This is a genomic window from Paenibacillus mendelii (genome assembly GCF_024498075.1).
Lineage (GTDB): Bacteria > Bacillota > Bacilli > Paenibacillales > Paenibacillaceae > Paenibacillus_Z > Paenibacillus_Z mendelii.
This window is the reverse complement of the sequence record NZ_JANHOF010000016.1, coordinates 1-57,671: the sequence shown is the minus strand read 5'-3', so window position 1 is coordinate 57,671 and position 57,671 is coordinate 1. Positions and strand designations below refer to the sequence as shown.

At 51.3% G+C, this 57,671-nt stretch carries 54 protein-coding genes; 43 read left to right on the top strand and 11 right to left on the bottom strand.

Annotated features, from left to right (window positions below; translation table 11 throughout):
* Positions 1 to 108 precede the first annotated feature (108 nt).
* The 8 genes from NNL21_RS29895 (at position 109) to NNL21_RS29860 (ending at position 9,285) form a co-directional block, all read left to right on the top strand.
* The gene (locus NNL21_RS29895; RefSeq protein ID WP_204818962.1) at positions 109 to 2,178 is read left to right on the top strand and encodes a bifunctional aldolase/short-chain dehydrogenase; all 2,070 of its coding nucleotides are present in this window, start codon (positions 109 to 111) and stop codon (positions 2,176 to 2,178) included.
* 18 nt (positions 2,179 to 2,196) lie between these two features.
* Positions 2,197 to 2,571, top strand: coding sequence for a sensory rhodopsin transducer (locus tag NNL21_RS29890; RefSeq protein WP_204818963.1), 375 nt, complete (start codon positions 2,197 to 2,199; stop codon positions 2,569 to 2,571).
* Positions 2,572 to 2,584: 13 nt separating this feature from the next.
* A complete protein-coding gene (gene rhaA, locus NNL21_RS29885; protein ID WP_204818964.1) occupies positions 2,585 to 3,862 on the top strand; it encodes an L-rhamnose isomerase in 1,278 nt (425 codons plus the stop codon).
* 49 nt (positions 3,863 to 3,911) lie between these two features.
* Positions 3,912 to 5,381 (top strand): rhamnulokinase, encoded by a 1,470-nt coding sequence (locus tag NNL21_RS29880; protein ID WP_204818965.1) that lies wholly within the window; start codon positions 3,912 to 3,914, stop codon positions 5,379 to 5,381.
* A 39-nt stretch (positions 5,382 to 5,420) separates the two neighbouring features.
* Positions 5,421 to 6,182, top strand: coding sequence for a DeoR/GlpR family DNA-binding transcription regulator (locus NNL21_RS29875; RefSeq protein WP_204818966.1), 762 nt, complete (start codon positions 5,421 to 5,423; stop codon positions 6,180 to 6,182).
* A gap of 142 nt (positions 6,183 to 6,324) precedes the next feature.
* Positions 6,325 to 7,047, top strand: a complete 723-nt coding sequence (locus tag NNL21_RS29870) for a (Fe-S)-binding protein (protein ID WP_204818967.1) — start codon at positions 6,325 to 6,327, stop codon at positions 7,045 to 7,047.
* Between the two features lie 2 nt (positions 7,048 to 7,049).
* Positions 7,050 to 8,561: a LutB/LldF family L-lactate oxidation iron-sulfur protein gene (locus tag NNL21_RS29865; RefSeq protein ID WP_204818968.1), complete on the top strand. Its 1,512-nt coding sequence runs from the start codon at positions 7,050 to 7,052 to the stop codon at positions 8,559 to 8,561.
* A complete protein-coding gene (locus NNL21_RS29860) occupies positions 8,554 to 9,285 on the top strand; it encodes a LutC/YkgG family protein (RefSeq protein WP_204818969.1) in 732 nt (243 codons plus the stop codon). Before NNL21_RS29865 ends, NNL21_RS29860 begins: the two co-directional genes overlap by 8 nt.
* A 102-nt stretch (positions 9,286 to 9,387) precedes the next feature.
* Here NNL21_RS29860 and dgoD read toward each other — a convergent pair whose 3' ends face one another.
* The gene (gene dgoD / locus NNL21_RS29855) at positions 9,388 to 10,536 is read right to left on the bottom strand and encodes a galactonate dehydratase (RefSeq protein WP_204818970.1); all 1,149 of its coding nucleotides are present in this window, start codon (positions 10,534 to 10,536) and stop codon (positions 9,388 to 9,390) included.
* A gap of 19 nt (positions 10,537 to 10,555) precedes the next feature.
* The gene (locus NNL21_RS29850; RefSeq protein ID WP_204818971.1) at positions 10,556 to 11,233 is read right to left on the bottom strand and encodes a FadR/GntR family transcriptional regulator; all 678 of its coding nucleotides are present in this window, start codon (positions 11,231 to 11,233) and stop codon (positions 10,556 to 10,558) included.
* A 256-nt stretch (positions 11,234 to 11,489) separates the two neighbouring features.
* On the opposite strand from NNL21_RS29850, the gene NNL21_RS29845 reads away from it, so the two are divergent.
* From NNL21_RS29845 to NNL21_RS29820, 6 genes are all read left to right on the top strand, one after another.
* A complete protein-coding gene (locus tag NNL21_RS29845; protein WP_204819117.1) occupies positions 11,490 to 11,996 on the top strand; it encodes a nucleotidyltransferase family protein in 507 nt (168 codons plus the stop codon).
* A 42-nt stretch (positions 11,997 to 12,038) separates the two neighbouring features.
* Positions 12,039 to 12,680 carry a pyridoxamine 5'-phosphate oxidase family protein gene (locus NNL21_RS29840; protein ID WP_204818972.1) on the top strand — a complete coding sequence of 214 codons (642 nt, stop codon included), beginning with the start codon at positions 12,039 to 12,041 and terminating at the stop codon, positions 12,678 to 12,680.
* Positions 12,681 to 12,941: 261 nt separating this feature from the next.
* Positions 12,942 to 13,664 carry an IMP cyclohydrolase gene (locus NNL21_RS29835; RefSeq protein WP_204818973.1) on the top strand — a complete coding sequence of 241 codons (723 nt, stop codon included), beginning with the start codon at positions 12,942 to 12,944 and terminating at the stop codon, positions 13,662 to 13,664.
* 51 nt (positions 13,665 to 13,715) lie between these two features.
* Positions 13,716 to 15,665, top strand: coding sequence for a beta/alpha barrel domain-containing protein (locus NNL21_RS29830; protein WP_204818974.1), 1,950 nt, complete (start codon positions 13,716 to 13,718; stop codon positions 15,663 to 15,665).
* Between the two features lie 53 nt (positions 15,666 to 15,718).
* Positions 15,719 to 16,453: a gamma-glutamyl-gamma-aminobutyrate hydrolase family protein gene (locus tag NNL21_RS29825; RefSeq protein WP_256555575.1), complete on the top strand. Its 735-nt coding sequence runs from the start codon at positions 15,719 to 15,721 to the stop codon at positions 16,451 to 16,453.
* Positions 16,450 to 17,010 carry an NUDIX domain-containing protein gene (locus tag NNL21_RS29820; RefSeq protein ID WP_204818975.1) on the top strand — a complete coding sequence of 187 codons (561 nt, stop codon included), beginning with the start codon at positions 16,450 to 16,452 and terminating at the stop codon, positions 17,008 to 17,010. Before NNL21_RS29825 ends, NNL21_RS29820 begins: the two co-directional genes overlap by 4 nt.
* Before the next feature lie 14 nt (positions 17,011 to 17,024).
* Here NNL21_RS29820 and NNL21_RS29815 read toward each other — a convergent pair whose 3' ends face one another.
* On the bottom strand, positions 17,025 to 18,779 hold the full coding sequence (locus NNL21_RS29815; protein WP_204818976.1) for a methyl-accepting chemotaxis protein: 1,755 nt from the start codon (positions 18,777 to 18,779) through the stop codon (positions 17,025 to 17,027).
* A gap of 205 nt (positions 18,780 to 18,984) precedes the next feature.
* On the opposite strand from NNL21_RS29815, the gene NNL21_RS29810 reads away from it, so the two are divergent.
* From NNL21_RS29810 to NNL21_RS29760, 11 genes are all read left to right on the top strand, one after another.
* A complete protein-coding gene (locus tag NNL21_RS29810; protein ID WP_204818977.1) occupies positions 18,985 to 19,479 on the top strand; it encodes a GNAT family N-acetyltransferase in 495 nt (164 codons plus the stop codon).
* Positions 19,480 to 19,549: 70 nt separating this feature from the next.
* Positions 19,550 to 20,302: a GNAT family N-acetyltransferase gene (locus tag NNL21_RS29805; protein WP_204818978.1), complete on the top strand. Its 753-nt coding sequence runs from the start codon at positions 19,550 to 19,552 to the stop codon at positions 20,300 to 20,302.
* A 38-nt stretch (positions 20,303 to 20,340) separates the two neighbouring features.
* Positions 20,341 to 20,751, top strand: coding sequence for a VanZ family protein (locus NNL21_RS29800; RefSeq protein WP_204818979.1), 411 nt, complete (start codon positions 20,341 to 20,343; stop codon positions 20,749 to 20,751).
* A 34-nt stretch (positions 20,752 to 20,785) separates the two neighbouring features.
* A complete protein-coding gene (locus tag NNL21_RS29795; protein WP_256555574.1) occupies positions 20,786 to 21,487 on the top strand; it encodes an HAD family hydrolase in 702 nt (233 codons plus the stop codon).
* 40 nt (positions 21,488 to 21,527) lie between these two features.
* Positions 21,528 to 22,364: an HAD-IIB family hydrolase gene (locus NNL21_RS29790; RefSeq protein WP_204818980.1), complete on the top strand. Its 837-nt coding sequence runs from the start codon at positions 21,528 to 21,530 to the stop codon at positions 22,362 to 22,364.
* A gap of 51 nt (positions 22,365 to 22,415) precedes the next feature.
* Positions 22,416 to 23,183 (top strand): phosphoribosylformimino-5-aminoimidazole carboxamide ribotide isomerase, encoded by a 768-nt coding sequence (gene hisA / locus NNL21_RS29785; protein WP_204818981.1) that lies wholly within the window; start codon positions 22,416 to 22,418, stop codon positions 23,181 to 23,183.
* A 417-nt stretch (positions 23,184 to 23,600) separates the two neighbouring features.
* A complete protein-coding gene (locus NNL21_RS29780; protein WP_204818982.1) occupies positions 23,601 to 24,086 on the top strand; it encodes a hypothetical protein in 486 nt (161 codons plus the stop codon).
* 116 nt (positions 24,087 to 24,202) lie between these two features.
* On the top strand, positions 24,203 to 25,036 hold the full coding sequence (locus tag NNL21_RS29775) for a GNAT family N-acetyltransferase (protein WP_204818983.1): 834 nt from the start codon (positions 24,203 to 24,205) through the stop codon (positions 25,034 to 25,036).
* A 61-nt stretch (positions 25,037 to 25,097) separates the two neighbouring features.
* On the top strand, positions 25,098 to 25,340 hold the full coding sequence (locus NNL21_RS29770; protein WP_256555573.1) for a DUF2164 domain-containing protein: 243 nt from the start codon (positions 25,098 to 25,100) through the stop codon (positions 25,338 to 25,340).
* Between the two features lie 21 nt (positions 25,341 to 25,361).
* Positions 25,362 to 26,117, top strand: a complete 756-nt coding sequence (locus NNL21_RS29765; protein WP_204818984.1) for a class I SAM-dependent methyltransferase — start codon at positions 25,362 to 25,364, stop codon at positions 26,115 to 26,117.
* A 24-nt stretch (positions 26,118 to 26,141) separates the two neighbouring features.
* Complete coding sequence (locus NNL21_RS29760) at positions 26,142 to 26,456, top strand: antibiotic biosynthesis monooxygenase family protein (RefSeq protein ID WP_204819121.1); 315 nt, start codon at positions 26,142 to 26,144, stop codon at positions 26,454 to 26,456.
* A 39-nt stretch (positions 26,457 to 26,495) separates the two neighbouring features.
* On the opposite strand, the gene NNL21_RS29755 is transcribed toward NNL21_RS29760, so the two are convergent.
* Positions 26,496 to 27,422, bottom strand: coding sequence for an AraC family transcriptional regulator (locus tag NNL21_RS29755; protein ID WP_204818985.1), 927 nt, complete (start codon positions 27,420 to 27,422; stop codon positions 26,496 to 26,498).
* A gap of 82 nt (positions 27,423 to 27,504) precedes the next feature.
* Complete coding sequence (locus tag NNL21_RS29750; RefSeq protein WP_204818986.1) at positions 27,505 to 28,485, bottom strand: phytanoyl-CoA dioxygenase family protein; 981 nt, start codon at positions 28,483 to 28,485, stop codon at positions 27,505 to 27,507.
* A gap of 387 nt (positions 28,486 to 28,872) precedes the next feature.
* On the opposite strand from NNL21_RS29750, the gene NNL21_RS29745 reads away from it, so the two are divergent.
* From NNL21_RS29745 to NNL21_RS29730, 4 genes are read left to right on the top strand one after another with little or no spacing between them, the layout of a single operon-like run.
* A complete protein-coding gene (locus tag NNL21_RS29745; protein ID WP_204818987.1) occupies positions 28,873 to 29,328 on the top strand; it encodes a GyrI-like domain-containing protein in 456 nt (151 codons plus the stop codon).
* An 11-nt stretch (positions 29,329 to 29,339) separates the two neighbouring features.
* The gene (locus tag NNL21_RS29740) at positions 29,340 to 30,290 is read left to right on the top strand and encodes a DMT family transporter (protein ID WP_204818988.1); all 951 of its coding nucleotides are present in this window, start codon (positions 29,340 to 29,342) and stop codon (positions 30,288 to 30,290) included.
* Entirely contained in the window at positions 30,283 to 30,747 is a 465-nt protein-coding gene (locus NNL21_RS29735) for a hypothetical protein (protein WP_204818989.1), read from the top strand. The genes NNL21_RS29740 and NNL21_RS29735 overlap by 8 nt, the downstream gene beginning before the upstream one ends.
* Before the next feature lie 14 nt (positions 30,748 to 30,761).
* Positions 30,762 to 31,565 (top strand): PhzF family phenazine biosynthesis protein, encoded by an 804-nt coding sequence (locus NNL21_RS29730; RefSeq protein WP_204818990.1) that lies wholly within the window; start codon positions 30,762 to 30,764, stop codon positions 31,563 to 31,565.
* Positions 31,566 to 31,773: 208 nt separating this feature from the next.
* Here NNL21_RS29730 and NNL21_RS29725 read toward each other — a convergent pair whose 3' ends face one another.
* Together NNL21_RS29725 and NNL21_RS29720 are read right to left on the bottom strand one after the other, a co-directional pair.
* Positions 31,774 to 33,021, bottom strand: coding sequence for a stalk domain-containing protein (locus tag NNL21_RS29725; RefSeq protein ID WP_256555572.1), 1,248 nt, complete (start codon positions 33,019 to 33,021; stop codon positions 31,774 to 31,776).
* Between the two features lie 137 nt (positions 33,022 to 33,158).
* On the bottom strand, positions 33,159 to 33,467 hold the full coding sequence (locus NNL21_RS29720; protein ID WP_256555571.1) for a WGxxGxxG family protein: 309 nt from the start codon (positions 33,465 to 33,467) through the stop codon (positions 33,159 to 33,161).
* A 174-nt stretch (positions 33,468 to 33,641) separates the two neighbouring features.
* Here NNL21_RS29720 and queD point away from each other — a divergent pair, with 174 nt between their 5' ends.
* Both queD and NNL21_RS29710 read left to right on the top strand, forming a co-directional pair.
* Positions 33,642 to 34,124, top strand: a complete 483-nt coding sequence (gene queD / locus NNL21_RS29715) for a 6-carboxytetrahydropterin synthase QueD (protein ID WP_204818991.1) — start codon at positions 33,642 to 33,644, stop codon at positions 34,122 to 34,124.
* The gene (locus NNL21_RS29710; RefSeq protein ID WP_204818992.1) at positions 34,114 to 34,830 is read left to right on the top strand and encodes a 7-carboxy-7-deazaguanine synthase QueE; all 717 of its coding nucleotides are present in this window, start codon (positions 34,114 to 34,116) and stop codon (positions 34,828 to 34,830) included. Before queD ends, NNL21_RS29710 begins: the two co-directional genes overlap by 11 nt.
* Before the next feature lie 86 nt (positions 34,831 to 34,916).
* Here NNL21_RS29710 and NNL21_RS29705 read toward each other — a convergent pair whose 3' ends face one another.
* Positions 34,917 to 35,792 (bottom strand): AraC family transcriptional regulator, encoded by an 876-nt coding sequence (locus NNL21_RS29705; RefSeq protein ID WP_204818993.1) that lies wholly within the window; start codon positions 35,790 to 35,792, stop codon positions 34,917 to 34,919.
* Positions 35,793 to 35,955: 163 nt separating this feature from the next.
* On the opposite strand from NNL21_RS29705, the gene NNL21_RS29700 reads away from it, so the two are divergent.
* The 3 genes from NNL21_RS29700 (at position 35,956) to NNL21_RS29690 (ending at position 40,461) form a co-directional block, all read left to right on the top strand.
* Positions 35,956 to 37,107 carry a family 43 glycosylhydrolase gene (locus NNL21_RS29700; RefSeq protein ID WP_204818994.1) on the top strand — a complete coding sequence of 384 codons (1,152 nt, stop codon included), beginning with the start codon at positions 35,956 to 35,958 and terminating at the stop codon, positions 37,105 to 37,107.
* 157 nt (positions 37,108 to 37,264) lie between these two features.
* Complete coding sequence (locus NNL21_RS29695) at positions 37,265 to 37,747, top strand: hypothetical protein (protein ID WP_204818995.1); 483 nt, start codon at positions 37,265 to 37,267, stop codon at positions 37,745 to 37,747.
* Positions 37,748 to 37,803: 56 nt separating this feature from the next.
* Positions 37,804 to 40,461 (top strand): hypothetical protein, encoded by a 2,658-nt coding sequence (locus tag NNL21_RS29690; protein WP_204818996.1) that lies wholly within the window; start codon positions 37,804 to 37,806, stop codon positions 40,459 to 40,461.
* A 103-nt stretch (positions 40,462 to 40,564) separates the two neighbouring features.
* Here the strand turns inward: NNL21_RS29690 and NNL21_RS29685 are convergent, their stop codons facing one another.
* On the bottom strand, positions 40,565 to 42,145 hold the full coding sequence (locus NNL21_RS29685) for a DUF4127 family protein (protein ID WP_204818997.1): 1,581 nt from the start codon (positions 42,143 to 42,145) through the stop codon (positions 40,565 to 40,567).
* Positions 42,146 to 42,326: 181 nt separating this feature from the next.
* Here NNL21_RS29685 and NNL21_RS29680 point away from each other — a divergent pair, with 181 nt between their 5' ends.
* From NNL21_RS29680 to NNL21_RS29665, 4 genes are all read left to right on the top strand, one after another.
* Positions 42,327 to 43,046: an N-acetylmannosamine-6-phosphate 2-epimerase gene (locus NNL21_RS29680; RefSeq protein ID WP_204818998.1), complete on the top strand. Its 720-nt coding sequence runs from the start codon at positions 42,327 to 42,329 to the stop codon at positions 43,044 to 43,046.
* 165 nt (positions 43,047 to 43,211) lie between these two features.
* Positions 43,212 to 44,081, top strand: a complete 870-nt coding sequence (locus NNL21_RS29675) for a MurR/RpiR family transcriptional regulator (protein ID WP_204818999.1) — start codon at positions 43,212 to 43,214, stop codon at positions 44,079 to 44,081.
* Positions 44,082 to 44,117: 36 nt separating this feature from the next.
* Positions 44,118 to 45,065 carry an ROK family protein gene (locus NNL21_RS29670; protein ID WP_204819000.1) on the top strand — a complete coding sequence of 316 codons (948 nt, stop codon included), beginning with the start codon at positions 44,118 to 44,120 and terminating at the stop codon, positions 45,063 to 45,065.
* 258 nt (positions 45,066 to 45,323) lie between these two features.
* Positions 45,324 to 48,227: a glycoside hydrolase family 10-like protein gene (locus NNL21_RS29665; RefSeq protein ID WP_204819001.1), complete on the top strand. Its 2,904-nt coding sequence runs from the start codon at positions 45,324 to 45,326 to the stop codon at positions 48,225 to 48,227.
* 413 nt (positions 48,228 to 48,640) lie between these two features.
* On the opposite strand, the gene NNL21_RS29660 is transcribed toward NNL21_RS29665, so the two are convergent.
* Positions 48,641 to 50,218 carry an FAD-dependent oxidoreductase gene (locus tag NNL21_RS29660; RefSeq protein WP_204819002.1) on the bottom strand — a complete coding sequence of 526 codons (1,578 nt, stop codon included), beginning with the start codon at positions 50,216 to 50,218 and terminating at the stop codon, positions 48,641 to 48,643.
* Positions 50,219 to 50,270: 52 nt separating this feature from the next.
* On the opposite strand from NNL21_RS29660, the gene NNL21_RS29655 reads away from it, so the two are divergent.
* On the top strand, positions 50,271 to 50,492 hold the full coding sequence (locus NNL21_RS29655) for a hypothetical protein (protein ID WP_204819003.1): 222 nt from the start codon (positions 50,271 to 50,273) through the stop codon (positions 50,490 to 50,492).
* Between the two features lie 293 nt (positions 50,493 to 50,785).
* Entirely contained in the window at positions 50,786 to 51,025 is a 240-nt protein-coding gene (locus NNL21_RS29650) for a hypothetical protein (protein ID WP_204819004.1), read from the top strand.
* Between the two features lie 745 nt (positions 51,026 to 51,770).
* Here the strand turns inward: NNL21_RS29650 and NNL21_RS29645 are convergent.
* On the bottom strand, positions 51,771 to 52,982 hold the full coding sequence (locus NNL21_RS29645) for a GGDEF domain-containing protein (RefSeq protein ID WP_204819005.1): 1,212 nt from the start codon (positions 52,980 to 52,982) through the stop codon (positions 51,771 to 51,773).
* Positions 52,983 to 53,406: 424 nt separating this feature from the next.
* On the opposite strand from NNL21_RS29645, the gene NNL21_RS29640 reads away from it, so the two are divergent.
* The 3 genes from NNL21_RS29640 to NNL21_RS29630 all read left to right on the top strand — a co-directional run.
* A complete protein-coding gene (locus NNL21_RS29640) occupies positions 53,407 to 54,531 on the top strand; it encodes a glycosyltransferase family 4 protein (protein ID WP_204819006.1) in 1,125 nt (374 codons plus the stop codon).
* A gap of 61 nt (positions 54,532 to 54,592) precedes the next feature.
* The gene (locus tag NNL21_RS29635) at positions 54,593 to 55,930 is read left to right on the top strand and encodes a metallophosphoesterase family protein (protein WP_204819007.1); all 1,338 of its coding nucleotides are present in this window, start codon (positions 54,593 to 54,595) and stop codon (positions 55,928 to 55,930) included.
* The coding region (locus NNL21_RS29630) for an AAA family ATPase (RefSeq protein ID WP_256555570.1) at positions 55,927 to 57,671 on the top strand (1,745 nt) is incomplete at its 3' end. The genes NNL21_RS29635 and NNL21_RS29630, both read left to right, overlap by 4 nt.

Below are 57,671 nucleotides of genomic sequence, written 5' to 3'. Positions count from 1 at the left end.
TAACAAAACTTCGTTTCCGTTTATGTTTGAAAAAATGTGTTTTCAAAGAAAATCAAATATGCTAGAATAAAAACAAACATAAATAAACAAACAACCGGAGGTATATGAATGGTACAATCATTGTGGGACAATTCGAAGGCATCAGAGCTTCAAGGCGGACTTGACGAGCTCGTTTACCGGTCTAATATTATCGGTGCGGATCGTCGGGTATGCAACTGGGGCGGCGGCAACACGTCCAGCAAGACGACCGTTAAGGATTTCCGCGGCCGTGACGTAGAAGTTATGTACGTAAAGGGCAGCGGATCGGATTTGGCTTCCATGAAGGCCGGCAATTTCACGGGACTCCGCATGGATGATATTCGTCCATTGTTTGACCGTGAAGAGATGTCCGACGAAGAAATGGTTGCTTACTTGGTGAACTGCATGATCGATGCCAAGCATCCGCGCGCTTCCATTGAAACGCTGCTGCATGCATTCCTGCCCTTCAAGCATGTTGACCACACACATCCGGATTCTATCATCAGCCTTTGCTGCGCGGATAACGGCAAAGAACTCGCGCGTGAAATTTTCGGTGACCGTTTTGTATGGGTACCGTATGTGCGCCCTGGCTTCACCCTTTCGAAGATGATTGCAGAAGGCGTCTTGGCGAATCCGAATGCCGAGCTGGTACTTATGGAGAAACACGGCTTGGTAACATGGGGCGAAACGTCGGAAGCGGCTTATGCACAGACGATTAAGATTATTAGCGAAGCAGAAGCGTTCATTGAAGCGCGTATCCAGGAAGACAAGATCTTCGGAGGCGTGAAGCACGCGGCTCTGCCGGCTGACGTCCGCAGAAGCATTGCTTCTCAAGTTATGCCAGCCGTTCGCGGAGCGGTAAGCGATGCGAAGCAAATGATGCTCTCATTCGACGATGAGTCCGATGTGCTTCAATTCGTTGGCGGACAAGATTCCCCAACCCTTTCGCAAGTTGGAGCTGCTTGCCCGGATCACCTGGTTCACACGAAAGTCGTGCCGCTGTTCATTGATTGGACACCAAACGCAGATGACGTGGATGGACTGAAAGCGAAGCTCAAAGAAGGCATTGCCGCCTACAAGGAGCAGTACAAAGCCTACTTCGAACGCAACCACAATGATGGCGACGTTATGTTCGAAGCAGCACCGCGCGTTATCCTGATTCCAGGTGTGGGTATGATCAACACAGGTAAGAGCTGGGCTATTTCCAAAGTAAGCGGAGCACTCTATCACCGTGCGATTGCGGTGATGCGCGGCGCAACTGCGCTTGGAAGCTTCGTCTCGCTGAGCGAGAACGAATCCTACAACGTGGAATACTGGCCGCTTGAGCTTTACAAGCTGTCACTTGCACCGGCAGAAACCGAGTTCTCCCGCAAAGTCGCTTTCATTACTGGCGGAGCAGGCGGCATCGGCAGCGAAACAGCACGCCGCCTCGTATCGGAAGGCGCCCATGTCGTGCTTGCCGATCTTAATTTGGAAGGCGCGCAGAAGGTTGCCGGAGAAATTAATGAGAAGTATGGCGAGAACCGCGCGATCGCAGTTAAAATGGACGTAACCAGTGAAGAACAAATTACGGCCGCATACGCAGATACAGCACTAACATACGGCGGTGTAGACATCATCGTTAACAATGCAGGCTTGGCAACTTCCAGCCCGTTTGACGAGACTTCGCTGAAGGAATGGAACTTGAATATCAACGTGCTTGGCACCGGATATTTCCTTGTTGCCCGTGAAGCGTTCAAGCTCATGAAGGACCAAGGCATCGGCGGCAACATGGTATTCATCGGCTCCAAAAACTCCATCTATGCAGGTAAGAATGTATCGGCATACAGCTCCGTTAAAGCGCTCGAAGCGCATCTGGCCCGCTGTATTGCTACGGAAGGCGGAGAGTTCGGCATTCGCGTCAATACGATTCTGCCTGATGCGATTCTGCAAGGCTCTGCGATCTGGAACTCGAACTGGCGCAATGAGCGGGCTGCCGCTTATGGCATTGAGCCGGATCAACTGGAAGACCACTACCGCAAACGCACTACACTGCTTGTTAATATCTACCCACGGGATATCGCCGAAGGCATTGCCTTCTTCGCATCCTCGAAATCCAGCAAGACTACCGGCTGTATGCTGACTGTTGATGGCGGTGTACCGGCGGCATTTACTCGATAAGAAGGGTGGCACTTATCCATGTCTAAAGCAATAGGCGAGAAAAATTGGTACATTCCTGATGGTTATATTCCGCCAAACAGCGCGCCTGGTGAATATGAGAGCCATGAATCGGTCTGTGTGCTTAACACATCCACCGAGGAAGCACTGCTGAAGTTCACGATCTTCTTCGAGGATCGGGATCCAATTGAGAACATTCTCGTCGTCTGCCCAGGACGCCGGACAAGACACATTCGCACGAGTACTCTTAATCAAGCAGGGACGTCGATTCCAGTCGGCGTTCCCTACGCGATTGAAGTAATCAGCGACATTCCGGTGATCGTCCAGTACAGCCGGCTTGATGCGACGCAAGCTGAGAACGCTTTAATGACAACATTAGGCTTTGCCATCAAATAAGGAGGGGAAATATATGCAAACATCAGTTGAAAAAAGCTATGAAGAGGCGAAGGTCCTCTATCAGAAACACGGAATTAATGTGGATGAGGTACTTGAAGCACTAGCAAAAATCAAAGTATCGGTTCATTGCTGGCAAGGTGACGACGTTCGCGGATTCCTCTTCCCTGACCAAGAATTGACCGGCGGGATCTCGGTAACAGGAAATTATCCTGGAAAGGCGCGCACACCGAAGCAATTGCAAGCGGATATGGAGAAAGCGTTCTCCCTGATTCCAGGCAAGCACAAAGTCAATCTTCATGCTATTTATGCCGATACCAATGAGAAAGTGGATTTGGACCAACTGGAGCCGAAGCATTTTCAAAGCTGGGTAGATTGGGCGAAGGAGCAAGGCCTCGGTCTTGACTTCAACCCAACCTGCTTCTCGCATGAGAAGTCGAGCGACGGCTTCACGCTGAGCCATCCGGACCCGGAAATTCGCCAGTTCTGGATCGATCACTGCAAAGCATCGCGAAAAATTGGCGCATACTTCGGAGAGCAATTGGGCCAAACCTGCGTAACCAACGTTTGGGTTCCAGACGGCTACAAAGACGTTCCTGCAGACCGCATGGCACCACGTCAGCGCCTGAAGGATTCACTCGACCAAGTTTTCGCTGAAGAGATTGACCCTAAATATAATCTTGACGCTGTAGAAAGCAAAGTGTTCGGCCTCGGCTCAGAAGCTTACGTAGTCGGATCCCATGAGTTCTATATGGGCTATGGCATTAAGAATGATAAGCTGATCTGTCTGGATGCGGGTCACTTCCATCCTACAGAGGTTATTTCGAATAAATTATCTTCGTTGGCTCTGTTCACGAACGGCATCCTGCTTCACGTCAGCCGCCCAATGCGTTGGGATAGCGATCACGTTGTCGTCATGGACGATGAGCTGCTGGATATCGGCAGAGAGCTCGTTCGTAACAAACTGTTGGATACGACTCATATCGGCCTCGACTTCTTCGATGCCAGCATTAACCGCGTTGCGGCATGGGTCATCGGAACACGCAACACGATCAAAGCTCTTATGCGTGCTATGCTGGAGCCGTCTGAAGCACTGAAGAAAGCTGAGCTTGAAGGCGACTTTACGACACGCCTTGCCCTGACGGAAGAATTCAAGTCCTACCCATTCGGTGCGGTATGGGATTACTATTGCGCGAAGCAAGGTGTTCCTGTTCGTGAAGAGTGGCTGGCTGAAGTGAAAACGTATGAGAAAGAAGTTCTTCTGAAACGTGAAACCGAGGCTGCAGTCGTTTAATAACGGCTGTCACATCCTGGATTATTACTATTAAGGGCGGTGCCAACAGGTGAGTATTCTCGCATTTGATTTAGGAGCGAGCAGCGGCAGAGCGTTAATCGGCCGTCTCACGGACCGCAAGATCGAAGTGGAGGAGCTTCACCGCTTCCCTAATGACCCGGTGCAGGTGGGCGACCGCCTGCACTGGGACATTCTTCGTCTGGTTCACGAGATCAAGCAAGGGCTGCTTAAAGCGAAACATCAAGACATTGCAATCAAGAGCATCGCAATCGATTCTTGGGCTGTCGATTTCGGCTTTATCGGGAAGAACGGAGAGCTCATCGGCAATCCGTATCATTACCGGGACCGGCACACAGATGGAGCGATGGAAGAATTGTTTGCCGAACTGCCGGCTGAAGAAATCTTCGGTCGAACGGGAATTCAATTCCTGCAGTTCAATACGATCTTCCAGCTCTATGCGCTTAAGAAAGCGAATTCGCCATGGCTTGCGCAAGCGGATCGTTTTCTCATGATTCCAGATCTGCTTCGTTATTTCTTAACCGGAGAAATGCACAATGAGTTCTCCAATGCCACGACAACGCAGCTCTACAATCCCATTAAAGGTGACTGGGACGGGGAATTGCTTGAGAAGCTTGGAATACCTCGAGCATGGTTCGGGAATATTCTTCAACCGGGTACCAGTGCGGGTATGCTCAGCAGCTCGATCTGCTCCGAGCTTGGCATCGATTCGATTCCGGTCTATGCCGTAGCCGAGCATGACACCGGATCAGCAGTTGCTGCCGTTCCGGCGTTGGATCGCTCCTTCGCTTATTTAAGCTGTGGAACCTGGTCTCTCATGGGAACCGAAGTGGATCAACCGGTCATTAATGACCTGGCCCGCGAGCTTAATTTCACGAACGAGGGCGGCGTAGACGGAACATTCCGGCTGCTTAAGAATATTATGGGTCTCTGGGTGCTGCAGGAATGCAGACGGGAATGGGAGCGGACAGGGAAGTCGTATACGTTCCCAGAGCTTGTCGCTTCGGCCGAGAAAGCGGCTCCATTCGCGGCATTCATCGATCCGGACGACGCCATGTTCCTGCATCCTGGAGATATGCCGGCACAAATCCGCAGCTACTGTCAGCAGACGGGACAGAAGCCGCCTGAGGACGTTGGTGCAATTGTCCGGTGCATTCTAGAGAGTCTTGCGTTAAAATACCGTTATGTGCTTGGTTTAACCGAGCGTCTGTCAGGACAGCAATTTAACGGACTTCATATGGTAGGCGGTGGTATTCATAATACGCTGCTGTGCGCATGGTCGGCTAATGCAATTGGCAAGCCGGTATGGGCGGGGCCAGCTGAAGGAAGCGCAATTGGGAACCTGATCGTACAATGGATTGCACAAGGCGAGCTCTCCGATATATGGGAAGCGCGCAAGGTGATCCGCGAATCGTTCCCAGTGACCGTCTATGAACCCGAGAATCCGGCTGAATGGGAGCAGGCTTACGGCCATTTCTTGAAGGTGACCGGCCTAGACTAAGTCACATCGTTAACATTTTGCTTTGAAAAGAGGTAAGTTATGCTTGTTGCGGAGCGTTATGAGAAAATTGTGCAGCTGGTGAATGAAAGAGGAAGCATCCGGGTATCTGAATTGAGCGAGCTATGCCACGTGACAGAGGAAACGATCCGTCGCGACCTCGACCGCCTGGAAGCAGGAGGGCGCTTGCGCCGCTCCCATGGCGGTGCAGTCAGCGTGAAGGACCAACAGCAGTCCGAGGTTCCCTATTTCGAACGGGAGATCATCCATGCGGAAGAGAAGAAGCGGATCGCCGAAGAGGCCATCAACCGGATTCAGCCGCATGACCGGATCTTGCTTGATGCCAGCTCGACTGCATGGTATATGGCTTCCATCGTACCCGATATTCCGCTCACTGTGCTGACCAATTCGATCAAGGTCGCAATCGAGCTGAGTAATAAAGATAAGATTGAAGTGATTTCCACAGGCGGGCTGATGGCGCAGCGGTCGTTATCATTTGTCGGGCCGCTCGCCGAACGCTCACTCGATGCTTACCATGTCAATAAAGTGTTCCTATCCTGCAAGGGCGTTCACCTGGAGCGGGGAATCAGCGAATCGAACGAGCTGCAAGCACGGATCAAGGAGAAGATGATCGGCATTGCGGATCAAGTCATTCTCCTTGCCGACGCGAGCAAGTTTGGGGTGAATGCATTTACACACGTAGCGGATTTGTCCAGTGTGAATGCAATCATTACCGATGAGCGCATCCCGAAGGAGACGGTCGTACAGTTGAAGGAACGCAGTATTTCAGTGACAACGGTTTGATCGAAAAGAATGAGTTAACCCCGTCACCACCAATGGCGGGGTCTCTTACTATTTTTCCACTACCCTTGTAACAATTAGTTGTTGCTAAGATGTCTGATAACCTGATAAAATGATCTCAAACAAAAGCAGCGAGGTGTTACCCGTGAAAGTTTCCTTATTCATTACTTGTATGAGCGATGCCATCTATCCGCGGGTCGGTGAAGCGATGGTGCGATTGCTGGCCCGTTACGGGGTGCAGCTGGATTTTCCGAAGGTTCAAACATGCTGTGGCCAGCCGGCTTTTAACAGCGGTTACTGGGATGATGCGCGCGCTACGGCATCGACGATTCTGGATGCTTTCGAAGACAGCGACTTTGTCATTTCTCCCTCCGGTTCTTGTACAGGGATGATCCATCACTATCCGAAGCTGTTCGAGAACGATCCGGTTATGCTCGAGCGTGCGAAGGAGCTGCAGAGCAAATCGTATGAATTCACTCAATTTCTCGTCAATGTCCTGGGCGTTACCGATGTGGGAGCAAGCTTCCCTCACAAAGTGACCTATCATCCTTCCTGCCACGGCAGCCGTCTGCTCGGGGTTAAGGATGAGCCGATTGCTCTGATGAATCATGTAAAGGGACTTGAGCTTGTTCCGCTGCCTTTTGCAGAAGATTGCTGCGGATTCGGCGGCACATTCGCTGTGAAGATGGCAGACATCTCCGGGGCGATGGTCACCGAGAAGGTCGATCACGTTCTGGAATCGGAAGCGGAAGTATTGGTCGGTCTGGATATGGCTTGCCTCATGAATATTAGCGGTAATTTGCGCTACCGGAACGAACCGGTACGAGTGATGCACTTGGCTGAGCTGCTCTACGAAGGAGTGAAATAAGCATGAGTACGACGGGAACGGCAGGTACGGTTAAAGAGCGTGCGGATTTAGCCTTGAACGACGATTTTTTACGAAAAGCTGTCCGGTTCACGACCGAACGACTTCGCAACGGGAAGAAGAAAGCGTCCGAGGATCATGGGAATTGGGATGATTGGCGGGAGCGGGGCCGGCAGATCCGGCTTCATACGATCGCGCATCTCGATTATTATTTGAATATCTTTACGGAGAATGCCCGTGCAAACGGTGTCCATGTTCACTTCGCAGATACAGCGGCAGACGCGGTAAAGGTAGCGCTGGACATCGCCGAGCGCAAGCAGGCGAAAACGATCGTCAAGTCGAAGTCCATGGTAACCGAGGAGCTGCATCTGAACCATCACCTCGAGAAGATCGGCATCGAAGCGATCGAAACCGATTTGGGCGAATATATCATTCAGCTGGCAGGCGAGACCCCGTCTCATATTATTATCCCTGCCATTCATAAGAACCGTTATCAAATCGCAGATCTCTTGTCCGCGGATGCAGGTGAAACGCTCGCGCCAGACACGACTGTGCTTGCAGGCTTCGTCCGCAAGAAGCTTCGCGAGAAGTTTCTTGAAGCCGATATCGGAATGACGGGCTGTAACTTTGCGATCGCCGAGACCGGCTCTATGGTCCTGTTCGAGAACGAAGGCAATGCGCGTATGGTTACAACCGTACCGAAAACACAAATTACACTGATGGGCATGGAGCGGATTATTCCTTCTTGGACGGATCTGGAGGTCATGGCAACGCTTCTTCCGCGTTCGGCAACCGGTCAGAAGCTGACGGTCTACATGTCCGGCATTACAGGTCCGCGCCGATCCGAAGACGGAGACGGTCCGGAAGAAATGCATATTATTATTGTCGATAACGGCCGTTCCCTGCAGCTGGGCGATCCGGAATTCCAGGAACTGCTGAACTGCATCCGCTGCGGCGCTTGTCTGAACGCCTGCCCGGTATACCGCCACATCGGCGGTCACGCGTACGGTGGCACATATAGCGGTCCGATCGGAGCCGTATTGACACCATCGCTTCAGAAGAACGTGGGCGAATGGGATGATATTGCGAATGCGTCAAGCTTGTGCGGCGCTTGTTACGAAGCCTGTCCAGTGAAAATTCCACTGCATGATATGCTCGTTTATTTGCGAAGACGGAAGGTCGAAGCCGGTCATGGCAATAAGATCGAAAGCATCGGGATGAAAGGCTTTTCCGCGGTGATGGGCGGCTCGAAACGGTTCCGTACGATCTTAAATCTGGGTAAGCTGGGGCAGAAGCTTGTTGTTCGCAATGGCGAAATAAGAACGAAGCTCGGTCCGCTGAAAGGCTGGAACACCTACCGGGTTACACCGAGCATACCGAAGAAGACGTTCCGGGATAGTTGGGGAACGATTGAGGAAGAGATCCGCAACGGGCTTCAAGAGATGGATCCGGCGGTACGCAGCCGCATGGAAGCCGCTGTGAAGAACAGGGATAAAGGAGGACACGGCCATGGCTGAGTCACAAACACATCAACAATGGCTGGATGAACTTGAGGCAGCATCCCGTTCGAAACAGGAGAAATTCATGAACAGCATTGCCAGCAAGCTGGGACGGCCGAGAGTAATGGAGGCGCCTAAGCATCCTTTCCGCGGCGCACCCGACTTCTGGAACAATTTCGAATGGTCGCAGGAAGAGCGGGTTCAACATTTTACGGAGAACTTCAAGAGCGCTGGCGGACATGTTGCCCGGCTGGCCGATATGGAGGCGGCGAAGCAGTTCATTGCCGACAAAGCCAATGAGATGAGCGCCAAGTATATTGTGCGGCAGAATCAGGCGGAGCTTGAGGCGCTAGGGCTGGAAGCTGCACTCCCAGATGCGTCCATATCCGTATGGAACAGCGATCCGGCGCAGTCCTGGAAGGCACGTGCCGCAGAAGCCGATTTCGGTGTTGTTATGGCAGACTATGCGGCTGCTTACACAGGATCGGTAACGGTACTATCCTCCAAGGATAAAGGCCGTTCCGTCAGCTTGCTGCCGACTGTGCTGATCGTCATTATTCCGCTGGAACGTCTGAAGACACGGTTAGGGGAGATACTACCCGATTTCGATCGCGCAGGAAGGGCTAGCCTGCCTGCAGGCATTCACTTTATCTCCGGTCCAAGCCGATCGGCCGATATTGAGAATGATTTGACGATTGGTGTGCATGGACCGGGTATCGTCTACTCCCTTATCGTCGGATAAGAAACGAAGTTTCCTTCCAATAGTGCAGTCTACTATAGAAATTGACAACAAAAGCGCGGCGATCGGGAACGATCGCCGCGCTTTTCTATCGTTTCAAGTGTCTTACCATTCAGCTACGCTGCCGTCCTCATGACGCCAGAGCGGATTCTGCCAATGATGGCCGATCTCGGCCATCTTGCGCACTTGCTCCTCATTGATGGCAATGCCGAGGCCGGGTCCAGGCGGAATGGTGACGAAGCCTTCTTTATATTCGAAGACGGAATGATCATGAATGTAGTCCAGCAGGTCGTTGCCTTGATTATAATGAATGCCGAGACTTTGTTCCTGGATAAAGGCATTATGACAGGTGGCATCGACCTGAAGGCAAGCGGCAAGGGCAATCGGGCCGAGAGGGCAATGCGGCGCCACGGCGACATCGTAGGCTTCCGCCATGGACGCGATCTTCTTGCATTCGGTAATGCCCCCGGCATGCGACAGATCAGGCTGGATAATGTCGACGTATCCATCGGCGAGCAGCGATTTAAAGTCCCAACGGGAGAACATCCGCTCACCTGTTGCGATCGGAATATTCGTAGCGCGGGCAATGTCCCGCAAGGCTTCGTTATTCTCGCTCAGCACAGGCTCCTCAATGAAGAGAGGGCGGAACTGTTCCAGCTCCTTCGCGAGCACCTTGGCCATGGGTTTGTGGACGCGGCCGTGAAAATCGATGCCGATGCCCATATACGGTCCTGCTGCATCACGAACGGCGGCAACCCTAGCTAGAACTTGATCGATTTTCTCGTAGGTATCGACGTATTGAAGCTCCTCCGTACCGTTCATCTTAATAGCGGTAAAGCCCGCTTCCTTGGCACGCAGAGCGGAAGCGCCGACGTCGCTAGGCCGGTCGCCTCCGATCCAGGAATAGACCTTCATCTTCTCGCGGCAGGCGCCGCCAATCAACTGATAGACCGGGGCGTTGAAGTACTTGCCCTTAATGTCCCACAGCGCTTGGTCGATACCGGCAATCGCGCTCATTAGAATGGCGCCGCCACGGTAGAAGCCGCCCCGGTACATGACCTGCCAGTGATCCTCGATCCGCAGCGGATCCTTGCCGATTAAATAGCTGCTCAACTCTTCCACGGCAGCTTGAACGGTGTGCGCCTTCCCCTCGATGATGGGCTCTCCCCAGCCGACAATTCCTTCGTCCGTTTCTACTTTAAGGAACAACCAGCGAGGCGGAACAACAAAGGTTTCCATACGTGTTATTTTCATGGTTTATCAGTTCTCCTCTCTATTGGCCGAGTGCTTTCTTCACGGCTGCGATCATGTCGCTGATATGCGTTTTCATGAGTGAACGGGCTTGATCAGCTTCGCGTTCTTCGATGGCGATAGCGATCAGCATATGATAGCTCGCCGCTTTCGCCTTGCTGTGGGGCAGCTTGTTCGTTTCTCTGCGCCCTTTCGCGGATAAATCCGAGATGGCCGACAGCATCTGCGATAGAAGCGGGTTATTGGCGCCCTCGGCGATTGTCATATGGAATTGAAGATCGGTGGCGTAGTGATCTATGCCCTGCCGAATCTGCTCCTCCATCCGCTCCGCCAGCAAGCGGATCTCTCTTACTTGGCCGGAGGTCGCCCGTTCTGCGCAGAAGGCGGCAAGCTCCGGTTCGAGCACGATTCGAGCTTCTAGCAGCTCCAGGAGGGTGCTGTCCTCCAGCTCTCGCAGTTTGCCTGCCGGGTCATCGAGCAAGCTGGGATCGTTATGGATATAGATGCCCCGCCCATGCTCCACACTCACGATTCGCTGATTCTCGAGCACCCGCAATGCCTCACGTACTGCCGTCATGCTAAGTCCAAAATCCACTGCCAGCTGTCTGGTTGTCGGAAGACGTTCGCCCGGTTTCCATTCGCCGCTCGCAATCTTATCCTTCACACGCGCGATGATTTCCTCATGGGCGAGCTTCTTCATGACAGGTTCTCTTCCTTTCTCCTTAAGCAATCTTTACGAAATTACATAAAGATCATATCTATTTATATAAATGATATTATCTATTCAATCTGATTGTCAACGATTTCTTGAACGTTCCACTCCGATTATTTTCAAATATTGGGAGCTATGGTATAGTAAATCAACTTAACCTGCCGGTCATGCTTGGCAGTCCGGTAGAGGCGAGGTGAACGGAAAGTTGGAACAATTATTAAAGAGCTATATCCGCGAGCATCCAATGATGATGGACGACTTGCGGCGCGTAAGGGGACTTGAGCTTCCCAACAGCTTCGTGGCAGCAGGCTACATACGCAACTATGTCTGGGACAGGCTGCACAATTATGATTACCGGGCCACTCACAGTGATATCGATGTGGTGTATTATGATTCCGATTTTCCGGAGGAGCAGCGGGATCAGGCTTTGGAACAATCGCTAATCGATGCTACTGGTAATGAGAAGTGGTCGGTCAAGAATCAAGCTAGAATGCATATTCGTAACAATGAGGCCGCATATGATTCCGTCTACGATGCATTAAGCAGATGGCCGGAGACGGCTACTGCAATCGGAGTGAGGCTGGAATGGAACGATGAGCTGAGCCTCTGCTGTCCCTACGGGTTGGATGACTTATTCCGTCTGATTGTCAGACGAAGCCCTCTATTCTCGGATCAAGCTTACTATCGGAGCCGTATAACGGCGAAACAGTGGCAGCGTCTGTGGCCGAACCTTGCTATTATTGAAGATTGATATCCTGGCCGCGGTCAGGATGGAAGCAGGAGGAGAAACGCTATGAATTCGAATACAAGCATATTTAACAATCGTGTGGAGTCAGAAGACGAGCTGCGTCAGCTGCTCGGTTATCCGAACCCGGTTGTTGCACAGAAGACGATTACGACGATCGATGCGCATTGCCGCTCTTTCATCTCTCTTTCTCCAATGGTCTATTTAGCAACTTCGGATAGCCGAGGATCATGCGATGTTTCTCCTAGAGGAGATGCGCCAGGCTTCGTGTATGTTCTGGATGAGAAGCATCTTGTCATTCCGGAGCGTCCTGGCAATCGTAAGATGGATTCCTTTCTCAATTTGCTGGAGAATCCGCATGCCGGACTTATTTTCATCATTCCTGGTCTGGAAGAAACGCTGCGGATGAATGGGCGTGCAAGCATCATTACGGATCCGGATCTGATGGAGAAGATGAGCTCGCATGGAAAAATACCGAAGCTGGGAATCGGTATTCAGGTGGAAGCCTGCTACTTTCATTGCGGCAAAGCGTTCCGGCGCTCGGAATTATGGAAGCCCGAATCATGGCCTGATCTGTCAGCCATGCCCACAGTTGCGAAGATGCTGGCCGATCACGTCGGTGTCGCTGACGTAACCGCCGAATCGGTTGCTCAAGGGCTGCGGGAAAGCTATGAAAAAAGGCTGTACTAGCAGACAGGAACATGACCTGCTGCGCAGGCAGAATGTTCTTGCGATCGCTGTTGTCCCCGGCTTTCTTCGAATCAGATTTAAAGCTTGAAATGCTTAGAACAAAGGCGCCCGCCAGCGCTTCACCAGAATCATTCTTCCTGCTCCGCACTTGCAAGGAAAACAAGCGTTCAAAACAACAGCGCGAGATGATAAACTAGCAATAGCTGCAGCTACAGGATACTAGCAGAGGTGCTTCTACAATTCCACAGAAGGAGTTTTTGCATGCTTACATCTGCTCGGCTGTCCGATAACGTGGAACGTCTTCGCAGCAATCCTTATCCAGGACGCGGATTCATTATCGGATTAACGCCATCTCAATTACATTATGTTCAACTGTATTGGATTATGGGACGAAGCGAGAATAGCCGTAATCGTGTCTTCAAGCAAGAGGGGACCTCTGTTCGTAACGAAGCTTACGAACCTGCGAGGATGACCGATCCGTCGTTAACGATTTACAGCCCGATTAAGGAAGAGGGACCCTATCATATCGTGACGAACGGCGATCAAACCGATACGATCATATCGGGTTTGCAAGTAGGCGAGCTGTTCGAATCATCTCTTCAGCGACGCGAATATGAGCCGGATCCGCCGCACTACACGCCCCGAATATCAGGGGTTATGGATAGGAACCGGCAGACATATACACTATCAATACTAAAAACAGCCAATCAGCAGCCAGGGCTATGCGTTCGGGATTTCTATCATTTCGACCGCTTTACACCGGGTGTCGGACATTGTATTCACACCTATGCGCAAGAGAAAGACGGAGTCTTGCTCTCTTATGCCGGAGAGCCCTACGAGCTTCCGCTATTTGATGTCATGGACGAATCTCTGTCTTATTATTGGTCACTGCTGGATGAGAGCAATCGAGTTTCCATGCTAGTCAAGCATATTGATGTCCGTACCGGTCAGGTAGAGCTGCGAATCGTGAATAAACACGGGTAGCGCGCGATCGTGATCGCATACGGATGCTGCAACAAAGGGGGGGGAGCTGCTATGCCAGATTGGTCGTACCAAACGCTGTTCCGTCCGCTTCTATTTAAACTGCCGGCTCGAATTGCCAGAAGTGCAACCCTTCATGCCATGGGCGGGCTCAGCCGAATTCCAGGCGGGTCACTCGTCATCCGTACGCTCGGTCATATGGAAGTATCGCCACTGCTAGAACAGAAGCGGCTTGGCCTGGATTTGAAATATCCAATAGGTCTCGGCGGCGGCGTTGACCCGCATGGGACGGCCCAGCGCGCATTGGCGCAATTTGGATTCGGATTCACGGAAATCGGTCCAGTCACCATGGAGCCTGTTCGATCCGATCAACCCATTGTCTTGGACCGGGCTCAAGAAGCTATCGTTTATCCCGACGCACCGGTTAATGACGGCCTTGCAGCCATTGTAGAGCGGATGAGGCGGAAACGGGACCATCCGCTTCCGTCTTTTTTTCGGCTTTGCCCTATGCCAGGCTGTACCCCAGGTGAAGCGCTGGTTCAGATCCGAAGTATGCTGAAGGCGTTAAACCCATTCGCAGCCGGTTTCTACTTGGATATCTCCGAGGATAGCTGGCCGTCCGACATTATCGACGCCTGCACCATGGAGGCTGTTCGGCTAACCAAGTCGGAAGCAGCAGACAAACCCGTGTTGTTATATATTCAACCGGATACGAATGAGGAAGCGATCATGGCGCGGCTTGCCAATATTAACGAAGCTGGCATTGTCTTCGAAGGCGTTGTCATTGGCGATGCGATTACAGTCGGTGACAGCCAAGTAGTCGGACGCGCCGTACGAAGCTCCGTCTTACAGAAGCTGAAGCGAATCCGTTCCGTGTATCCGGCAGAATCATTCACGCTGATAGCTGCCGGCGGCGTGCATGAGCCGCAGGACGCGCTTGATCTTACGGAGGCCGGAGCCGATCTGGTGCAGCTTCATAGCGGAATCGTGTTCTCTGGGCCGGGCTTGCCCAAGAGAGTGAATGAAGCCATCCTGTACCGAATTGTATCACGCCTTCCTGCACCGCCTCTGCCTTCATTCTGGCAAGGATGGGGGTGGATGTGTCTGCTCGGGATCGGCATGATCATTGGCGGAATCATCGCATGGATTATTGCGGCGACGACAGTGGTGCTTCCGTATGATCTTTCCTTTCTATGCACGGACGCCGAGACGCTTGCCAGCATCAATGAGCGTCTGCTGCCCTTCATGTCACATGACCGTATCACGCTCGCAGGCACGATGCTCTCTATCGGCGTTCTCTACTATCAGCTTGGAAGGTATGGGCTGCGGGAACGGCTGCACTGGGCAAGAACGGCTCTGATGGTGTCGGGAATCGTGGGCTTCAGCAGTTTTTTTCTGTATTTGGGTTATGGCTATTTCGATCCGCTTCATGCAACGGCTGCTGCCATTCTGCTGCCGATGTTCATGCTGGCCATGCGGGATCGGAAGGAAGAGCCTTACCGCAGAAAGACGAATGTCGCGAACAATCCGACATGGAGAATGGCACAGCGGGGGCAGTTTATGCTCGTTGTTCTTGGTTTTGCACTCGTGATTGGCGGGATCACCATTTCCACGGTGGGCGTTACGAAGGTGTTCGTACCCGAAGACTTGGAATTCTTGATGACCAGTCCCGCTGCGCTGGATTCCGCCAATCCCAATCTGCTGCCGCTCATCGCACATGACCGGGCAGGCTTCGGCGGGGCGTTATTATCCAACGCGATCGCCCTCCTGGCAACTGCGCTATGGGGCATCCAGCAGGGAGCGCGCTGGCTATGGTGGACGTTTCTGGGAGCGGGTACGCCAGCTTTTGCCGCGGCATTCAGCGTTCATCTGTATATCGGGTACATGGATTTCTGGCATCTTTCTCCGGCGATATTCGCCTTGGTGTTGTATGTACTTGGCCTTCTACTCCTATATCCTTACTTAATGCGGCCAATATCAGCTTCAAAGACCGATCGAGCCTGAAGAAGAAGAGTTGTCGATGAGTATAATAATATATGGATAATAGGGGTGGCTAGATGGACGCCGTAGAAGCAACCGTTTCGATGAAGAAGCCCGTTATTGGTGTAACAAGCTCCCAGGAGGATGGCGCCGTTAACAGTACGGAGTGTACGATGCGTGCGGGCGGGCTGCCAATCATCGTCCCATTAGGGGGCGAGATGCCGGAAATCTCTCAATACGCGAATCTAATAGATGGGCTGCTGTTGACCGGAGGAGCCGACATCGACCCTTCCTACTTCGGTGAAGAACCGCATCGCGGGCTTGGCCGCATTACTCCCGAGCGCGACCGGCTGGAAATCAGGCTTACCCAGGAATGCCTGCGTCTTGGCAAGCCGATATTTGCGATATGCCGGGGAATTCAAGTGCTTAATGTGGCTGCGGGCGGAGCGCTGTATCAGGATATCGAGCGGCAGTGCGAGGGGCTTCAACATCGCCAGCAAGCGCCTGCTACGTACTTGGCACATACGGTACAAGTGACGCCGGGTTCCTTGCTGCATCGTATCGCCGGAGCCGAAGAATTCCGGGTGAATACATTTCACCACCAAGCGGTGAGCAGGACTGCGGATGGCTTTACAACGGTAGCAACAGCGAAGGATGGAATCATTGAAGCGATCGAGAGCGTCTCGCATCCCTTTGTCCTCGGCGTTCAGTGGCATCCGGAGACGTCAGCCCAGGTGGATGAGATTTCACGTAAGCTGTTCGAGGCATTCATACAGGCGTGCAAGGAAAGCAAAGCCGGGGAGGAAGAATGAATCATCAGAATGAAGCTGCAGAGGATAGAAGGGCGGTCCAGAACGTGACGATTCGAACGAGACAGATGGCAGTGGCGTTTCTGTTCCATGGCGGGAAGGTGCTGCTGATGAAAAAACAAGCGTCCAACTGGCAGCGCCAGACGATGCCTTTCTACAGTGGAATAGGTGGGCATATGGAGACGGATGAGTTGAACGATCCGATCGATGCTTGTTACCGTGAAATCGAAGAGGAGACAGGACTGAAGCGGGAAGATGTAAGCGAGCTAAAGCTGAAGTATATTCTGCTGCGGCTAAAAGGAGATGAAATGCGGCAGCAGTATGTATATGTCGGTGAAACGAAACGGGCGAATGTTGTTGAGTCCGATGAGGGAGAGCTAGGCTGGCATAGGCCGGAAGAAGTTGGCGGGCTGCGTTCCTCCGCGATTCATCATGCTGTATTTGCCCATTATATTGAAAATCCGGATCGGGAGCACATCTTCTCGGGGACCATGTCCATCGACGCTGACGGCGGGCCCCTCGTGCATTGGAATGCGCTCATCGATCCGGAGGTGTTCTAGCCATAGATTAGCGGTTAAACCTTGAACCGCTCAATGGTGCGGTTCAAGCTATTCGCAAGCTCGCGAAGCTGCTCGGAAGAGCTCGCGACTTCTTCCATAGCGGCAAGCTGTTCTTCTGATGAAGCGGCGACGTTCTCCGAGTCTTGTGACGACACGGAAGCAATGCGCTCCAGCTCTTCAAGCGAAGCTGCGATCTGCTCGCTCCCCGCGGACATTTGCTGCGAAGCTGCCGATACCTCTTGAACCTGCTCAGACACTTGACGAATAGCGTGAACGATCGTACGGAACGTATCGCCGGCCTGATGGGCGACGGATGTTCCCGTGCGCGCTTCCGTCATGGACTGCTCCAGAGAGGAGACAGCCTGCGTAGTGCGGGTGCCGATGCCTTGGAGAATCGATTCGATTTGCTCGGAGGATTCCCGGGAGCGTTCGGCCAGCTTGCGTATTTCTTGAGCGACGACGGCAAAGCCCTTGCCATGTTCGCCGGCACGAGCGGCTTCGATGGAAGCATTCAGCGCAAGCAGATTGGTCTGGTTGGCAACGTCAGCGATGAGCGCCATAATTTCGCCTATTCGGCCGCTCAGCTCTTTCAATTCATGAATGGTCTCCACCGAACTGGATAAATTATGCTCGATGGTTTGCATTTGGTTAACCGTGCTTGCTATAACCGACTCGCCAGCCGAGGCGCTTGTGGTTGTATCCGCGGCTAAATCCGATACGACGGAGGACGATTCCGCGATTCGCTGAATGCCGGTCGCCATCTCGATCATTGCCCGCTGACATTCCTTCGAGCTCTGCAGCTGCGTGTCGGAGCCGGCTGCGACGCTTTGAATCGCTTCCGCAATTTCCTGCGTTGCTTCAGCTGTCTGCTTAGCGCTCTCCTGCAGATTGGAAGCCGATTCGGATACTTCAGCTGAGGTGGTGCGAATGCTCCGGGTGAGATCGCGAAGGCTTGCGATCATCATGTTGAAGGATTCCGCAGCTTGACCGATTTCATTGCCGTTCGTAATAGGAATGGATACGGTTAAGTCGCCTTGCGAAGCAAGCTTGGATAATTCAGCGAGCTTGCGAAGCGGTCTCACGGCGATCCGGATAAGAGATACGACGATCAGGATCGAGATGAGTATGAATGCGAAGCCGCCGCCCAGATTGGTCCACAGCATGAACGATAGTTCTTTCTTGACGGTACCATAATCGAAATCGAGTCCGAATAGAGCGATGATCTCTCCGTTCTTGTCGCGGATCGGAGCCAAGTAAGAAATCCAATCGCCCATGGAATCGGAGTATGAATCCGTAACCGCCCAACCATCGCGCATAGCCTCTTCATAACCTTCCAAGAAGTAGGAGTTCAGCTCATATTCAGTGCCGGGAAGCAGACCCAAGTCCGTCAGGCTTTGATTCTCCTGAATGTTCAAGAGAAACGTCTTTCCGTCCTTTTCTATCTTATCTGGCATGAATACATACGAATTCGCGATCGATGTACTCTCTGCCATCGCATCCAGCTGCATCTTAAGAATAGAGAAGGCAGCGTCACCGCTCCCCTGCTTCGTCGCGATCATATCATGAGCGGTTGTCAGTGATGCGCTGTTTGCTTTAATTTGAGCGGATAAGCTCTGTCCATACTGCTCGAACTCATTCAAGTATGCCTGCCGCTGCTGGTTATACGATAACCACACACTGCTTCCGAGGACCACCGTGAAAATAAGGGACAATACCAATGAACTTGTGAACAGCAAGCTTTTCGTTTTAAAATATTTTGCAATGAACAATGCAGTCACACCTCTCGTTGTAGTAAGATATTTATCGTCTGAACAAGTGCAAAGAAATAGAGGGATGAATAATTTTCTTATTATTCTGATGTAGAGAGGGAGGTTATAATAGCTGCAGACAAGTATAACAAGCATCTATTAGAAATCTTTCTTGACGATTGTTAGGTTTCTGTTAAGTTGACTAGAACAATTATGAGGTGGCATCATGAATAAACTAACATTTATTGACTATACAGAGTCTTATTTGGAGCAAGTGAGGAACACCTACAATTATTATGTCGAGCACACGACCGTATCGTTCGATATGGAACCGGTGAGCGCGGAACAGATGCATCAGTTAATCCAACCGATGGACGAGTTGTACCGCTCGCTGATCATCCTCTCGGATGGTCATTATGCCGGATATGTATTGTATACGCAGCATAAGAAGAAAGCGGCGTATAAGGTGACGGCAGAGGTCACGGTATATTTGGAGCCGGCCTTTGGCAGACAGGGGATCGGAAGCTATGCCGTTCCGTTTGTAGAGCAGTTAGCCCGTGAGAACCATATCCATTCGTTTATTGCCACGATTTGCAGCGAGAACGAAGGGAGTTTGCGGTTGTTCGAGAAGCTGGGCTACGAACAGTGTGCCTGCTATAAAGAGGTCGCTTATAAATTTGACCGCTGGCTGGACCTGAAATCCTATCAGAAAATACTCTGATAACATTTTGAATAAAAAAACATAATAATGTATATTTATACATATCCCAATCGAAGAGAGGATGGTATAAATGTACAAAAAGATCGAGGAAGCTGCATTGAACGCATGGCCAGCCTTGCAAACCGTCCTGCGTGACGGGTGGCTGCTGCGTGTGTCCAATGGATATACCAAACGTTCCAATTCCGTCAGCCCTCTGTATTCTGATTGTTCAATTACTGATGTGAAGGAACAGATCCAGAACGTGGAACGGTTCTATGCTGGTGTCGGACTGGATGCCGTGTTCAAAATAACGCCGTTCATTCAACCTGCAGCACTTGATGAAATGCTGTCACAATCCGGCTACAAGCTTGCTGATCCTTCTTGTGTGAAGCTGCGCGAACTCCCCGGGCGCCTGCCTCCAAGCCGTGGCGATGTTCGTTTTGAGGAGTCCTTGTCAGAAGGCTGGCTGGAGATGGCCGCTTCGCTTCATCAGCTTACCGCGAGCCAGCTCTCAACGACGCGCAAGCTACTTGAGCGATCCCCGCTGAAGCAAGGCTTTGCGACTGTCTATAAGGATGGCGTGCCGGTATCGTGTGGATTTGGAGTGGTAGATGACCATTATTTGGGGTTATTCGACATTATGACTGCACCCGGGCATCGTCAACATGGCCATGGAGAACAATTAATCCGTCATTTGCTGGAATGGGGGGAAGCACGCGGGGCCGAAGCTTGTTATTTGCTTGTGGCGGAGAGTAATAAGCCGGCTGTTCGTCTATATGACAAGCTTGGCTTCGAGACGATCTACAAGTACTGGTACCGCGTGAAGCCGTTCGCGCAAAATTAAGGCCAGAAGAGGAGAGGAAGCCTGTCAAGCTCTTACGAATGTTTGCCGCTATCCTTCTCCTTCTTTATACCGGCTTACTGCTCTACTGGATGTTCATCGGCTTTGGGAGAAGCGATACAGCAGGCAGCGGCTACAGATATAACTACATCCCGTTTCAGACGATCCAATTATACTTCAACCACGCCGACCATTTTCGCTTCAAAATGTGGGTCATCAATATCGTCGGTAATGTGGCGGTATTCGTACCGTTCGGCCTTGCGATTCCATATCTGCTGCAATACGGCTTCTTTCGATTTATGTTCCGGTTCATAGCTGTGCTCTTCGTTCTGGAGACCATGCAGATGCTACTCAAACGAGGGAGCTTCGACATTGATGACATTATACTAAACTCGGCAGGAGCATTAATCGGGTTTATGCTGTACCGGATCATCCGGTCGATACAGATCTAATACGGTTTATTTATGCGGAGGAGAGATCGTCTCAATGTACAAAGCGATATTATTCGACCTGGATAACACGCTCCTCGATTATACTTCAAGCGAGCTGGATGCCATGCACCGCGCGATTGCGCAACATCGGCTTCTGGAGCTGGGGGGATTTGAATGGGAGACGTTCCGGAGCGTATTCGCGCCCATTAACTGGACATACTGGAGCGAGCGGGTGGAGCGGCAGATCCACATCAGTCAGGTGCTTCACTTCTCCTTCCGGGATACGCTTGCCCAGTTGGGGTTCGACCCGTCCCTATCGGATCCTCTGGCGAAGACGTATTGGCATTTATTCTGTAATACCTGCCATGTGATGGAGGGGGCGCACCATGTTCTGTTGACTCTGCATGGCCGTTATCCCCTTGGTATTATCTCCAACGGCATAGGCGAAGCCCAACGGGCCAGGCTGAAGACGGGCGGAATGGATCATTATTTCGATCATCTCTTTATCTCCGATGAAATGGGTCTATGGAAGCCTGACCGCGCCATCTTCGATTCGGCGGTTCATGCATTTGGCTTGGATCATTCCGAGGTGCTGTTTGTCGGAGATTCCCTGCAGGATGATTACATAGGAGCCGAACGCTCCGGAATCGATTTTTGCTATTATAACCCTGTTGGTCTGCCTATCGGAGAATTGCATCAGCCCAAGTTCGCGATACAATCATTATCCGAATTAACGATGATGCTGGATAACCGTTAGCTGCCGGAGCGGATAGCAATAGAGAAGAGGAGGAAGCCGGTTGTCGGTCTTGTACATTTCCGATTTGGACGGGACGCTGCTCAATGATGAGCAGCTCGTAAGCCCGGAAAGCGTGGAAATTCTGAATGATTTGATTGATCGGGGCATGCTGTTCACGGTAGCGACGGCGCGCTCAATTGAATCCGCCTCTTGGCTGCTTCGGGATCTTTCCCTGCGTCTGCCTGTAGCCTATATGAACGGCGTGTTTATTCATGATCCGCTGACAAGGCGCAATATCCGGTCTAACTTTCTTCCGGACCCCTTCACAATGGAAGTCTTGGCTGCTTACATGCATAATGACTTGCAGCCGCTTCTATATACGCTAGACGACAATGGCGTCCCGCATGTTTACTATAAGGGGATTCGCAATGCAAGCGAAGAGAACTACATTACAAGCCGAACCCTGCTTGGTGATTCGCGATTTCAATTGGTGACCGGCTTTGATAATCATCGTGAGGAGTCGGTTTTGACGGTCAATGCCATTGATACGCTGGAGCGTCTTTTGCCTGTCTATGAAGCATTCCGTTATCGCAGCGAGGCGATTTGTCATTTTGGACCGGATATCTACACGCCGGGATACTATTGGCTGGAGATCGCCAACAGCCAGGCAAATAAGCGGGATGCATGTATATTCCTGAAGCAGTATGCCGACGCAAGCAAGCTCGTATGTTTCGGAGATAATTTGAATGATTTGCCGATGTTCGAGGCAGCGGACGAGAAATATGCGGTATCCAATGCGCATGAGCAGGTTATTCAAGCGGCATCGGGAACGATTCTGGCCAATGCGGAGCATGGCGTGGCCCATTATCTAGCATCTGTCTACGGAAATAAGCCATAATCTGATACAATGAGCCTAGAAGATTTACATACGAGGGTGAGGAATACCAATATGAAATTTAGACCGTGCATCGATCTTCATAACGGGAAAGTGAAACAAATTGTCGGCGAATCGTTGACAGCGGCGGCTTCGCAAGGCGGCGTTATCGAAAATTTTGTATCTGCATACGATTCCGCGTACTATGCGGACTTGTTCAAGCGTGACGAGCTCACGGGGGGCCATGTCATTATGCTTGGCGGAGGTAATGAAAAGGCGGCATTAGGCGCGCTTCGCGAATATCCGGGCGGATTGCAGATTGGCGGCGGCATCAAGGCAGATAATGCGGCTCATTATTTGGAAAACGGGGCCTCGCATGTCATTGTGACATCTTATATCTTTCAAGACGGCGAGCTGAATATGGAGCATCTGAATCGGATCGTGTCGGAGGTCGGCAAAGAGCGGCTGGTAATCGATTTGAGCTGCAAGCAGCGAGATCATAAGTGGTTCGTCGTTACGAATCAATGGAAGACGTTCAGCAGCTTTGAGGTGAACGAAGCCAATTTGCGGGAGCTTGAGCAGTACTGCAATGAATTTCTCGTACATGCCGTCGATGTCGAAGGCAAGCGGACAGGCATTCTAGAAAGTCTGGTCAGCCTGTTAAGCCGGTCTGTGTCGATTCCAACGACCTACGCAGGCGGTGCACGTTCACTTGAAGATCTAGCCTTGTTCAATGCGCTTACAGAAGGGAAGCTGGATATAACCATAGGCAGCGCACTGGACATCTTCGGAGGGGCACTGCCATATGAAGAGGTAGTTGCTTATTCGAAGCAGTTCGAATAATTGTATGGGATCCAACGGGGGACGTACATGATTGCAATCTGATTCTATAGCAACGCTTCATAGATTGGGAGAGCGGGGACTTGGGCCGCCTCTCTTTTTTTTATCTCCTTCCTTCCCTTCATGCGGCATGCCGAAGAGGCCTCGTAAGCTGCGAAGCCTCCTCAAAAAAAGATACAAATCAATAACAAAAATCTTACAATCGATTTACATAATAATGAAATCATGTTAAATTATAAGCTAGATGAAGCGAAAATGTTCAATGATTATGGGGGGTGTCTGATTCATTTTATGCGGCAGATTTATTGAAGAAAGGGTGAATTAATGAGTGATACATACGGACCATATATATTCTATAGTTCATGATCATACAATAACCAGAAATCATTGCTGGATTTTTTGCGGGGGAGTGGAGTCATCATGTTGAAACGTATGGTCAGGAGTGAGAACGAATTATCCGTTGCGGATCTGCAGCAGGCTCCGACTTTTTCCGTAACCTACCCGAATGCCTCTAGCAAATACGTGGTAGTTGCCTGTTTGTTAAACATCGGTCTGCTCGCCATTACGAATGCAACGAAAGTCGAAAGTATCCGGGTTGCATCTTCGATCGCCTTCATATTGGTAGAAGTGTTTCTATTTATTCGACTGTACATAGAAATTCGCCAGAAGCACGCCTTACTCCTTCGGGAGAAAGAGTTATTTATCGGAAAACAGCATTTGACTCCCGAGCAGCTGACAGAAGTGACCTTCACGACGAATTATATCGATCTTCATACGAACCGACGCAATTGGTCGGAACGGATCGTACGATTCCGTTTTGCGGGGAACAACGAGAAAGACAGAGCGGCCGAACGGCTTCGTGCTTGGCTGATGCGTCATGAAGTGAAAACAGTGAAAGATGTATAGCGCTGCCTGCAAGCTTCGTATTTCCCGTCTTCGGGAGCTGCGAAGCTTTTTTTCTACTATCTGCATGCGTATCGATGGTATAATGTGGACATCGTGCGGGTTGCGGGGCTTTAGGAATGAAGAGAATCAATGAAGGAGGCAGAGCATTGTCCATACTATCCAAGCAGCTTGCGCAGCGGATCGAACAGTCTGAGATTGATTATATGATGGACCGAATGATGGCGATCCGTGAGCGGCAAGGCAATCCAGAACATGTCCAGCTCCGCTCTTTTGGCGGGGCCGCCGCTATCGCCAGCAAGGGGATGCCCTGGCCGCAGTTCAATACCGTCAAAGGGTTCGGGCTCGATGAGCTTCTTCTGCTGCCGGAAATTCTAGCCTTCTACGCAGAATGTGGCTGCCGGCCGCAATTTGAAATTACCCCGGCTAAGGCGACGCCTGAGCTGCTCAAGTTACTCAGTGAGCAGGGCTTCATGCCTGGCGGATTCCAAGCCTCGTTCTATGCGGTACCTGAGGCTGCTTCAATGAACCTGCCGGCTCATATAAGGATTAGACGGCTGGAACGGGATGAAATGACGACCTATGCGCGCATTCATTGCCTTGGCTTCGGAATGAATGAGAGCGGAATCGAGCCGATTGCTGCGAATAATGCGGTCTTGCAAGGAAGGCCAGGGTGGCACTTCTATATGGGCCTTGCCGATGAGATCCCTGCAGCTGCAGGTGTCATGTATGTAGAGAATGGAACAGCGTCCTTGACGTTCGCAGCAACGCTGCCGGAGTACCGTTCACGAGGACTCCAATATGCTTTGGTAAGACGCCGAATGCAGGAAGCTGCCATGAATGGCTGCCAGCTGGTGGTTAGCCAAGCGGCATACCTGTCGCCGAGCCACCGTAATATGGAGCGCGCGGGAATGAAGCTGGCCTATACGCGCATGAATATGGTATTACGATAAGTAGGCATGCTTTCGTTTTCTAAATGGATAAGTAAACAGCTGCAGCGGGGAGGTGTAACTTATGATACCGATCAAGCTTCCGCGGGAGGATAAGGACCGTATTATTGATGCGCTGATCGCCTTCTATTATGAAGAGCGCTCAGAAGAGCTTGGGCATATCGGAGCTGAGCAGATCATCGATTTTCTGCTGAAAGAAACAGCGCCTTATGTCTATAACAAAGCGTTGGCGGACGCCAGGCAGGTCATAGCAGAGAAAACAGCTTCAATCGAAGAAGAGCTGTATGCGATGGAGCGAAGAACGTAAAGGCAGGAGGAGAATCGAAGAATGGATAATACGAAGCGATTTTCTAATCGGGTCGATAATTATGTGAAGTATCGTCCCGGATATCCGCAGGCTTTGCTCGATTATTTGGTTGAGGAGTTAGGGATCAACCGGGGAAGTGTGTTAGCCGATGTCGGCGCGGGAACGGGAATCTTCACCCGGCTGCTGCTTGAACGCGGTAATGTTGTCTATGCCGTGGAACCGAACAAAGAGATGCGCGAGGCAGCAGAAGCACAGCTTGAGGGCGATAACCATTTCATATCCATCAACGGCTCGGCGGAGCAAACGACGCTGAAGGACGCCTCGGTGGATGCTATTCTCTCTGCACAAGCCTTCCATTGGTTCGATCCTGAGCCGACGAGCAAGGAGTTTCGCCGTATATTGAAGCCGGGCGGGATGACGGCGTTAATCTGGAATAAACGAGATGTGGGGCGCAATGAATTCGCGACCGCATACGATCAATTGATGAAGAGAATAGCTCCGGATTATGAGAACGTTAAGCATATGCGTCTGGGTGACGCGGATTACCGCGCATTCTTTGGCCGTGGAAGCTACTCCAAAGCCTCGTTCGACAATGAACAGCATCTTACGTATGAAGAGCTGCTCGGCCGGGCGAGTTCATCCTCGTACACGCCGCTGCCGGGTACGGAGGCCTATCAAACCTTCGTCCAGGAGCTAAAGGCTCTGTTTGCCGCCCATCAGAAGGATGGCTATATTCCATTCCATTACGTGACAGAAGTATATTACGGACATATGTAGAAGACGGAAGGATTGATGAAAAACATGATCATGGAACTTGCCATCCTGCAGGTTAAACCCGAGCTGGATCATACATTTATCGAGCAATTTAAAGAAGCTTCCGAGCTCATTGCTTCGATGGAAGGATACATCCGCCATGAGCTGCAGCGCTGTATCGAACGGGAGCATCAGTATGTGCTGCTGGTATGGTGGGAAACGCTCGAGGATCATGTGAGTGGATTCCGACAATCCGCAGAATATGGACAGTGGAAACGGCTGCTCCATCACTATTATGAACCGTTTCCTATTGTGGAGCACTATGAACAGATCCCGCTGGCGGTGAATAACCCGGCAACCTGAATAAAATGGCTGAACAGGCTAGAGAGCCTGTTCAGCCATTTATTTCATGCGCAAATGGTTGTCAGCGTACATCCACGTATTAAAGGGATACAGCTCCTTCGGCTCAGTCAAGGACGCCAGGTTAATGGAGCGGGCACTGCTGTAAGCTTCGCGAAATCGGGAAGGCGTTATGCCCTTGATTCGGTGGAAGCAGCGAGAGAAGTAATGCTCGTCTTGAAACCCGCAAGCGAAAGCAACCTGCTTCACACTCCATTCTTCGTAGAGCAAATGGCGGCAAGCCCTCTCAATCCGGCGGTGCACGATAAGCATCTGCGGCGTCAAGCCAATGTACCTTCTGACCTGTCTCGTGAAGTGAGCATGCGTCCATCCCGATGCGTGAGACAATTCCGCAACAGAGATCGGCCGGTGCAGCTGATTCTCCATATACGAAATGGCTGTCTGAAGCTGCAGAGGAAGGGCAGGACTGTTCGTCTGCGAACCGTTCTTCCATTCCTCATAGGCAGAAGACAATTCCTCCAGAATGACGCAAAGCTGTTTATTTCCTCGCTCTATCCAGCGCTTGGGCTTCGTCGAGCCAAGCAGCATAATTTGTTTCAACAAGCTTTCCGCCAGCGGATTCAACACGGGCAGGAAGGATGCTTCTCTCAAGAATGATGTATGGTCGTTATCCGGGATATTAGCCCATTCGAAATGAATGAATAGATGATGGGTCGGCTCCGATGAATCAAAATCATACGTGTGCAATTCATCCGGACGGGTCAGGATGTAGCCGGGCTCCGTCAGTTCGATCGTATGATCGTTCGTCCTATAGATCGTCCCGGTGCCCTGCGGAAAATAGACCAGCTCATATTCGGACAGCCGGCGGGGAGGCAGACTTGCCCCGGCTTTCGCCGAGACATCACCGCAGAATACTATTGAAGGGTATGTCTGCTGCTCTCCTCCGCAGGACGTACCGGTAATAGACATAAGCGCTCACGTTCCAATCCATGCCGATTTGCTTCAACTATAGCGTAACGGGAGCTGTTTTGGCAACGCTTTCGAAGCAGGCTTACATCCCTTTCATTTGACCGTCCGGCATGGCCATCATCCGCTTGGCCGCGGCGGGCTTGCCGGGTTCGAGAACAGGTAGATCGACCCTCGTGCCGAATGCTGGGGCGGCATAGGGAAGATGCGTTTGTCCCCGTGCTAGAATATGCGAATAATTAGCGGAATCCCCCTCGAAGGCTTCGCCGTGATTCCACGGGACCCAAGACCGTGCGTTACAGTAATGGCAGACGTATGCGCGGCGGAAGCGGTCTTCTGTCTTGTTCGGGTAAGAGCGGTGGAGCAGATGCGATTCGAAGAATAGAACGTCGCCTGCTTTCATTGGAACTGGAATAATCGCCGGATACCTGGCGGCCACCTTGGACAGCGAATTCGCTTCATCGTCCATGCTGCTGGCATGAAGGACTGGGGGCAGCGAATCGAATGCGCCAGTCGCGTGAACAGACTGAACCGGATCTGCGTCTGGATAGACAGGTTCGTTGCAGCTTCCCGGAGCGACCCATAAGCAGCCGTTCTCGATATCGACGTCCTCAAGCGCGATCCACGCACCGATTAACGTCTCGGGATATGTCGTAATATAATAGGCATCCTGGTGCCAGCCTTGACCGCCGAGCCCTGGTGGATTGAAGAATAGCATGGACTGCAGGGCAAGAACATCGGGACCGATTAACGCTTCAACGACATCCAGTACGCGAGGGTGAAGCAAACCCCATTCGCCGACCGCCTGGTTCCGATGAAGCATATGAATGCGGGTAACGCGAGCGGATTTTTCTGCTGCCGACATCTCGGGATCATAAGCGTCATGTCCGGCAACCGGGATCTGGCCTTCATACAAGCCGTCAGCCCAATCATGGAGCTTCTTCACATCTGCTTGATCCAGGAGGGAAGGGACGACGAGGTATCCTTCCCGCTGATAATGTGTGTATTGATCGGCATGAACGCGGTAGCGGTCGGGACGTGCAACAACTTGCGGCATATAGGGCATTCCATGGGCCTCCTTGGTATGGATACAATTTACTTCATTATCCACGCTGCGGATGCCGGAAACAATGGAGCCAACGAACAGATGGTGGACTGATTTGCTCTCACGATATCAATCTTCAGCCGGCATAGGCGTTAGTATAGGAGGCAAGTAACAAACATGACCAATTGCTCGAGCGGATGTCCGTGACATCCTGGCAATCCAGCCCGTGACCGATGCGTGTGAGGGATCGGGAGGCGGCCGGATTGAACATAAAGTTTTGGGATAAACATGTGAAAATGTTCCAAATTCTTCTCCATACATGTTAAACTGGACACAGATGTGCAGCGATAACCGTCTCATATCGGCGAGAAGGCTCGCTTCGCCAATCGTACAGGGAGGTTTGGCACGATGAACAATTGTGCGGTAGTTACGAAACCCGCCATGAATTTGGTCGGAATCAGTTACTGCGGTCCTTACTCGACATTCCCAGATGAAGCCATCCGATTGCAAAGCGAATTCCTTGCCCGCAAGCATGAATTGAACGGGGAAGTGCTATCCACGGCGCTTCACAGCCCTTACTTTGGCAACGAAGTGTTCGCAACCTATTGGGCATGCTACGAAATTGCCCACATGGAGCAGGTTCCCGATGGGATGGTGCAATTTACGATCCCCGAGCGGCAGTATGCTATGGTCAGGTGTACCAATAAACGCATTGGCGAAGGCTATGAGCAGCTGTTCGCGTGGATGAATGAACTTAAGCTGGCCAAGCGGGATAATGCCGTCTCGCTTGAAATTTTTTATATTGATGAGCACTTGGAGGAAGAACCGGTCGATCTGCTCATACCGATTCAAGAGAAGGAGTAGACGACGGCAATATGACGGCTGCTCGATTTTTCACACATCCTCTTGGTATACTGGCAGCCTCGGTAGGCGCTACAATGTTATGGGGAAGCTCCTATGCTTTTCTGAAGCTCAGCTATCAATCGCTGCAGATCGGTCCTTCGGACACATTCGAGCAGCTTCTGTTTGCCGGATACAGATTTACGCTGGCCGGGCTTCTCATTATGGTGTACATGCTGATCCGCAGAGAGACATTGGCGTACCGCTCCGGCAGCGGGATGCTGCTCATCCGGATTGCGCTGCTGCAAACGGTGCTTCAGTACACATTCTTCTATGCCGGGATGTCTCTTAGCGAAGGCATGGTCGGATCAGTCATTGCAGGCACGATATCCTTCTTCCAGATTGGTCTTGCGCATGTCCTCTACCCCGATGACAAGCTGAATAGGACGAAGATGATAGGGCTGCTTGTCGGCTTTACGGGGCTGCTCGTATTAGGGCTGTCCAATCACGGGAGCGTCAGGAGCTGGATATTCTCCTATGGTGAGCTGCTCTTGATCGCATCGGCATTCTTCAGCGCAAGCGCGAATTTAATATCCCGAAGAGGAGCTGTCTCCTACAGCATCTCCTACATGAACAGCTACCAGATGCTTCTCGGGGGAATCGCGTTAATCGCCGCATCGGCATGGCGTGTCGGTCTGACGCCATTCCTGTTCGACTGGCGGTCTTCACTGATGCTGCTTCATCTGGCTATCGTATCGGCGGTAGGCTTCATGCTCTGGAACAACGTGATGAAGTACAACCATGTTGGCAGCGTGTCCATGTACTTGTTTCTCATTCCCGTGTTCGGGGTTGCGCAATCGGCGCTGTTGTTATCAGAGAAGCTGCATGCAGCTGTCCTATTCTCGCTCTTGCTGGTCTGCCTGGGCATCGTCATCGTGAATCGAAGGAAGAAAGTGGGTATGGCTGCTGTTATCGAGAATGAATAGGATATGCGGCGGGCTGTCACTCCGTGTTTTAGGCCGGGGTGCGGCTGCTGGCTTGGTTGCGGGGATCGTGCTAGGTCTTTGTCTAAAATGGTTTCAGATCCTTACCGGCGAGCGTGTCTATACGTTACTGTTAAATATTGATTTCATACCTTACATGCCGATGCGGCTGACGGAAGCAGGGGAGTTTGCACTCCATCTGAGCGTATCCGTTCCGCTCGGCATTGTTTATCTGGTGGCCGTCAAGTGTCGGGGACGGTATATGCGATTCGGTGTGTTGACGGGGGTACTCGCTTCTCTGACATGGGTGCCACTAACGCTCGTATCCGACCGTGTACCGTCGATTCATGATGGGCAGGCGTTATGCCTATGGCTGATCGGCCATGTAATCTATGGGATTACGTTAGCGCAGACGGCTAGAATAATGTTTCCAGTGAACGAACGTTCAACAAGCAGATGAAGGAGGAGAGAGCGATGCCCGTACCGGTATCCATTATCGACGCATTTACTTCAGAGCCGTTCAGAGGTAATCCGGCTGCGGTCTGCTTGCTCCAGGAGGAGCGTGAAGAGCAATGGATGCGGCTTGTCGCAGCCGAGATGAACCTGTCCGAGACGGCATTCCTGATGCAAAAGACGGACGGAAGCTACGGACTTCGATGGTTTACACCGCTCGATGAGGTTGATTTATGCGGCCATGCCACACTTGCGGCCGCTCACTACCTATGGGAGCATGGCCATCGAGAACCGGAACATAAGCTGCTGTTCCTTACACGCAGCGGCATCTTAACTGCTGAACGGACGGCTGATGGCATTACACTTGATTTTCCAGCTGAACCGGTTGCTCCGGCAGTTGCGCCCGAGGAGCTCATTCAAGGACTCGGATTAATTCCCCGTTATGTAGGCCGGAACCGGATGGACTATGTCGTTGAAGTGGACAGCGAGCGAACGGTTCGAACGCTTCAACCCGATATGGCGCTTCTGTCTCGAGTGGAGACAAGAGGCGTTATCGTAACCGCCCGGGCCGACGGCGGACCTGGCAGCCGCTATGATTTTGTTTCCCGGGCTTTTTTTCCTTCTATCGGAATTAACGAGGATCCGGTTACGGGTTCGGCACACTGCGCACTCGCTCCGTATTGGCAGCGTCGATTGCGCAAGGATGAGCTGGTGGCTTATCAAGCCTCCGCCCGCGGCGGGGAGCTGCTCCTTCGGCCGGTTGGCGACCGAGTACGGATGAGCGGAACGGCCGTCACGGTCATGAACGGACATTTACGAACATGAGATGATGTTCGGATGGGGGAGAGCACATTTGTTGATGAAGAAACGTGGATGGCGGCTGTGCATTCGGTTATCAGCTGAATGGGGTGGCCATCGATGCTGACAGGCAGTTCTATCAAACCTACTCCGTACCGGCAATCTGAAAATAATAGGGCCGCAGCCCAAGTCGTTCGAACGACTTGGGCTGCGGCCTCCTCAATAGATCATATGATCAGTCCAGTATAATTGTACGTTCCATTTGCTTCATAGCTTCTTCCCCGATAATCCCGATTCGCCATATCGCGATGCCTTTGAGGCTGTGACGTTTGGCTAGGCCAATCTTGGCATTGACTGATTTGGCATTCTCGCTGCCGAAGGAAATGCCGAGCACGAGCTTTTCCTTGGGAACTTCTTTCAGAGCCATCCGGATCGCTTGGTCCACGCGATCCATCGGTTCTGGACCTTTCTCGCCCTCATACGGATAGGCCATGACGATTAGCTCGTCGGCATACTTAGCCAGCGCTTTGTAGTCATAACCGTGATAGGCGCCATTCAGCGGATGAACCGCCAGCGACAGCTTCAGGCCCGCAAGCTTGGCCTGCTCGCTCAGCAGACGAACGAATTCGGTGTAGGACTGCTTGGCTTGCTCAATATCGCCAGACCAGCCAATTCCCTCGAAGTCCACTGAAATCCCTTGGAAACGATTATCACTGGCTTGCTTGACAATGGTGTCAATGGCTTGCGCGCGAAGAGTCTCATCGTTGAGCAGCTTCGTGAGCTGGCCCTTACCATCCGTTCCGAAAACCATCAAAAACGGGCTGTTTCCGTCCGATGTCACATCGTCGATAATTTTCTCCGGTGTCAGATCGCCCGCTGGTTTAGGCCAAAAGAAGCTCTCACCCTGCAGCGTGATCTGCCCTTCGTCATCAATCCGGGTCCAGCCGAATGCCACCGAATCGAAAGAGGGGACATAGTGTATTTCCGGGAAAGAAGATATGGCATAGAAACCAACCGTGTATAGATCCTCCCGCGGAGAACGGATATCGACAGTACGTGTCTTACCATCCCATGAAACCTGCGCTCCGAACTGCGTGCTGAAAAAATTAAGAGGAACGAGGGTGTAACCGTCTTTGGCAATAGGGGCAACATTCAAAGCTACGTTCTGCCCGCCCACTAACGCCTTCTTATCGTTCAGACGCAAGGTAACTTTCTTGGTTTGGTCGCCGACGACTTTGTTGGCCGTGATGGTCTTATTCGCAGCGTTCCAAACCACATTAATGCGAAGCGCTTCGGATATAACCCGGAAAGGAACCATCGTAGTCCCATTGATGACGGTTGGCTCGATTGGAAAAGACAGCGGATAATCATCGAGCATAATCGCGGTTTTGGCCGGTAAAGTTGAGGCAGCGCTGACAGGGATGCTGCCGCTGAGAAGTAGAAGTGCACAGCAGGCTACAGCTCCCATACGAAAAATCTTCACGATTGTTAATCTCTCCCATTCTATCAAGATGTCTCCTTATTATAGCAAGATCAGTTGATAGATGAAAGAATTAAAGACGAAGCAAAACCCCAGGCTCCTATTCAACAAGAAGCCTAGGGTATAGTTTTCTGACAACCTTAAGCGTGATCGCGGTTCCGGCCGCGCAGACCCGCTAATCCGATCAAGCCGAGCAATCCAAGCCAGCCCCAATCAAAATCGTTATCGTTTGCTGCGGTTGTACGGTAATTGTTGGCTCCATTGTCGAATGTATTCATCATCCGGTTGCCAACGTTATCATTCGCCCTTGTACCATTCATGTTGTTCATGTTGTTGTCTGATATTTCAACTGATGTCATCTCAGTACCTGCAGGCTGAGCAAAGACTGGAATGGACAACACAAGGGTAAAGCAGGCGCAAATGAAGAGACACATGACATGCTTTTTCATTCGTAATCCTCCGTTGTTATTCATATTTAGGTACTTTCTTACTATCCCTCAGAGCGGTAAATTATATTCTAATGCTCGCTTCTCGATTCATCTGGCCCAAACGTATGATGTGGCTGATGCTTCCCGGCCATGTTATAATGTGTCTTATTGTATAAAATGGACGAGGTGTGAAACGTGACGTACGACATTCCCAAGCATATACAACGGTTCGGAGACGATATAAACGAGCAGGAGCTCCGTTATCATAACCGACGGGTGCTCGTTTCCAAAGAGTTTACCTTTGACAGTGCTCATCATCTGCATCTTTATGACGGAAAGTGCAAGAGCCTGCACGGTCATACGTACAAGCTGCAAATCATCTTGTCGGGAAAGACGGATAAACGCGGGATTACGATCGATTTTGCCGACATAAAACGGATAGCCAATGAACGAATCATCGACCGTCTGGATCACCGCTACCTGAATGAAGTGCTGCCGCCCATGAACACGACAGCCGAGAACATGGTCGTATGGATGTACGAAGAGCTGTATGCCGCGCTAAGAGAAGAAGGGCTCTATCCTCATGTGCGGATTGAAGAGCTGCGCTTGTGGGAAACGCCGACCAGCTTCGCAGCCGTGACGAGAGCTTTGATGGAGGCGGAGGAGCATGCCGAATAAACATCAGCAGGAGTCTGCAGACTTGTCGTCCGCTATGCTGCCGATGGTTGAAATATTCGAGACGGTTGAAGGTGAAGGCACGCGTGCCGGATTTCCGACCGTCTTCGTCCGTTTATTCGGCTGCAATCTTCGCTGCGTCTGGTGCGATACAAAGTACAGTTACCCGCCGGCAGAAGCCGAATTCAAGATGTCCATTCGTGACATTGTCCAGCAGGTAGAGCAGCAGTATAAGTCAGCCTATGTCTGCTTAACGGGCGGCGAGCCGCTCCTTTATGGCAAACGTTCGGCCGCTTTGCTGCAAGCTTTATGTGAGATAGAACGGATTCGGGATGTTCATGTCGAGACGAACGGAGCGATCGATCTCGCACCTTTTCTTGCGGAGGTTCAATCGGAGAAAGCCCGGTACATCATGGATTACAAGCTTCCCGACTCCGGGGAGAACGGGACGATGGTGCATCATAATTTTGAACTGCTGCGCCCACAGGATGAAGTGAAGTTCGTAATCGCCAGTGACCGTGATTTTGAAGCGGCGGTAGAGACGCTCCAGAATTATCCGACTGCTGCGCTGCCCATGTTCAGCCCCGTATGGGAGTCGATGCCCCCGGATCGGCTCGTTCATAAGATGCTGGAAAGCGGTTTGTCGGGCGTGAAGCTCAATATGCAGCTGCATAAGATCATCTGGGATCCGGCAAAGCGTGGCGTCTAATTTTAACTCTACGAAAAAATAATAGGCTAGGATCCAAAGGCTGCAACCGTTTGAACGGCTGCAGCCTTTTTTCTGCTGAATGCGAATCACTCCGCTATAGAGCGAGAACGCTTGCGGAATACGAGAGGTGTTATGCCTTCATGCTTTTTAAAGCTGCCGATAAAGTGATTAATGCTGCTGAATCCGATTTCCGAGCCGATTTCATCGATGCTGTAGGTGGAGGTCTGCAGCAGCTCCTTTGCAGCGGCGATCTTTAATTTCATATGGTACTCGATCGGGCTGTAGCCGGTATATCGTTTGAATTCCCGGGTGAGATGATACTTGCTGATGAAGAACTCCTCTGCCAATTGATCGAGTGTGATTTTTTCGTTGTAGTGGGTTTGCAGCTTAGTGATGATTTGCTCGATGTTTGGAGGAGGATCCGCGTAGTTCCAGTCGAAAATATTGCTTTGCAGCAGCAGCTCGGTCAATATTTCAACAATGAGCTTTGAGCTAATGATCGGGGAGCGGGCATCTACGGATTGATTGGTCGTAATCAATCGGCCCAGACAATCAGGAATAATGGATCCGGGCTGCAAGGCCAAGACGGGACCGGTGTATTTCTTGATTTGCTTAAAGTAACCGTTACTGCTGCCTCCGTTGAAACGCAACCAGATCATATTCCATAGATTCGTCTGGTCGGTTCGATATTCATAGGGCTGCCGGCAGTCGATGAAGAAGATATCCCCGGCGCGAAGGGTGTAGGCGGACCCGGCATAGTCCAAATAGCCGATACCGGATTCGGTGTATAGAAGTAAGAACGAATCGTCATGGTCCTGCACGACTCGAAAGGACGGCTCCACATAATAATGGCCTGCGGATTGGATGTAGAAAAACATGGATTTGGCAAGCAAGCTGACGTTCGCTTCAATATGAACCGATGGCTCCCGTATTTCCAGACCTTTACTGAGGATTATGTTCATAATCGATGTCCCCCGTTCTCAGGTAAGCAATAATCAACTGTTTTTTGACAATATTATGGGATGATTTTTGAAATAAATGCGCTTACAATTTTATGAAAACGTTTTTATTCTTATTTAAGCACGAAGTAGGCAAAAGAACAATACAAATTAGGAGTTGATTACTATGGAAGCGGAGCAAGTAAGCCAGCTGAGGCAAATAGCGGACCAGCAGCGCAGGATCAATCGGATTCTGAAGGAGCGGTTTGAGAATGAGCCGAATGAAGAATTGAGGGACCTCATCCGTTCGATTACCTTCCTTAACCGGCTTCATGCCAAAACCTTGGACCGGGAAACGGGTCTTATACCGGTTAATAATTATGAGTACACATCCCAGGAGGGAATGGTGGAGCAGAGCGAGGCCTGGCTGAAGGCATTGGAAGAGGGGCGTAATTTGTTTGCCGGCCGTTTCAGCGAAGTGGATGGCTTATGTGTGGATCATGCGTTCTTTAAAGTGGATGGAAGGTTCCACCTCATCTACATTCGTTTGGAAGCCTGCAACATGTGGCAGGAGCTCGGGATGGGCAACTTCGGACATGCATCGAGCCAGGATCTGCTGAATTGGGAGATTCATCAGCCGGTGCTTCCTGTCATTCCAGGATCATGGGAGAATACACATGTGTGGGCGCCGCATGTATTCCAGCATGATGAACGGTACTGGATGTTCTATACCGGGGTGAATGAGAATGCCTGCCAGGCGATCAACGCTGCCGTCTCAACCGATCTCGTCAATTGGGAGCGGGTATCGAAGGAGCCTTTGATCATCCCGCCTTGGGGGTTATGGGCTCCGGAGCACTTCTCCAACTGCCGGGATCCGTTCGTACTGAAGGATGATGACGGTTTCTACTGTTATTATACCGGCTATGTGAAAGAAACAAGCCAATACTGCGTAGGAATCGCCTATTCCAATGATTTGATCAACTGGGAAGACCGCGGATATTCGATTGTGGAGAACAGCACGGAGGTGCCGCCTGAATCGCCCTTCGTCATCAAGCGCGGCGGGATATACCATTTATTCTATACCAGCTATACGCATGGCACGGTTGTGGCTACTTCAACGAAGCCAGACTCGGGGTTCTGTGACGTGTCCGGGGACGGCTTTCAGGTGCTGCAGGGTGTTACGGCAAGCGAGTTTCTGCAGGATGAGGATGGGCAATGGTATATGACGGCGATTACGCATGAGACGAACCATTTTCACTTCATTGAATTCTATCGCTTGGAGTGGCCTGAACATACCGGCGGTACGTTTAAAGTGGTTCCAGTCCGGTCACAGGTATAGGATACTGCGCTTTAATGAAGGGAGGTGATGGGGGAAGGCTTCATCATGAGGTTAAGATAGCTGGGACAGGAGGCAGCGTTGCACAATTACGTTAGAGGGCAGTCAGAGGTAGGAAGGCACGATCAGGATTGATATTGTCTGGTAGGGAGGAATGGATGTGAAGAAGCTTGCATTCGTACTGGGGCTTGCAATTGTGGCCTTGAGCATGGTTAGCGTTGTATTTGCAGCATCGACGGAAATCAGCATTGTACCGGAGTCTGGGAATCATAGTCCGGTTCAACTGACGGATCCAAACGGTACGTTAGGGCAAGAATTTATCGCTCCGCAGTCGTTCAATACAGTCGTGCTGCCGCTGCCAACCTGGGGTACGACCACATCCGGATATACCTTTACGCTGCGCAAGCATGGGCCTAGTGGAGAGATTGTCTATCAGGAGGACATACGGAATGCGCAGGACAATCGGTCGACCATTCAAGTCGGGGATCAAGGAATCGGCCGTTATTATGCTGAGATCAGCAAACCGGTAGGTTCAATCGGATGGTGGACGAGGGAGGATGTTTATAACCGCGGAGCTGCATACGAGAACGGCAAGCCGGTTCTAGGCAGTGACCGTGAAACCATTATTCGATATGTCGAATAAAGGATACGGTTCAGTACGGGTATACCGAGGCTGCAAAAAAACTGGAGGTGACGCATTTGTTATCATCCTTAAGAGTGTCTATTAGAAAGTGGATTCCGGTCATGCTTGTCATCATGCTGCTCACGATGCTCTCCACATTCGGTACAAGTCAAGCGAACTCATCGGAATCCAATACGCAACAAGCATTCGACTATGTGCAGCTGATAGCGGGCAACGCCGGACAAACCTATGAATTGTACAGCGGCTCTGTTCCGGTTGAAGATCCAATTGTGCCGAAAGGGGACAGCAGTGCTTTAGAGCCGCTAGAGAACGGCGGGACACTCGGGCAAGATTTCATGGCGGAGAAGCCGTTTAACGGGGTCAAGATCGAGACGCCGTCTGGACAAAGCGGTTCGGTCAGCTACAAGGCGACGTTATATAAGGACGGACCAAGCGGCACGGAGCTGTATTCCGCTTCGGTTACGAACGCCCAGAATGGAATCAATGATATTCTATTTCCCGAACAACAGCCAGGCAGATATTACGTAGAGATCAGTCAGCCAAGCGGAAATGTCGGATGGGTTACCCAGCCGGTCAGCTATATGATGGGCGCAGCCTACAAAGATGGGGACTTGCTGCTCGATCAAGAACGCGTACTGTCACTCATCTATCCTGTCTTGGCTTCGGCGGGACAGACGTTCCAAGCAGACCGGAACTTTAATGAGGTTCTTCTGAAGCTTCCGTCATCCAGCCAAAGCGGTAGTCTCGAGGTGCGCTTGCATCAAGAGAGTAAGGCGGGAAGGCTGCTGGTGGAATCCAAGGTTGAGTTCGGCGATCCCAGCTATGGCCGAATCAAGGTCGGTAATATGCCGCCTGGAGCCTATTACGTGGAAATCATCAACAAATTGGGTGTACCGTTCCAGCTTGGCATAGGTTCGGTCCCATATGCAGATGGCGTCGCTTATCGCAATGGCATCGCCTCGCCTGAGACCGACTTTGCGGTGGGGTATGGCTTGGCACGCGATTGGCAGCAGTGGGATACGCAGAGCGACACATGGGTCGCTACAGACAATCTCGGCCGGACGGTGTCCACGAACGCGACTTCCGGATCGCCGAGGAAAGATAAATTTGTCGGCATGTTCTATTTCTTATGGATGGGCTATCACAGCAACGACGGACCCTATGATATTACGAAAATATTAGCGCAGGATCCCGATGCGCTGCAGAATGCGAATAGTCCGTTATGGGGGCCGGAAGGCCGATTCCATTATTGGGGAGAGTCCTTATTCGGCTATTACAAACCCGATGATGAGTACGTCCTGCGCAAGCATGCGCAAATGCTGGTGGATGCCGGTGTGGATACACTCATATTCGATACGACCAATAACTACACGTATACCGATAACTTCATGGCACTGCTTCGCGTATTTACCGAAATAAGGAATGAAGGCGGCCGTACGCCGCAAATCGCCTTCCTTGCTCCGTTCGGCAGTGCGTCTTCGGTAACGGAGTCGCTGTGGAATGATCTGTATGGGCCGGGGCTCTATTCGGATCTGTGGTTCCAGTGGGACGGCAAGCCGTTGATTATGGCCGATCCGAATACGGTTCGGGCTGATTTACGTGATTTCTTTACCTTCCGCAAGCCGATGCCATCCTATTTTGAAGGTCCAAGCGGGCCGAATCAATGGGGCTGGCTTGAAGTATCGCCGCAGCATGTCTTCTATGATGCGGACGGGAACAACGAGCAGATGACGGTAGGCGTAGGGCAGAATGCCGTTCCCAACGGCAGCGGCGGATATAAGCTCGGAGCGATGAGCGAGCCGGGAGCGATGGGAAGAAGCTTCCATAACGGGGCTCAGTCCCAGGAGCCCTATCCCTCCGAGCAAGGGTTGAACTTCGCGGAGCAGTGGGAGAACGCACTGGAGGCCGATCCCGAATTCGTCTTTGTAACGGGCTGGAACGAATGGATCGCACAGCGCTTCACGGAATTTAACGGCGCACAGAATCCGGTTATGTTCGTCGATCAATTCAATCAGGAATTCAGCCGGGACATCGAACCCATGAAGGGCGGACACGGCGATAACTATTATTATCAGCTGGTAGATTTTGTCCGGAAGTATAAAGGAGCTTCTCCATTGCCGGCTGCCCAGAAGAAAAACAATGTGAAGATCGACGGCAAGTTTAAAGACTGGGATAAGGTACTGCCGGAGTATCGCGATAATATCGCCGATGAAGCTCGCAGGAATCATCCGGGAGTCGGAACATCCGGGCAGTATGTCAATGAAACCGGACGCAACGATATCATCAGCTCGAAGGCGGCGTATGACAATCACTATGTGTACTTCTACACTAGAACGAAAGAGGCGATAACGCCTTATACCGATCCGAACTGGATGCTGTTATTCATTGACGCCGATCAGAATCACGCAACGGGCTGGGAGGGCTATGATTTCCGGGTAAACCACTCAGCTGCAAGCAGCACGAAGACGACCCTGCAGGCAAGCGCGAACGGGACGGACTGGCAGGATGTCGGTCAAGTGGAATACCAGGTCGGCGGCAATGAAATGGAAATTGAAATACCGCGCCAATGGCTTGGCTTGAACAAGAAGGATCAGGTTTCGCTGGACTTCAAATGGGTGGATAATAGGCAGGTGGACAATGACATCACGGAGTTTACCGTGAACGGGGATAGTGCGCCGAATGATCGGTTCAACTACCGTTTCGAAGGCGAGTAGGCAGCGGAGTTTGTCGATAAGCAGGTACAAGAAAGGGGCTGCCCGCAGCCCCTTTCTTTTCTTGTATGATAGGAACGGTCAGATCGGAACGACCCGGTCCGGACTATGAGAAGCTGTTCTCCACTGGTGAATCTGTCAGACTAACTTGAAAACCAACCTCGAACATTCGTTTCCATGGCATGCGCACATCATGGATTTCAATCCGTTCAGGCTGCAAATCCTGGAGATAGGTATGTACGAAAGCCTTGAGCTGATCCCGGACCAATTCGGTAACCGCATCATAGCATTCGGCAACGTTGAAATAATTGCCGCCTAGTAGCGGAAGATGTTCATGCAGCGTCCGTGATCTGACAATGGCTTGATAGCCCCAATCCTCTATGAGCCGCGCGATCAAGAAGGCACGGCTTTTCGCCATCCTATCGACCGATTCGCCGGTTGCAGGGCGAGAATAGTAAGACTCGATAATGCCATGCGCAATAACGGTTCCGAGCGTATTGCCAGACGTATTCCAACCGGCGTAAGCCTGCAGCCGGCTTAACAGTCCTAAGCGGGACAACAGCTGCATGAGTGATTGATCGCTGCCGTTCAATGCAGCAACATCGGCAAGCGCAACCGTTCGTCCTTTGTCCATGTAGTTCTGAATAGCAGCGGCAAATTCCCGGATGTTGACCTCGGAAAAATAAGAACGATGGCGCGAGGACAACGGTGAGGCGGCATCAGCAACAGCATTCTGCCCTGCCGCGGGCGAATGGACCATTAAGATGAAATCCGCCTCATGGGAATTGTCGGCAAGCAGACCTCCGGCTGCAATAACCTGCGATTTGATACTCTCGCCGAGTGTACGGTCTTCCAGACATGGAATGATCGTCGGCCCGAGCGTCGAGGAATAACGCGTAAACAATTCAGGCCGGTAGCTGCGCCGCTCGCAGAAAACGCGAGCGATGAGCGTACAGCCGACCTCGTCGGCTCCTGGATAAATATGAATGCGATCCGAGAGATTAAGGCTGTCCGCCAGAACAATAAGCTTGTTCCGCTCGGATGCGGTAAATCCGTATTCCGCATTGTCATCGAGCGGAATTATGAGTGTATCGATAATGCCTTCATGAACGAATTTGACGGAGGCTTCATTAATGAATGCGTTTACACTTCGCCGCTGCAAATGCTCGGTAAGAACCGCTTGCGGAATAACCGTATGCAAGCGCTCCCATTCCGCTTGCTCGGATGCCGGAAGCTCGCCATAGGTGCGCTTATCGCTGAGCCAGGAATACCGGTAGATGCTCTCCCCATGCTGCTCATAGTAAGCCGGCTCCTCATCGTCGCTATTATAAGACGGGGTGCGCATGATGAGATTGAAGGCATGGATCCGGAGGGAGGGATGGGCCGCCTTCAGCTCTCGCAGAATCGATAGCCGCTGAAGACATTCTTCTTCCGTATGATGATGCAAGCGTGAAGGGACAATGCCGCCGTAAACGAGCATATCGATGGAAACGACTAAATCATTGGCGTCTTGCGCGGATTCGATTAACCAATTCATGATTCCGGTCGTATCGGCAGGGCGCTTCTTGTTCCCAAGAAGGTGAAGAGGAGGTGAAGTTAACGGTAATTCACCGATGCGGGCTAAAGCGGCAGGATACTCATAATTACAGGGCCTCTCATCCAGCGGAACATACACGAGATCATTCATATCAAATTACCTCCATTGCATAGATTTGTATGAAATAAGTATAGCATGACTTCCTTTTTTGAAAAAGAGAATAAATCCGATAACAAAAGAGTAAAAAAAGAAATCTTCCATTTTGAATTGTTCGATGGTATGATTATTGTAATAAAACCCAGACTACACCCAGTCAAAAGGAGCGGAACTAATGAAAGATGCACTCATAGAAAGGCTGCGTAACGGGTGCGTTGTATCGTGCCAAGCGCTGGAGAATGAACCTCTGTTTGGTTCGGATATCATGAGCGCAATGGCTGTTGCCGCGGAAGAGGGAGGGGCAGTCGCGATTCGAGCGAATACGCCAAAGGATATTGAAGCGATCAAGAAACGATGCTCCTTACCGGTGATTGGTCTATACAAGCAAAATTATCCGAACAGCGACGTATATATTACACCTACGATGAAGGAAATCGGTGCCGTGCTATCAGCGGGCGCTGAATTTGTCGCTGTGGATGCTACGAATCAAACAAGGCCTGACGGTCTGGCATTCAGACAATTGCTGGAGCGCATTCGGTACATATATCCAAAAGCGATCGTCGTTGCCGATATATCTACTTATGAAGAAGGCGTACAGGCGATGGAGATGAACGTCGACATTGTGTCCACTACGATGTCGGGATACACCCCTTACAGCCGGCAAAGCAAAGAACCGGATATTGGGCTTGTGCGCAAGCTTGCAGCACGGAACGAGACGCCGGTTCTCGCTGAAGGCCGGATTTGGACTGTAGATGAATGCTTGCAATGCTTCGAGGCAGGAGCGCATGCCGTTGTTGTCGGTACTGCGATCACGCGTCCACAGGAGATAACGAAGCGGTTCGTGAAGGCTATCCACAGAAGAATCGAGCATTCCTCTAATCTTACAGCAAACTAAGGGATGCTCGTGTGACAAACATCCGAATTTGTGCTAGATTCAGCATATAATTTGGCTCAAAACGCAGACTTTAAGAGGTTGTTCTCTTGTAAATACTATCACATTCGTATATTCTTTCATTAATTAACCATAATAATCCAGTTGACACAATAAGGGAGAATTACAATGAAAAAAGCGCGCAGGTTAAATAATTCATCAAACACGTTGTTGATGATTTCAAGTGTGTATTCATCCATGACCAAAGCGGAGAAGAAAGTGGCGGATGCTGTCCAGAACAATCCGGAAGAAGCGGTATTATCGACCGTAACGGACTTGGCCGAAACGGCCGGGGTTGGCGAAACATCCGTGATCCGATTCTGCCGCGCTCTCGGCTTTAGAGGGTATCATGAGTTTAAGCTGTCGATCGCTCAGGATCTGGTCAATGTGCCCAACTACCTGAACGGTGAAATCGACGAATCCGACAACACGATGGACATTGTCCGTAAAGTGACCATGAATAACGAGAACATTCTTAAGAATACGCTGGACTTATTAGATATTGAACAAATGACCCGTGCTGTCGACGCCATTATCGCGGCCGACAAGATTTACATTTACGGCGTGGGCTCATCCGGGATAACCGCTCTCGACACACATTATCGGTTAATGAGACTGGGTATGAAGGTCGAAGCCCAACGTGACGCGCATATCATCGCGATGTCGGCTGCAATGGTCCAGAAAGGCGATGTCGTGATCGGCATCTCGACCTCCGGCAGTACGAAGGACCTTGTCGATCCTTTAAAGCAGGCCAAGGAAAACGGAGCGCGTGTGATTTGTCTGACCAGCCATGCGAAATCGCCGATTACGACTAATGCGGATATCGTACTCCTCATTCCTACTCGGGAGATGCCGTTCCAGGGCGGTGCGCTATCGACTAAGATGGCTCAGATTCATCTGCTGGACATCATGTCGACCTTGATTACCACGCTCAAAAAGAGTGAGACAAACGAATCCATTCGCAAAACGGCGAATGCCGTTGCCGATAAGCTGTACTAATGGGAACTCACTAAACGTGCACAGGAGGAACGTCAGATGTCCGTCGAGCTAGCCATCGGAGTGGATATTGGGGGAACCAAGATTCATTTTGCACTCGCAGACGATCAGGGAAAGCTTTATCATCAGGAGATTGTTCGGACAGAAGCCAGAGAGGGCGCCGTTGTCGTTCTGAATCAAGTACTGGAAGGTATTGGGCGTATGTATGAGGCTGCGTCAGCCTATACAGACCGGGAGAAGCTTCGCGGCATCGGGATTGGCAGCGCCGGACAGATTGATTTTGCAACCGGGAGAGTTGCATTCGCCGTTGATACGCTGCCAGGCTGGACAGGTACGCGAATTAAAGAGGACGTAGCCGGCAGGTTTCCTGGACTGCCGGTCATCGTGGATAACGACGTGAATGTTCAAGCGATTGCGGAGCGGCGCTACGGTGCAGCCCGCGGCTTGAACAGCTTCGTCTGCTTAGCGCTAGGTACAGGAATTGGCGGCGCCGTTGTAGAGAATGGTCAGCTGATTCGGGGAACGTTCGGCGGAGCAGCAGAGCTGGGCCATGTGTCCGTCAACTTCAACGGACCCCGCTGTTCTTGCGGCAACCGCGGCTGCATCGAATTATATGCATCCGGTACGGGGATTGTTCGCTTAGCGGATGAGCATGCAGCAGCAGGCTTGTATGAGGGGCAGACTGATTCCAGGTCCGTCATCAAGGGATGGCTCGATGGAGAACCGCAAGCTTCTGCAATCATGGATGTCGTTATTACCGCATTGTCTACCGGAATTAGCGGACTGATTCATACCTTCAACCCGCAGGCTGTCATCATTGGCGGCGGTGTATCGGAAGCTGGCGAGCCCTTGCTGAGCGCATTGCGAAGGGAGGCCGCATTAAGAACGGCTCCCGCGATGTGGGAGGCGGTTAAGATCGTCCCGGCTGCAGTCGGCATTCAGGCCGGCGTCATCGGCGCAGCGGCACAGCTCTGGCATTATTCATAAGATAGACATATGCAGCCGGTTACTCGGCTTAGGAAGGCACAGCGGATAACAGACTTCGTGTACAGGCATGGGAGGAGTGATCTCGTGCCTTTTTTTTATGAACAAATAGAGAAAGTAACTTTTAATAGTATTCATAATAGAAAATTATTCTTTTTTAAGGGGGTGATGGGAAGTAGAATTGATGCCAGCGCGCAGCTCTGTGCTCTTAGGCAGATTGAAGATCGATTGTACAAACAGACTTAAGGAGGTAGATCGGCTTTGAAGGTTAATGCCAAACCACTGCTCTCATGTATATTAAGTATGGCCCTTCTTTTCACCGCTATTGCGTCATCGGTATCGGCCGAGCCGCAGATTGAAGAACCGTTGATTGTAAACACACAAGAGCTGCCATCCGATGATTCGGAGGCCGTAGATAATCAAGATCAACAACTGCCAGAAAACAATGAGAGTGAATCACAAATAGAGGATCCAGCTCAAGGCGTTCCCGAGAGTGAAGATGATCCGGGGGATACGGCCCTTCTTGCAACCGAACCGCAGCTAATCATAGAAGGCAAGGATCCGATTCAGGTCGATCTGATTGATCAAGAACGAACCCCGAATTCGTTAGCCGTCTATACGCGGAATTATGGGAGCGCAACCAAGCCTTATCATGCGGATGACACTGCTGAGTACATTGTTGTAAACGGTGTCATTGCCGTCATTGCAGCCGATCGCCCTACCGGTGGCAGCGGAACCAACATTCCGCTGAACGGTTATGTCATATCGGCATCGGGAACGGCGAAGGATCTCCTTACTGGAGTCAAGCTTGGGCAGTCAGTTCAAGCGGAGTCGATGGAGATTCCCGTATATCCGAACAAGTATTTTAAAGTGAGCGGCGTTGTCGTTGGCATTACAGGAACCAACAAACAACGTCTCAGTGAAGAAGTCATTCTGTTCACACCCGAGTACGGGGAGTCGACCATACAAAATCCGTGGGGGATGGAGCTTACCGTGGTCGATGGCAAGGTGACACGATTTGTATCCATTCATGCGGATGAGAGCGGGAATTTCGTCGATAACGATTCTCCGATTCCGGATAATGGTTATGTGCTGTCCATTCAATCGGGAAATAAAGGGTATGATGAATTGCTCAATATCGTTCAAGTTGGCGATGAGGTGGAACTAGATATGGATAGTCCAGTTTACCAGGCTGCCAAAACAAGCTTTGACGCTCGGAATGCAGACCGGTTGGGAGATCAAATGATCGTGTACGACCGGGGTGGCGAGCGAACGGGAACCAATGGATGGGGAAGCGAAGTTGTAGTCGATAAGAATGGCTTTGTGGTCACGAATGGAGGTAATGATTCTCTCATCCCGGAAGGCGGGCTTGTCTTATCCGGACATGGCGTGAAGAACGCTTGGCTGACGAGCAATGCACCTGTAGGTGCCAGGGTGTGGGTCGATGATACAACTAAGCAAGTGCTCATCATTTTCACGCCCGAATCCTATCTGGACAAGGCGGCGATTAATATCCTGGCTGCCGAGAATCAGCTGGAGCAGTCGAAGAAGGAGTTCAGAGACGTTCCGTATACCGAGATTCAAGCGAAGATCGATAAAGGCAGGCAGCTGTATGAGGAGGCTGAAGCACGGCTGGCTGCAGAAGGAATCGGCAGCATTCTCGAGCTCCTGAAGGAGATTGACAGCACGCTGACGGACGCGCTTTATATGACCTTTGAATCGGGCAAGGTGGAGACTCGCGGCGTATGGCTGAGGCCAAAGGAAACTAATCTTGAGGACGTGAAGAAGAAACTAAATAATCTGAAATCCATTAATGTCAATGCCGTTTATCTTGAAACGTGGTGGGACGGGTATACGACCTGGCCTACGGAAATCAGGGATAGCGAAGGTCTGTTATTGACGGAGTTGAACCCGTTATACCAAGGCTTTGACGTTCTTGACGCCTATATTAAAGAAGGTAAGAAGCTTGGCATTGAGATCCATGCCTGGGTGGAAAATTTCTTTGCCGGCGGACCATCGGTGATGAATCATCCGGAGTGGAGGTTAACCTCCAGAGACGGCACCGATTATGAGCCGGGACCAAACAATACCCCATGGTATTGGTTAAACCCTGCGCTGCCGGAAACCCGTGATTTCGTATCTGATGTGTACGAGGAGCTGCTCACGAAATACGATGTGGCTTCACTGCACCTCGACTACGCACGTTATCCGGGCTCCGGCGATTACTCGAACGATTTCGGGTATGATGAGTTCACGCGTGGAGAATTTATGAAGAAGTATAACACCGATATCGATCCGATCGATCTGCATCCGGGCGATGTAGTCAATGAGGAGTTGTGGAATCAATGGCTGCAGTTCCGGGCGGATATCATTAATACTTGGGTAGAGCGTGTCGTGGAAGAAGCGCATGCCATAAAGTCAGATTTGCAAATCACGGCATCCATCTGGCCGAATTTCCATGAAGCTCCTATGTCACACGCTCAGGAAACGAAATATTGGCTCGATCACAATCTGATCGATGAGCTGTTTCATATGTCATACGCATCCGGATCCTCCGTCGTTGTAGGAGATTTGTTGAACTCTCTTGAGCTTGCGAAATCGAATGCTCTCGTTTCCTCGGGCATCGATACGTTCCAAGGTAACCCAACCTCCGCGGTGCTGGATCAGGTGAAAGAGACGATTGCGAACGGTGCGATCGGAACAGCCTTATTCGAGTATGAGGGGATATTCAACTTTAAATACGAGCATGCGCTGCGTTCCAGTGTGTATCGCAATGAAGCGATTAAACCGGACTACCGGTATACGAAACCTTTGGCCGCTGTTTTTACGGAGATGATTCGCCGAATCAATGATATTTATGTGCCAATGGGCGGGCTAAACGATAAGAATGCAGATAAGCTGCGCAAGGATTTGCAATCAGCGATTAAGCATCTGAAGTCGGAAACCAACATGAGCTGGAAACTCGCAACTAAAGCGAAGAAAAACATTGATCAAATAAACAGCCGAATCGCATCTTCTGCGTATGGGACTAATGACGAAGTGAAGAAGCGATTGGCTCATGATTTGTCCATCGCAAGTCAGATGGTCGAGGTATTCATAGCGAAAGACACAACGAAACCCGGATCCAAAGCCAAGTCCGGGCAAACAGATCTGAACAACGGCTAACTCCACTATTCCACCTCAGCATGATGGTATAAAGTTTAAGTTTATAAAGTAACATCGTAGAGATGGACTGCCCATAAGTGATTTTTATGGGCAGTCTTTTTTTTATTTCGATTAAGATCATAGAAGAAGTATCTCCTTCCGGCTGCTGTTGGAATCGTGCAATCTGATTTGATAACCCGCCGCCAGTGGAGTTCACGATTCCGCAGGTCAACCTTGGTCACTTCTCTAGGAGACACACATCCTCTCTTTTCTTTATCGATTAAACAGGAATTGACCGAACTAAGAAAAATGGTGGTGTAGGAATAACCCCCTACACCACCATTTTTTGAGTCGGCCGCTTCTTACGGTTTCAATATTTACCGGAATGCATGCAATCTGATCTCTGAATGAGGATCTGAGCTGAGGCTGAACGGCTATAGAGGTGAAATGACAGGCCAAGCAAGCTCGATGCCTTCACGCTCCAACAGCGCTTGAAAATCCTTCAATAACTCCGGCGTATTCCGAACATGGCGAGGGAGCGTACCCTTGAGAAGGCTGTAAGCTGCTAGGTAGCCAGCGGCTTCACCAATATTCCATTCAACCGGATGCAGGCGGTAGCATCCGTTGGTAATATGGGTGACGCCGAGATTCTTGCAGGCCGGAAGCAGATTATCGGTTCGGATCGGAATCAAACTGCCTAGCGGAATCTGAAACGGAAGACTGGAGATATCAAGAAAGTTGCGGCCACCTGTATCGGGATGAAGATCGATCCGATAAGCACCGACACCAACCGAGTCTGCAAATTGATCTGCACCTTGTCCGCCGCGCGCCTCTGTGCCGATGTGCTGCTCCAGAATCGTGAATTCGGCTTGAATGCGGCGCGATTCACGAATGTAGGGTGCCATAGCCATTCCATCTTCCGTTCCGACGACGTCATGTCTTAGCCGCAAACCGGGATATCCAATACCGCCGTCAGGCCGCGGAGCTTCCTTCTGCATCCAATAGAGCAGCGATAAGCTGAGCTGCTTGGCTTGATCCAGATGCCGATTCCGTTCTTCCTCGGATACGTCGATGATCGAGCCCAGCCAATAATCATTCTGAGGCCAGTTAATGATGGAAATATCCGTGTTGAACGTTCCTGGAGCGAAATTAGAGCGGTCCAGAATCCGCCGGTAATGAAAGAACGGATATCGACCCATCTCATTGGGAAACAGAGACACTTCCGTAGGCTTCAGCGTGATCGGATTAGGGTATGTCCAGCTCAGATGCTTGTCAGGCCAGAAGTCAGCTTGGTAGGTACGCCAGAATTCATAGTCGCGCGGTTTATCGATCGTATGGTCTTCGCCTTCGGCATAATCGACGGCGTAGCAGAACGTGAATGCCTGCATATCTTGCGGCTGCGGATCTCCCTCAAGCGCATGAGGCTCACCGGTTTGTTTGACGGATTCTGCGCCGGTTACATATTCGACGCCTGCGAGAGGCAGGACGTCACCGCATTCCGTCGCATCAATAAAGTAAGGGGCATGGAGAGTCCGCGAATCGCCGCTTGGAGTATGGATGACCTTCACTGACGTGACTTTATCGCCTCCGGTTTCCGCCGTATCGATGCGATGATGCGTTAAAATGGTTATTTTACCGCTATGTACATAGGGGGCTAAGAGCTCGTGCAGCACGGACAACCCGACTCGCGGATCGAAGCACAACCGGCTAACATTGCCATTGCCGGGATTGAGACGCTCATTTGCGAAAGCTGCTGGCGTCATCGGAAACTGCCGGCGGTAGTATTCGCGAACGCGATTCCTGAACTGCCGATAGCTTCGTGTGCAGCCAAAATATTCGATCCACCGGTGTTCATCGGGCGGTACGGCTTGGCTTGTCAATTGACCGCCGATCCAGGCGGTCTCTTCCGTTAGAATCACGCGCAAGCCCATCTTCGCTGCAGCCAATGCAGCGGCACAGCCACCGGTGCCGCCTCCGATAATGATTAGATCTCCTGTCATTTCACGTGTCATTGTCAGGCCTCCAGTCGTATTCGTCGAATTGGAATGAGGGGTAGACAGCAAGGTGATTCTGAAGAGATGGTTTACTTGCCATCATGCAAACATACCGTTACTAGTAGAGCCATATGCTGCAAAAGAAAACAGTATCCTCCTAGTATTCGTTGTTGAAATGGATTTTTCCTCTAAATATTATGAATTAAAAGAAAATAATTTTTTATTCCTCTGGATTGGCGGTACTGCTGCAGCGATAATATCTGGTTATTCTTATAGTATATTGGGTGTTTGATGCGATAGAATGGCAGGTGCAATAAGGAGCGTGGACAGTCCGGTGATCCGGTGGCGATTAGTAATACGGGCGCTGTTAGTCAAGGAGGCATTGCAGATAATCGTCTGATTATGAGTGAAGGAGCGAGTAAACCTTAAAGGGGGAGAACCAGGATAGGGAGAAAAGTTTGCTGTATCTCCGTTAAAGGGCGTAACCAATATAGACATAATCCACTCGACCTTCACCAACTTCAGATACACTATTAGTAAGAAGTTGATGGTCCATGAAGAGACGATTTCGGTGCCCCCGTTCAAGTGAAGAAGGAGTTAGTCGTTGAAGCGTTATCCGGTTATCGCACAGAAGTGGCAGCAGGTCAGCACAGGATATCATCCAAAATGCTTAGTACGGGGTCCGTCAATACCAGCATGAGCCGGAGGAGTGAGAAGGCTGTAAGGCCGAAAAGCGGCGTTACAGAACCAAGATGGGGAGAGATGTTTGCTGTAACGCCGTTAATGGGCGTTACAGCGGTAAAATACTGGTTGGAGTACGAGTAAAGGAGTCTGTAAGTCCGAAAAGCGGCGTTACAGAACCAGGATGGGGAGAAATGTTTGCTGTAACGCCGTTAATGGGCGTTACAGCGGTAAAGTAGCGGTTCTAGTACGAATACAGGAGGCTGTAAGTCCGAAAAGCGGCGTTACAGAACCAAGATGAGGAGAAATGTTTGCTGTAACGCCGTTAATGGGCGTTACAGCGGTAAAATACTGGTTGGAGTACGAATACAGGAGTCTGAAAGGCCGAAAAGCGGCGTTACAGAACCAGGATGGGGAGAAATGCTCGCTGTAACGCCGTTAATGGGCGTTACAGAGGTGAAATACTGGTTGGAGTACGAATACAGGAGGCTGTAAGGCCGAAAAGCGGCGTTACAGAACCAGGATGAGGAGAGATGTTTACTGTAACGCCGTTAATGGGCGTTACAGCGGTAAAATACCGGTTGGAGTACGAATACAGGAGGCTGTAAGTCCGAAAAGCGGCGTTACAGAACCAAGATGGGGAGAGATGTTTGCTGTAACGCCGTTAATGGGCGTTACAGAGGTGAAATACTGGTTGGAGTACGAATACAGGAGTCTGTAAGTCCGAAAAGCGGCGTTACAGAACCAAGATGAGGAGAAATGTTTGCTGTAAGGCCGTTAATGGGCGTTACAGCAGTAAAGTAGCGGTTCTAGTACGAGAAACGGTATGTATCGTGCAAGGTACATAGCGGTTAGGTATAGGGGACCGTCGCCGTATCCAATGGGATAATTAACTGCTAGCGCTCGACTTCCGTTTTGGCTTATCGCCGCTGTCGGATCGGGAGCGGCTGCGTTGAAGGGACGGATGCAGCGTAACTTTATTCTTGCCAGACGTCTTCGATAGATACATCGCTTCGTCGGCCTGCTTGACAACCTCTTCAACTGAATTGCCTTCGAGGGTAATGCTTACGCCGACGCTCACAGTTACCATCGTTTCACGCTCGATACGGCTGCGTATTTGCTCCGCTACTGTTTCAGGCTTGATGCCTGGGGCAGCAACGAGACCGAGCAGCTCCTCGCCGCCGTAACGACCTGCCGCACCGATGCCTGCGGTTTCTTCTTTAATGATCTCTGCAACCTGCTTTAGAACACCGTCGGCTCTATGATGGCCTTGCGTGTCATTTAGTTTCTTGAAATTATCGATATCACAGAAGATGATGGCAACCCGTTTGTATTCGCGCAGCAGCTGTTCGGCTTTCTTGTTGAAATGCCGCCGATTGTAGAGGCTTGTCAGCCCGTCGGTGATCGAAGATTGAAACGTCATCAGCAGCCGCTCAATAACCCATTCGAACAGGAGCAGGAACATGAGCGTATAATAGATCACTGGGAGCAGATGGGTCAGCACGGCAAGCATCGGGACCCCGCCATGGAACACATAAACATCGGCTACCTTCGCTAGCTGATACACAAAGAAGATGATCAGGCTCGCTGAATAATGAAAGCGCTGTTCCATTCCTCTTAGATTGAGCAGGATCGCAAAGTTGATGACCAGGCCGTAGAAATCAAGTGCCAGCAGACGGAATCCGTCTTCGCCGACGGGCGTGTTCATCAGTTCGGGGGTGAAGGCGATCTGAGCGCCTGCAATGGCGATAGCGCCTAGAGACATGAATAGGAAGGGCATGCCCTTCAATCTGGAAGAAGGCTGCGTATATAATTTCATAAAAACAAAGTTTATAATAATAAAAGAAATCAGACCTGTCAGTGATGCGGTCAAATGTAAATAAGGATAGCGGGATAAGCCTGGAGATGCGAGAGCTACGACGATCCCTTGCTGAGCCATGATGATCGGCAGGACGAACATGAGAAGCCGGTAGATCTGATTCCTTCGGTAGCTCTTGTACAATCGTATGGCCATGAACAGCATTAAAACAAGAATGGTAAGCACACAAGCGGAAGCGAATGTTTGTCCGGTCGGACCGGCAAGTTCTTGCATAATTATCATTGTTCGAACCACCCAAGTCAGAATTCGTCTGGTTATGACGGCAATTTCTTTACAGAAACATATGTTCTAGTATATCATGTTTGAGTCAGGTCGGGAAGACTCGAATGCTAGTGTGGATTGCTAGTTTAGAACTAGAATCCTAGTAATTAATTTCAATTACTTTTGCGGGTTCATGTATGTAGATTCCAGATCATTTGTATGTATATATCATATTCATCGGATGAAGAGGCCGCCCTAAAGAGCAGTCAATTTCCTAGGAAGCATAGACATAGACCACTCTAATATGTCATTGCCGAACCTTAAGCAAATACGTTCTTGGAACACACACATTGCCACGCTTACGAAGTGCGTTTTCTTACGAAAACGCTTAGCCCACGCTTACGAAGTGCGTTTTCTCACGAAAACGCTTAGGAGGTCACACAGAATGAACATACTACAAGCGTTATTTTTTCCGCCGGAGCAGCCGGGTGGAGTATCATCGATGGTGCCCTATATTCAAGAACGCTTCAACAAACTCGGATGGCCGATGGAACTGTTCTCTTTACCGAAACGGGTAAGAGGCAAGGGGCAGGAAGAGTTTGTTTTTGAGACATTCGACTTCAAACCGCTCGAAGGAAATCCAATTGTCGATAAATATATGCAAACCATTCGCGACTACGTTTGGTGGACCAAGCTGCGTATGAGCAAATCATTCGATCTCATCCATGCCCATCATCCGATTGCGGCGCTTGTCATGAAAAAACTGTTTCCCGAAACTCCGCTCGTCGTTACGATTCATTCCAGTTATGAACGTGAATTGATTCTGAACGGAAAAATTGAAGAGGGGGGCGCCGAGCACCGATTTCTCACGGCTATCTATGGCGAGCTCGAGGCGAAGGCCGATCGGCTGCTGACCGTCTCCGAATCCTTCAAGCAGTACATGGCTCCTTATGTCACGAACTCCGACGCAATCGGTGTAATCCCGAACGGTTTCAACGAGAAGCGGTTTAAGCCGATCTCGCATGAGAACGAAGTCGTTCAGCTGATCACGGTTTGCCGTCTCGTACCGGCAAAAGGACTTGATATCCTGCTGCATGCTTGTGCGGAGCTGAAGCGGCGGGGACATCCGTTCGTCCTTCATATTATCGGCGACGGACCGATCAGACTTGAGCTTGAACAGCTCGCTATGCAGCTGGATTTGTACGATGATATTATTTTTTACGGCTATATGCTGCATCCGGAAGAGTTTATGCCATTCTTCGACGTATTCGTACTCCCTTCCAGAGCGGAGGCGTTTGGCTCGGTATTCGCTGAAGCTGCATTATGCTGGCTGGCTCTGGTCGGAACGAATGTAGGCGGCATTGCGGAGCAAATCGATGACGGCGTCAACGGCCTGCTTGTGCCTCCTGAGGATCCTGTTGCGCTGTGCGATGCATTGGAGAAAGTCGTGACCGATCCATCATTCCGATACAATATGGCCCGGCATGCATGGAATAAAGCCAAGAAGGTGTACTCGTTATCCCGTGTGATCACCCAGCTGAAGCAGGTATATCAGGAAGTAGCACCATGATAGAAGCATCATACGGATTAGGCATTGGCGGCACAGCCGCGCAAATTCAGGAGGGTATTGAATGAGTGTCGCATTCCGCTTCATTCATGCCGCCGATCTTCATGTCGACAGTCCGTTTCGCGGATTAGCGGATGCGCCGGAGCATGTACGCGAGGCGCTGGCCGAATCTACGTTTGCGGCTGTCCGGCATCTAGTCGATGCGGCGCTTAGGAATGAGGTTGATTTTGTCGTTATCTCCGGTGACTTATACGACGCGGCGGATCGGTCGCTTCGAGCGCAGCTGGCGCTCAGACGGGAATGGGAGAGGCTGTGCGCCCAAGGCGTACAGCTATTTGTCATTCACGGAAATCACGATCATCTATCAGGAGCCCGGGCATCGCTAGATTGGCCGGCGGCGGTTACCGTATTTGGAGCCGATAAGGTGGAAACGAAGCCTGCCTTCAATAAGAAGGGCGAGCTTATCGCGCATATCCACGGAATCTCGTATGGAGCCCGTGCGGTTACGGAAAATCTGGCTGCGCGTTACAAGGCGGTGCATGATGGGCCGTATCAGATTGCGCTGCTTCACGGGAACGTAGATGGAGACGCTTCCCACGATCCCTACGCCCCCTGCGCGCTCACCGAGCTGGCAGCCTCGGAATTCGATTATTGGGCGCTGGGGCATATCCACACCAGGGCTGTATTACATACTTATCCTCATGTTGTGTATCCCGGCAATACACAAGGTAGGCATACGCGCGAGCAGGGTGCAAAGGGGTGTTACCTCGTACAGGTATCGGCATCGAAAGAAACAGAGCTGACCTTCCTCGAATTGGATGCCGTCCGCTTCGAGACAACGTTAACGGATATTGCTTCACTGACATCGGAGCAATCGCTTATTGCAGCTATGGAGGAGTCTATTGCTGCTCTGGCCGCAGTTTCCGGAGGAAGACCCCTCATGCTGAAGCTTGTTTTGTCCGGCCGTGGTCCTCTCCACCGCAAGCTGGGCGATCACACCTTTGTACAAGAGCTGTTGGAGGGACTTCGAAGCCGGTTTGATAACGAAGAAAAGCTTGTTCATCAGGCGGAGGCCGGGTGGGTCTGGTTGATTGGTCTAGAAATACGGACAGGCGCTGAGCTGGATTTGGAGCAGCTTGCTTCTGAAGACAGCTTCGCCGGTGAATTGTATCGTCAAAGCATAGAAGGGTGGAAGGACGGGAGTGGACTTAAGCTGTCGGAAGAAGCGCTGGCGCCTCTGCTCGCAAATCCCCGCTTGCGCAAATTACTCCGCACAGTCTCCGAGCCGCAGAAGCAGCAATGGATGGAACAAGCGAGGGAGTTGACACTGGGACTGCTCACAGACGAGGCTGATTCAACATCGGATCTGCCGGAAACGTTCGATAAGGAGGTCGGGTCATGAGATGGGTCGGGCTTCAGGTAGACGGATTCGGCAAGCTGAATGACTTTACGATCGATATGGATGCACAGGTTACGGTCATATACGGTCCTAACGAAGCGGGTAAGAGTACGACGCTCGGATTTATTCGATCCATGCTTTACGGGTTCGCTACGAAAGCGAATCGCGTGGAGCGTCAAGAGCCTTCAGGCGGCGGAAAGCATGGGGGAAGGCTGCTCTTTCGCGATACTACGGGAAGGCTCTATGCCGCGGAGCGCTACGCCTCTTCATCAGGGCGGATTTCCGTCCGAATGTTGGGACATCGTGCTTCTGAGACCACAGGTATCGTTGGAAGTATGCCTACTGGCGAGGGGAATGCGGATGCCCGGTCGTCTTCGACAGCAGACGATCTATCTGTCCAAACATTGACTCAAGCGATTTGGGAGCGATTGTATTTAGGCGGAGTCAATGAGAGGGTATACCGTCAATTGTTTGCGATCACCCTTACCGAACTCCAGGCTATCGGCATGCTGGAGGGGGACGAGCTTGGCAAACAGCTCTATCATGCGGGCTGGAGCGGAGGCGGAGCTGTCGCACAAGTGGAGAAAAAGCTGACCTCGCAGCTGGACGGGCTATTTCGTCCGCGAGGAAGCACACAAGCCATTAACCGTCTCCTCAAATCGCTCGACACAGCGGAAGCGGAGCTTCGCAAGGTGGAAGACGGCATTACCACCTTTCAAGACCTGACTGCCGCAATCGAAACCGCCGAAACGGAGCATGCGCAAGCTGAATCGCGCCTGCCCGGGTTAAGGGAAAGGGCGCTTCTGCTTGCGAGGGCTTGCAGCATGCATCCGCTATGGGTGCGGCGGCTCGCCATGGAACGCGAGCAGGAGGATCTTCAACGATCCGGCCGGCTCCCAGCGGATGCGCGCAGCCGCTGGGAAGGGCTTCGTACGGAGCTTGATCGTCTTCAAGCGGAGATGGAACGGCTGCGGGAAACGGATATTCGTACGAGGCAGCGATTAAGCCAGCTTGATCCTGATGAATCGCTTGCAGCCCGTGGAGACGAAATTCAAGCTCTCGTCTTGTCCTCCGAGAATATGGAGGCGGCGGCGCGCGATCGTCTGGAACTCGAAGCGGAGCTGCGTGAACATCAGGAAACAATCGTCCGCCTGCTGCAGCGAATCGCAACGAATTGGACAGAGGATAAGCTGTCTGCGTTTCGCGCAGGCGTCGCAGAGCGTGAATGGATCCGGAGATCGCGAACCGATTTCACAGATCTCACGAACTCCCGGAGTCTTGCGGAAGCGGAGCTGCGGAGTATCCGGACGCAGCTGCATGCGCTGTCGCTCGAACTTGCGGAGCTGAATCATACGGCAGAGCCCGCGTGGACGGCAGAGCCTGATCCTAACCGAGGGAGTACAGAGGGAGGATTTCGCCCCCAAACGGGTGTGGGTGTAAGCGACGGCTCAGGCTTTGAGCTGCTCCCTGCTTCCTACGAAGCGCTCCGCCATGCTGCGCGTACGTTCGATGATGCGTGGCGCGAATGGGAGCTGGAGCAGCTGCGTGCAGCTTCAACGGCGCCGGCATCACTAGCCGGCGCCAAAGCCGTTCGCGGCGGAGCCGCGCTCTGGGCGGCCGCCGGTGCGCTCGCGGCCGCCGCTGCAGCGATGGCGGCCGCCGGCTGGCATACGGCCGCCATCGCTGCAGGCGCGGCCAGCGCGGCGCTGGCGCTGAGCGCCGCACTGGCGCGCGCACGCGCGCA

Coding starts and splice junctions, on each gene's coding strand:
- NNL21_RS29895 (WP_204818962.1), top strand. CDS start 109: ATGGTACAATCATTGTGGGACAATTCGAAGGCATCAGAGCTTCAAGGC.
- NNL21_RS29890 (WP_204818963.1), top strand. CDS start 2,197: ATGTCTAAAGCAATAGGCGAGAAAAATTGGTACATTCCTGATGGTTAT.
- rhaA (WP_204818964.1), top strand. CDS start 2,585: ATGCAAACATCAGTTGAAAAAAGCTATGAAGAGGCGAAGGTCCTCTAT.
- NNL21_RS29875 (WP_204818966.1), top strand. CDS start 5,421: ATGCTTGTTGCGGAGCGTTATGAGAAAATTGTGCAGCTGGTGAATGAA.
- NNL21_RS29865 (WP_204818968.1), top strand. CDS start 7,050: ATGAGTACGACGGGAACGGCAGGTACGGTTAAAGAGCGTGCGGATTTA.
- NNL21_RS29860 (WP_204818969.1), top strand. CDS start 8,554: ATGGCTGAGTCACAAACACATCAACAATGGCTGGATGAACTTGAGGCA.
- dgoD (WP_204818970.1), bottom strand. CDS start 10,536: ATGAAAATAACACGTATGGAAACCTTTGTTGTTCCGCCTCGCTGGTTG.
- NNL21_RS29850 (WP_204818971.1), bottom strand. CDS start 11,233: ATGAAGAAGCTCGCCCATGAGGAAATCATCGCGCGTGTGAAGGATAAG.
- NNL21_RS29845 (WP_204819117.1), top strand. CDS start 11,490: ATGATGATGGACGACTTGCGGCGCGTAAGGGGACTTGAGCTTCCCAAC.
- NNL21_RS29840 (WP_204818972.1), top strand. CDS start 12,039: ATGAATTCGAATACAAGCATATTTAACAATCGTGTGGAGTCAGAAGAC.
- NNL21_RS29835 (WP_204818973.1), top strand. CDS start 12,942: ATGCTTACATCTGCTCGGCTGTCCGATAACGTGGAACGTCTTCGCAGC.
- NNL21_RS29830 (WP_204818974.1), top strand. CDS start 13,716: ATGCCAGATTGGTCGTACCAAACGCTGTTCCGTCCGCTTCTATTTAAA.
- NNL21_RS29825 (WP_256555575.1), top strand. CDS start 15,719: ATGGACGCCGTAGAAGCAACCGTTTCGATGAAGAAGCCCGTTATTGGT.
- NNL21_RS29820 (WP_204818975.1), top strand. CDS start 16,450: ATGAATCATCAGAATGAAGCTGCAGAGGATAGAAGGGCGGTCCAGAAC.
- NNL21_RS29810 (WP_204818977.1), top strand. CDS start 18,985: ATGAATAAACTAACATTTATTGACTATACAGAGTCTTATTTGGAGCAA.
- NNL21_RS29805 (WP_204818978.1), top strand. CDS start 19,550: ATGTACAAAAAGATCGAGGAAGCTGCATTGAACGCATGGCCAGCCTTG.
- NNL21_RS29800 (WP_204818979.1), top strand. CDS start 20,341: ATGTTTGCCGCTATCCTTCTCCTTCTTTATACCGGCTTACTGCTCTAC.
- NNL21_RS29795 (WP_256555574.1), top strand. CDS start 20,786: ATGTACAAAGCGATATTATTCGACCTGGATAACACGCTCCTCGATTAT.
- hisA (WP_204818981.1), top strand. CDS start 22,416: ATGAAATTTAGACCGTGCATCGATCTTCATAACGGGAAAGTGAAACAA.
- NNL21_RS29780 (WP_204818982.1), top strand. CDS start 23,601: ATGTTGAAACGTATGGTCAGGAGTGAGAACGAATTATCCGTTGCGGAT.
- NNL21_RS29775 (WP_204818983.1), top strand. CDS start 24,203: ATGAAGAGAATCAATGAAGGAGGCAGAGCATTGTCCATACTATCCAAG.
- NNL21_RS29770 (WP_256555573.1), top strand. CDS start 25,098: ATGATACCGATCAAGCTTCCGCGGGAGGATAAGGACCGTATTATTGAT.
- NNL21_RS29765 (WP_204818984.1), top strand. CDS start 25,362: ATGGATAATACGAAGCGATTTTCTAATCGGGTCGATAATTATGTGAAG.
- NNL21_RS29760 (WP_204819121.1), top strand. CDS start 26,142: ATGATCATGGAACTTGCCATCCTGCAGGTTAAACCCGAGCTGGATCAT.
- NNL21_RS29755 (WP_204818985.1), bottom strand. CDS start 27,422: ATGTCTATTACCGGTACGTCCTGCGGAGGAGAGCAGCAGACATACCCT.
- NNL21_RS29750 (WP_204818986.1), bottom strand. CDS start 28,485: ATGCCCTATATGCCGCAAGTTGTTGCACGTCCCGACCGCTACCGCGTT.
- NNL21_RS29745 (WP_204818987.1), top strand. CDS start 28,873: ATGAACAATTGTGCGGTAGTTACGAAACCCGCCATGAATTTGGTCGGA.
- NNL21_RS29740 (WP_204818988.1), top strand. CDS start 29,340: ATGACGGCTGCTCGATTTTTCACACATCCTCTTGGTATACTGGCAGCC.
- NNL21_RS29735 (WP_204818989.1), top strand. CDS start 30,283: ATGAATAGGATATGCGGCGGGCTGTCACTCCGTGTTTTAGGCCGGGGT.
- NNL21_RS29730 (WP_204818990.1), top strand. CDS start 30,762: ATGCCCGTACCGGTATCCATTATCGACGCATTTACTTCAGAGCCGTTC.
- NNL21_RS29720 (WP_256555571.1), bottom strand. CDS start 33,467: ATGAAAAAGCATGTCATGTGTCTCTTCATTTGCGCCTGCTTTACCCTT.
- NNL21_RS29710 (WP_204818992.1), top strand. CDS start 34,114: ATGCCGAATAAACATCAGCAGGAGTCTGCAGACTTGTCGTCCGCTATG.
- NNL21_RS29705 (WP_204818993.1), bottom strand. CDS start 35,792: ATGAACATAATCCTCAGTAAAGGTCTGGAAATACGGGAGCCATCGGTT.
- NNL21_RS29700 (WP_204818994.1), top strand. CDS start 35,956: ATGGAAGCGGAGCAAGTAAGCCAGCTGAGGCAAATAGCGGACCAGCAG.
- NNL21_RS29685 (WP_204818997.1), bottom strand. CDS start 42,145: ATGAATGATCTCGTGTATGTTCCGCTGGATGAGAGGCCCTGTAATTAT.
- NNL21_RS29680 (WP_204818998.1), top strand. CDS start 42,327: ATGAAAGATGCACTCATAGAAAGGCTGCGTAACGGGTGCGTTGTATCG.
- NNL21_RS29675 (WP_204818999.1), top strand. CDS start 43,212: ATGAAAAAAGCGCGCAGGTTAAATAATTCATCAAACACGTTGTTGATG.
- NNL21_RS29670 (WP_204819000.1), top strand. CDS start 44,118: ATGTCCGTCGAGCTAGCCATCGGAGTGGATATTGGGGGAACCAAGATT.
- NNL21_RS29660 (WP_204819002.1), bottom strand. CDS start 50,218: ATGACACGTGAAATGACAGGAGATCTAATCATTATCGGAGGCGGCACC.
- NNL21_RS29645 (WP_204819005.1), bottom strand. CDS start 52,982: ATGATAATTATGCAAGAACTTGCCGGTCCGACCGGACAAACATTCGCT.
- NNL21_RS29640 (WP_204819006.1), top strand. CDS start 53,407: ATGAACATACTACAAGCGTTATTTTTTCCGCCGGAGCAGCCGGGTGGA.
- NNL21_RS29635 (WP_204819007.1), top strand. CDS start 54,593: ATGAGTGTCGCATTCCGCTTCATTCATGCCGCCGATCTTCATGTCGAC.